Annotated in this window: 47 protein-coding genes, 1 tRNA gene, 2 pseudogenes and 1 riboswitch; of the genes and pseudogenes, 29 read left to right on the top strand and 21 right to left on the bottom strand. The window is 64.6% G+C overall.

The window, feature by feature from the left end; genetic code table 11:
* Positions 1 to 1,739 (bottom strand): sigma-54-dependent Fis family transcriptional regulator (locus PMI38_RS07655; RefSeq protein ID WP_008092412.1); only part of this gene is annotated, 1,739 nt, incomplete at its 3' end.
* 257 nt (positions 1,740 to 1,996) lie between these two features.
* On the opposite strand from PMI38_RS07655, the gene exaC reads away from it, so the two are divergent.
* From exaC to PMI38_RS07590, 13 genes are all read left to right on the top strand, one after another.
* Positions 1,997 to 3,517 (top strand): acetaldehyde dehydrogenase ExaC, encoded by a 1,521-nt coding sequence (exaC, locus tag PMI38_RS07650; protein ID WP_008092410.1) that lies wholly within the window; start codon positions 1,997 to 1,999, stop codon positions 3,515 to 3,517.
* Positions 3,518 to 3,731: 214 nt separating this feature from the next.
* Positions 3,732 to 5,180, top strand: a complete 1,449-nt coding sequence (gene eat / locus PMI38_RS07645; RefSeq protein ID WP_008092408.1) for an ethanolamine permease — start codon at positions 3,732 to 3,734, stop codon at positions 5,178 to 5,180.
* Between the two features lie 49 nt (positions 5,181 to 5,229).
* Positions 5,230 to 6,624 (top strand): ethanolamine ammonia-lyase subunit EutB, encoded by a 1,395-nt coding sequence (locus PMI38_RS07640; protein WP_008092406.1) that lies wholly within the window; start codon positions 5,230 to 5,232, stop codon positions 6,622 to 6,624.
* Positions 6,625 to 6,632: 8 nt separating this feature from the next.
* The gene (eutC, locus tag PMI38_RS07635; protein WP_008092405.1) at positions 6,633 to 7,451 is read left to right on the top strand and encodes an ethanolamine ammonia-lyase subunit EutC; all 819 of its coding nucleotides are present in this window, start codon (positions 6,633 to 6,635) and stop codon (positions 7,449 to 7,451) included.
* Between the two features lie 108 nt (positions 7,452 to 7,559).
* Positions 7,560 to 8,018, top strand: coding sequence for a GNAT family N-acetyltransferase (locus PMI38_RS07630; protein ID WP_008092403.1), 459 nt, complete (start codon positions 7,560 to 7,562; stop codon positions 8,016 to 8,018).
* Between the two features lie 257 nt (positions 8,019 to 8,275).
* Positions 8,276 to 8,923: a DedA family protein gene (locus tag PMI38_RS07625; protein ID WP_008092401.1), complete on the top strand. Its 648-nt coding sequence runs from the start codon at positions 8,276 to 8,278 to the stop codon at positions 8,921 to 8,923.
* 8 nt (positions 8,924 to 8,931) lie between these two features.
* On the top strand, positions 8,932 to 9,747 hold the full coding sequence (locus tag PMI38_RS07620) for a zinc-dependent peptidase (protein WP_008092399.1): 816 nt from the start codon (positions 8,932 to 8,934) through the stop codon (positions 9,745 to 9,747).
* Positions 9,748 to 9,840: 93 nt separating this feature from the next.
* On the top strand, positions 9,841 to 10,368 hold the full coding sequence (gene ppa / locus PMI38_RS07615) for an inorganic diphosphatase (RefSeq protein ID WP_008092397.1): 528 nt from the start codon (positions 9,841 to 9,843) through the stop codon (positions 10,366 to 10,368).
* A gap of 173 nt (positions 10,369 to 10,541) precedes the next feature.
* Entirely contained in the window at positions 10,542 to 11,240 is a 699-nt protein-coding gene (locus PMI38_RS07610) for a LexA family transcriptional regulator (RefSeq protein WP_008092388.1), read from the top strand.
* A gap of 322 nt (positions 11,241 to 11,562) precedes the next feature.
* Entirely contained in the window at positions 11,563 to 12,255 is a 693-nt protein-coding gene (locus tag PMI38_RS07605; RefSeq protein ID WP_008092387.1) for a response regulator transcription factor, read from the top strand.
* The gene (locus PMI38_RS07600; RefSeq protein WP_008092385.1) at positions 12,255 to 13,601 is read left to right on the top strand and encodes a HAMP domain-containing sensor histidine kinase; all 1,347 of its coding nucleotides are present in this window, start codon (positions 12,255 to 12,257) and stop codon (positions 13,599 to 13,601) included. Before PMI38_RS07605 ends, PMI38_RS07600 begins: the two co-directional genes overlap by 1 nt.
* Before the next feature lie 75 nt (positions 13,602 to 13,676).
* Positions 13,677 to 15,908, top strand: coding sequence for a TonB-dependent siderophore receptor (locus PMI38_RS07595; RefSeq protein ID WP_008092383.1), 2,232 nt, complete (start codon positions 13,677 to 13,679; stop codon positions 15,906 to 15,908).
* 21 nt (positions 15,909 to 15,929) lie between these two features.
* Entirely contained in the window at positions 15,930 to 16,820 is an 891-nt protein-coding gene (locus PMI38_RS07590) for an alpha/beta hydrolase (protein WP_008092381.1), read from the top strand.
* Between the two features lie 112 nt (positions 16,821 to 16,932).
* Here PMI38_RS07590 and PMI38_RS07585 read toward each other — a convergent pair whose 3' ends face one another.
* Entirely contained in the window at positions 16,933 to 18,138 is a 1,206-nt protein-coding gene (locus PMI38_RS07585) for an RtcB family protein (protein ID WP_008092379.1), read from the bottom strand.
* Between the two features lie 92 nt (positions 18,139 to 18,230).
* Positions 18,231 to 18,372, top strand: a riboswitch (FMN riboswitch).
* A gap of 80 nt (positions 18,373 to 18,452) precedes the next feature.
* Here PMI38_RS07585 and ribB point away from each other — a divergent pair.
* The 5 genes from ribB to PMI38_RS07560 all read left to right on the top strand — a co-directional run bounded on the left by ribB (position 18,453) and on the right by PMI38_RS07560 (position 24,422).
* Complete coding sequence (gene ribB, locus PMI38_RS07580; RefSeq protein WP_008092377.1) at positions 18,453 to 19,106, top strand: 3,4-dihydroxy-2-butanone-4-phosphate synthase; 654 nt, start codon at positions 18,453 to 18,455, stop codon at positions 19,104 to 19,106.
* A gap of 211 nt (positions 19,107 to 19,317) precedes the next feature.
* Positions 19,318 to 19,560, top strand: a complete 243-nt coding sequence (locus tag PMI38_RS07575) for an exodeoxyribonuclease VII small subunit (RefSeq protein ID WP_008092375.1) — start codon at positions 19,318 to 19,320, stop codon at positions 19,558 to 19,560.
* Positions 19,557 to 20,444 carry a (2E,6E)-farnesyl diphosphate synthase gene (gene ispA / locus PMI38_RS07570; RefSeq protein ID WP_008092374.1) on the top strand — a complete coding sequence of 296 codons (888 nt, stop codon included), beginning with the start codon at positions 19,557 to 19,559 and terminating at the stop codon, positions 20,442 to 20,444. The genes PMI38_RS07575 and ispA overlap by 4 nt, the downstream gene beginning before the upstream one ends.
* A 103-nt stretch (positions 20,445 to 20,547) precedes the next feature.
* Positions 20,548 to 22,449: a 1-deoxy-D-xylulose-5-phosphate synthase gene (gene dxs / locus PMI38_RS07565; protein ID WP_008092372.1), complete on the top strand. Its 1,902-nt coding sequence runs from the start codon at positions 20,548 to 20,550 to the stop codon at positions 22,447 to 22,449.
* 125 nt (positions 22,450 to 22,574) lie between these two features.
* Entirely contained in the window at positions 22,575 to 24,422 is a 1,848-nt protein-coding gene (locus PMI38_RS07560; RefSeq protein ID WP_008092371.1) for a TonB-dependent receptor plug domain-containing protein, read from the top strand.
* On the opposite strand, the gene PMI38_RS07555 is transcribed toward PMI38_RS07560, so the two are convergent.
* The 12 genes from PMI38_RS07555 to nrdR form a co-directional block, all read right to left on the bottom strand.
* Entirely contained in the window at positions 24,400 to 25,212 is an 813-nt protein-coding gene (locus PMI38_RS07555; RefSeq protein ID WP_008092369.1) for a cobalamin-binding protein, read from the bottom strand. The genes PMI38_RS07560 and PMI38_RS07555 overlap by 23 nt on opposite strands.
* Positions 25,212 to 25,631 (bottom strand): hypothetical protein, encoded by a 420-nt coding sequence (locus PMI38_RS07550; RefSeq protein ID WP_008092367.1) that lies wholly within the window; start codon positions 25,629 to 25,631, stop codon positions 25,212 to 25,214. The genes PMI38_RS07555 and PMI38_RS07550 overlap by 1 nt, the downstream gene beginning before the upstream one ends.
* Positions 25,628 to 26,245: a GTP cyclohydrolase II gene (ribA, locus tag PMI38_RS07545; protein WP_008092366.1), complete on the bottom strand. Its 618-nt coding sequence runs from the start codon at positions 26,243 to 26,245 to the stop codon at positions 25,628 to 25,630. The genes PMI38_RS07550 and ribA overlap by 4 nt, the downstream gene beginning before the upstream one ends.
* Positions 26,246 to 26,476: 231 nt before the next feature.
* On the bottom strand, positions 26,477 to 27,220 hold the full coding sequence (locus PMI38_RS07540) for a substrate-binding periplasmic protein (protein ID WP_008092364.1): 744 nt from the start codon (positions 27,218 to 27,220) through the stop codon (positions 26,477 to 26,479).
* Positions 27,221 to 27,237: 17 nt separating this feature from the next.
* Positions 27,238 to 27,741 (bottom strand): phosphatidylglycerophosphatase A family protein, encoded by a 504-nt coding sequence (locus tag PMI38_RS07535; RefSeq protein ID WP_008092362.1) that lies wholly within the window; start codon positions 27,739 to 27,741, stop codon positions 27,238 to 27,240.
* Entirely contained in the window at positions 27,738 to 28,697 is a 960-nt protein-coding gene (thiL, locus tag PMI38_RS07530; protein ID WP_008092360.1) for a thiamine-phosphate kinase, read from the bottom strand. The genes PMI38_RS07535 and thiL overlap by 4 nt, the downstream gene beginning before the upstream one ends.
* A gap of 18 nt (positions 28,698 to 28,715) precedes the next feature.
* Complete coding sequence (nusB, locus tag PMI38_RS07525; RefSeq protein WP_008092358.1) at positions 28,716 to 29,216, bottom strand: transcription antitermination factor NusB; 501 nt, start codon at positions 29,214 to 29,216, stop codon at positions 28,716 to 28,718.
* On the bottom strand, positions 29,213 to 29,689 hold the full coding sequence (ribH, locus tag PMI38_RS07520) for a 6,7-dimethyl-8-ribityllumazine synthase (RefSeq protein ID WP_008092356.1): 477 nt from the start codon (positions 29,687 to 29,689) through the stop codon (positions 29,213 to 29,215). The genes nusB and ribH overlap by 4 nt, the downstream gene beginning before the upstream one ends.
* A gap of 91 nt (positions 29,690 to 29,780) precedes the next feature.
* Complete coding sequence (ribBA, locus tag PMI38_RS07515; RefSeq protein ID WP_008092355.1) at positions 29,781 to 30,872, bottom strand: bifunctional 3,4-dihydroxy-2-butanone-4-phosphate synthase/GTP cyclohydrolase II; 1,092 nt, start codon at positions 30,870 to 30,872, stop codon at positions 29,781 to 29,783.
* Positions 30,873 to 30,890: 18 nt separating this feature from the next.
* A complete protein-coding gene (locus PMI38_RS07510) occupies positions 30,891 to 31,556 on the bottom strand; it encodes a riboflavin synthase (protein WP_008092354.1) in 666 nt (221 codons plus the stop codon).
* Positions 31,557 to 31,598: 42 nt separating this feature from the next.
* The gene (gene ribD, locus PMI38_RS07505; RefSeq protein WP_008092353.1) at positions 31,599 to 32,729 is read right to left on the bottom strand and encodes a bifunctional diaminohydroxyphosphoribosylaminopyrimidine deaminase/5-amino-6-(5-phosphoribosylamino)uracil reductase RibD; all 1,131 of its coding nucleotides are present in this window, start codon (positions 32,727 to 32,729) and stop codon (positions 31,599 to 31,601) included.
* A gap of 2 nt (positions 32,730 to 32,731) precedes the next feature.
* Positions 32,732 to 33,196 carry a transcriptional regulator NrdR gene (gene nrdR, locus PMI38_RS07500; protein ID WP_008092351.1) on the bottom strand — a complete coding sequence of 155 codons (465 nt, stop codon included), beginning with the start codon at positions 33,194 to 33,196 and terminating at the stop codon, positions 32,732 to 32,734.
* Positions 33,197 to 33,301: 105 nt separating this feature from the next.
* Here nrdR and PMI38_RS07495 point away from each other — a divergent pair, with 105 nt between their 5' ends.
* The 3 genes from PMI38_RS07495 to trxA are packed head-to-tail and all read left to right on the top strand — an operon-like array spanning position 33,302 to position 35,318.
* Positions 33,302 to 33,754 carry a YbaY family lipoprotein gene (locus PMI38_RS07495; protein ID WP_008092349.1) on the top strand — a complete coding sequence of 151 codons (453 nt, stop codon included), beginning with the start codon at positions 33,302 to 33,304 and terminating at the stop codon, positions 33,752 to 33,754.
* The gene (locus PMI38_RS07490; RefSeq protein WP_008092348.1) at positions 33,755 to 34,414 is read left to right on the top strand and encodes a class I SAM-dependent methyltransferase; all 660 of its coding nucleotides are present in this window, start codon (positions 33,755 to 33,757) and stop codon (positions 34,412 to 34,414) included.
* A gap of 31 nt (positions 34,415 to 34,445) precedes the next feature.
* Complete coding sequence (gene trxA / locus PMI38_RS07485) at positions 34,446 to 35,318, top strand: thioredoxin (protein WP_008092347.1); 873 nt, start codon at positions 34,446 to 34,448, stop codon at positions 35,316 to 35,318.
* Positions 35,319 to 35,456: 138 nt separating this feature from the next.
* Here trxA and PMI38_RS07480 read toward each other — a convergent pair whose 3' ends face one another.
* The gene (locus tag PMI38_RS07480; RefSeq protein WP_008092345.1) at positions 35,457 to 35,801 is read right to left on the bottom strand and encodes a hypothetical protein; all 345 of its coding nucleotides are present in this window, start codon (positions 35,799 to 35,801) and stop codon (positions 35,457 to 35,459) included.
* Between the two features lie 132 nt (positions 35,802 to 35,933).
* Between PMI38_RS07480 and PMI38_RS07475 the strand changes: the two genes are divergently transcribed.
* From PMI38_RS07475 to PMI38_RS07455, 5 genes are all read left to right on the top strand, one after another.
* Entirely contained in the window at positions 35,934 to 36,503 is a 570-nt protein-coding gene (locus PMI38_RS07475; RefSeq protein WP_008092344.1) for a DUF2796 domain-containing protein, read from the top strand.
* Positions 36,504 to 37,214 carry an ATP-binding cassette domain-containing protein gene (locus PMI38_RS07470; protein WP_008092343.1) on the top strand — a complete coding sequence of 237 codons (711 nt, stop codon included), beginning with the start codon at positions 36,504 to 36,506 and terminating at the stop codon, positions 37,212 to 37,214. It begins immediately after the preceding gene.
* Complete coding sequence (locus PMI38_RS07465) at positions 37,214 to 38,479, top strand: ABC transporter permease (RefSeq protein WP_008092341.1); 1,266 nt, start codon at positions 37,214 to 37,216, stop codon at positions 38,477 to 38,479. The genes PMI38_RS07470 and PMI38_RS07465 overlap by 1 nt, the downstream gene beginning before the upstream one ends.
* 99 nt (positions 38,480 to 38,578) lie before the next feature.
* Entirely contained in the window at positions 38,579 to 39,112 is a 534-nt protein-coding gene (locus PMI38_RS07460) for a DUF3299 domain-containing protein (RefSeq protein WP_043273216.1), read from the top strand.
* A gap of 110 nt (positions 39,113 to 39,222) precedes the next feature.
* A complete protein-coding gene (locus tag PMI38_RS07455; RefSeq protein WP_008092338.1) occupies positions 39,223 to 39,906 on the top strand; it encodes an OmpW/AlkL family protein in 684 nt (227 codons plus the stop codon).
* Between the two features lie 119 nt (positions 39,907 to 40,025).
* Here the strand turns inward: PMI38_RS07455 and PMI38_RS07450 are convergent, their stop codons facing one another.
* Both PMI38_RS07450 and PMI38_RS07445 read right to left on the bottom strand, forming a co-directional pair.
* On the bottom strand, positions 40,026 to 40,958 hold the full coding sequence (locus PMI38_RS07450; protein WP_008092336.1) for an NAD-dependent epimerase/dehydratase family protein: 933 nt from the start codon (positions 40,956 to 40,958) through the stop codon (positions 40,026 to 40,028).
* The gene (locus PMI38_RS07445) at positions 40,951 to 41,835 is read right to left on the bottom strand and encodes a sugar nucleotide-binding protein (RefSeq protein WP_008092333.1); all 885 of its coding nucleotides are present in this window, start codon (positions 41,833 to 41,835) and stop codon (positions 40,951 to 40,953) included. Before PMI38_RS07445 ends, PMI38_RS07450 begins: the two co-directional genes overlap by 8 nt.
* Before the next feature lie 356 nt (positions 41,836 to 42,191).
* On the opposite strand from PMI38_RS07445, the pseudogene PMI38_RS07440 reads away from it, so the two are divergent.
* Positions 42,192 to 42,976: pseudogene (locus PMI38_RS07440) on the top strand (TSUP family transporter).
* Between the two features lie 115 nt (positions 42,977 to 43,091).
* Here PMI38_RS07440 and PMI38_RS07435 read toward each other — a convergent pair.
* A complete protein-coding gene (locus tag PMI38_RS07435) occupies positions 43,092 to 43,901 on the bottom strand; it encodes a helix-turn-helix domain-containing protein (protein WP_008092328.1) in 810 nt (269 codons plus the stop codon).
* A gap of 178 nt (positions 43,902 to 44,079) precedes the next feature.
* On the opposite strand from PMI38_RS07435, the gene PMI38_RS07430 reads away from it, so the two are divergent.
* Together PMI38_RS07430 and PMI38_RS07425 are read left to right on the top strand one after the other, a co-directional pair.
* Entirely contained in the window at positions 44,080 to 45,522 is a 1,443-nt protein-coding gene (locus PMI38_RS07430) for an alanine/glycine:cation symporter family protein (protein ID WP_008092327.1), read from the top strand.
* Between the two features lie 72 nt (positions 45,523 to 45,594).
* A complete protein-coding gene (locus PMI38_RS07425) occupies positions 45,595 to 46,581 on the top strand; it encodes an asparaginase (RefSeq protein ID WP_008092326.1) in 987 nt (328 codons plus the stop codon).
* Positions 46,582 to 46,751: 170 nt separating this feature from the next.
* Here the strand turns inward: PMI38_RS07425 and PMI38_RS07420 are convergent.
* The 3 genes and pseudogenes from PMI38_RS07420 to PMI38_RS07410 all read right to left on the bottom strand — a co-directional run.
* Positions 46,752 to 46,847, bottom strand: a tRNA-Sec gene (locus PMI38_RS07420).
* A gap of 6 nt (positions 46,848 to 46,853) precedes the next feature.
* A complete protein-coding gene (gene selB / locus PMI38_RS07415; protein ID WP_008092325.1) occupies positions 46,854 to 48,776 on the bottom strand; it encodes a selenocysteine-specific translation elongation factor in 1,923 nt (640 codons plus the stop codon).
* Positions 48,773 to 49,010 (bottom strand): annotated as a pseudogene (locus tag PMI38_RS07410) (L-seryl-tRNA(Sec) selenium transferase); the annotation flags it as partial. The gene selB and the pseudogene PMI38_RS07410, both read right to left, overlap by 4 nt.

Raw genomic sequence — 49,010 nt, 5'->3', positions numbered from 1 at the left:
AAGCCCGCTCCCACAGGGGCCGCATTGCTACGGAAGGTCGCGGGCAGGTCGGAGAACCCGATGAAGGTGTTATCGCAAAGCGCCACGAGCGTGCGCAATACATTGCGCATCTGCCGCACGTTACCCGGCCAGGCAAAGTCCAGCAGCGCCTGACGCGCCCTGGGCTCCAGTTCGACCCGCTGCCCCTGCGCCTCCTGGCGAAGCAGGAAGTCCAGCAGTTGAGCCTTGTCACTGCGCTCGCGCACCGCCGGCAACGCCACTTCCAGGCCATTGAGCCGGTAGTACAGGTCTTCGCGGAAACTGCCCTGCTCCACCCGCTCCAGCAAATCCCGGTGAGTAGCACTGACGATACGCACATCCACCGCCTGTGCCTCGCCGCCGATCGGCACCACCTGGCGCTCCTCCAACACGCGCAGCAGGCGGGTTTGCAGCGCCAGCGGCATGTCACCGATTTCATCCAGCAGCAACGTACCGCCATCGGCCTGCAGCAGCTTGCCGCGCATGCCTTCCTTGCGTGCACCGGTGAAACTGCCGCCGCGATAACCGAACAGCTCGCTCTCGATCAGGCTTTCCGGGATCGACGCACAGTTGACCGCCACGAATGGCTTGCCGCGACGCTGGCTGGCCTGGTGCACGGCCTGGGCGAAGGCCTCCTTGCCGCAACCGGTTTCACCGCACAGCAGCAACGGCACATCGCGCTCGAACACCCGCACGGCCCGGCGGAAGTCATTCTGCAGCGCCGGGTCCAGCAGGCAGATGCCGGGGTCGGCCGGGCGCCGGGCCTCTGGCAGGCTGGCCGGCACCGTCCACAACGGCGCCCGCGCCTGGCCACGCAGGCTGGCGAACACTTGCCGGCCATCGCGGGTGCGCAGCGGCCAGGCCGTGCTGCCGTCGGGGGTGGCGCGGCTGAACAGTTCGTCATGGCTACAGGCAAAAAAACGCTCCAGCGGCTTGCCCAGCACGCCACCGCGAATACTGCCCAACAGATTCAGGGCACTCTGGTTGGCCGCGCAGATGCGGCCATCGCCATCGAAGGCCAGCAAGCCTTCGCTGAACAAGCCGACCGACTCGGCCTGCAAGTGGAAGCGCAGCAACCACTGCTGCTCGAAATGGCGCAGGAAGTAACAGCTCTCGATCATCTTCGCCGAGAGGTTGACCAGGGCCATGGTGTGGAACTGGCTCTGGCGCGACACATCCGGCCGCGCCGAAGACACATCGAGCACCGCCAGCAGCTCGCCATGGGGGTCGAACACCGGGCTGGCCGAACAGGTCAGGCCGGTATGGCGACCGCGAAAATGTTCGTTCTGGTGGATGGTCAGCGCCTGGCGCTCGACCAGGCAGGTGCCGATGCCGTTGGTGCCTTCGCTGGCCTCGCTCCAGTCGGCGCCCAGCCACAGCCCGGCGCGCTCGAAGTTGCGCCGCTCATTGGGCGCGGTCACGCAGTTGAGGATTACCCCACGGGCATCGGTCAGCAACACCGCATGACCGGCACCGGAAAGCTGCTGATGCAGGCTGTTCATTTCGCCATCGGCGATTTTCAGCACCTGATGCAGGCGCTCGCGGCTTTCCAGCAGGCGACCATGCTCGAGCACCACCGGTGCCTCGATTACCGAAGGATCGAGGTGATAGTCCTCCAGGCAGCGCAGCCAGGAGCGGGCAATCGATGGATCGCTGCCGGCTTCGCCGCGGGCGACGGTATGCACCTGCTGGGCATGGCGACTGAAGTGATTGTTCTGCATTAGTTGTTGTTCTCCGCAGATAGAGACTCTTTCCAGCATCCTCTACCCCACCGGGCTTTGCAATGCACCGTCATCCGGCGTGTCGCAAACGGTACAAAGTGTCACCCCCGGCCGTGCCAGCCCTGGCACAAGGGCTGACTGGTCAGTGCTGAACAATGCTCCAAGTTATTGATTTCCTTGGGGCTTGCCACACTGGCCCAACCTTTGCTCTACGCTTGTTAACTCCTCAACAAACACAATTAACCAGGAGACACACCATGCGTTATGCACATCCCGGTACCGAGGGCGCGAAGGTTACCTTCAAGAGCCGCTACGGCAACTACATCGGTGGTGAGTTCGTAGCTCCGGTCAAGGGGCAGTACTTCGAAAACACCTCCCCGGTGAATGGCAAACTGATCGCAGAATTCCCCCGTTCCACTGCCGAAGACATCGACAAGGCCCTCGACGCTGCCCACGCCGCAGCCGACGCCTGGGGTCGCACTTCAGTGCAGGACCGCTCCAACGTGCTGCTGAAGATCGCCGACCGTATCGAGCAGAACCTCGAAGTCCTGGCCATCACCGAAACCTGGGACAACGGCAAGCCTGTTCGCGAAACCCTCAACGCCGACATCCCGCTGGCCGTCGACCACTTCCGCTACTTCGCCGGCTGCATCCGCGCCCAGGAAGGCGGCGCGGCGGAAATCAACGAAGGCACCGTGTCCTACCACATCCACGAGCCGCTGGGCGTGGTAGGCCAGATCATCCCGTGGAACTTCCCGATCCTCATGGCCGCCTGGAAACTCGCCCCGGCCTTGGCCGCCGGTAACTGCGTGGTCCTGAAGCCGGCCGAGCAGACCCCACTGGGCATCACCGTACTGGTCGAACTGATCGGCGACCTGTTGCCACCTGGCGTGCTCAATGTGGTGCAAGGCTATGGCCGCGAAGCCGGTGAAGCGCTGGCCACCAGCAAGCGCATCGCCAAGATCGCCTTCACCGGCTCCACGCCAGTGGGCTCGCACATCATGAAGTGCGCCGCCGAGAACATCATCCCGTCCACCGTCGAGCTGGGCGGCAAGTCGCCGAACGTGTACTTCGAAGACATCATGCAGGCCGAGCCGAGCTTCATCGACAAGGCCGCCGAAGGCATGGTGCTGGCGTTCTTCAACCAGGGCGAAGTGTGCACCTGCCCATCGCGCGCCCTGGTGCAGGAGTCGATCTATCCGCAGTTCATGGAAGTGGTGATGAAGAAGGTGCTGCAGATCAAGCGCGGCGACCCGCTGGACACCGACACCATGGTCGGCGCCCAGGCCTCGCAGCAGCAGTTCGAGAAGATCCTGTCGTACCTGCAGATCGCCCAGGATGAAGGCGCCGAGCTGCTGACCGGCGGCAAGGTGGAAAAACTGGAGGGCTCGCTGGCCACCGGCTACTACATCCAGCCGACCCTGCTCAAAGGCAACAACAAGATGCGCGTGTTCCAGGAAGAAATCTTCGGCCCGGTGGTCAGCGTCACCACCTTCAAGGACGAAGCCGAAGCCCTGGCGATCGCCAACGACACCGAGTTCGGCCTCGGTGCCGGTGTCTGGACCCGCGACATCAACCGCGCCTACCGCATGGGCCGCGGCATCAAGGCCGGCCGCGTGTGGACCAACTGCTACCACCTGTACCCGGCGCATGCCGCGTTCGGTGGCTACAAGAAGTCCGGCGTTGGCCGTGAAACCCACAAGATGATGCTCGACCATTACCAGCAGACCAAGAACCTGCTGGTGAGCTACGACATCAACCCGCTGGGCTTCTTCTAACCCGCGTCGCGCCCTTCGCGGGGCAAGCCCGCTCCCACAGTTCTTGCAGTGCGACTGCTGTCACTGTGGGAGCGGGCTTGCCCCGCGAAGAGGCCGGCACAGCATCACACCCTCCAGAGCCACCGTGCAAAAACCGCTCTGGCTCGCTTCCTGCAGTACCCATCACCAGCGGCCGGAACCCTTCCAGCCACCAAGAAAAACAACAGGTGAATCTATGCCAAGCGATCATTCCGCCGGCTCGCCGGCAGGTGCATCCGTCGACTTCGAAAAAGTCGGTTCGGACTATTTCCAGCAACGTGAACTGAAAAAAGGCGCCGCCGGCTGGGTCCTGCTGGTCGGTCTGGGCGTGGCCTACGTGATCTCGGGCGACTACGCCGGCTGGAACTTCGGCCTGGCCCAGGGCGGCTGGGGCGGCATGTTCCTCGCCACCTTGCTGATGGCCACCATGTACCTGTGCATGTGCTTCTCGCTGGCCGAACTGTCGTCGATGATCCCCACCGCAGGCGGCGGCTACGGCTTTGCCCGCAGCGCCTTTGGCCCGTGGGGCGGCTTTCTTACCGGTACGGCGATCCTGATCGAATACGCCATCGCCCCCGCCGCCATCGCCGTGTTCATCGGCGCCTACTGCCAGTCACTGTTCGGTATCGGCGGCTGGATGATCTATCTGGCGTTCTACGTCGTGTTCATCGGCATCCACATTTTTGGCGTCGGTGAAGCGCTCAAGCTGATGTTCATCATCACCGCCATCGCCGCCATCGCCCTGGCCGTGTTCCTGGTGAGCATGGTGCCCCATTTTGATGCAGCGAACCTGTTCGACATCGCCCAGACCGACGCGGTGGGCGCCAGCAGCTTCCTGCCGTTCGGCTATGTCGGGGTGTGGGCGGCCATCCCCTACGCCATCTGGTTCTTCCTGGCGGTAGAAGGCGTGCCACTGGCGGCCGAGGAAACCAAGAACCCGAAACGCGACCTGCCACGCGGCCTGATTGGCGCCATGCTGGTGCTGCTGGCCTTCGCCCTGCTGATTCTGGTGGTCGGCCCGGGCGCCGCCGGTGCCGAAGCGCTGAAGGCCTCCGGCAACCCGCTGGTCGAGGCACTGGCCAAGGCTTACGGCGGTTCCACCTGGATGGGCAGCTTCGTCAACCTGGTGGGCCTGGCTGGCCTGATCGCCAGCTTTTTCTCGATTATCTACGCCTATTCGCGGCAGATCTTCGCCCTGTCCCGTGCCGGCTACCTGCCGCGCAAACTGTCCGAGACCAACAAGAGCAAGGCGCCGGTGCTGGCCCTGGTCATCCCCGGCATCATTGGTTTTGCCCTGTCACTGACCGGCCAGGGCGACCTGCTGATCCTGGTCGCGGTGTTCGGCGCTACGCTGTCTTATGTACTGATGATGGCTGCGCACATCACCCTGCGTATCCGCCGGCCGAAGATGGAGCGCCCGTATCGCACCCCTGGCGGCATCTTCACCTCGGGCGTGGCACTGGTGCTGGCCTGCATCGCGGTGGTCGCGGGCTTCCTGGTCGACCCACGGGTGGTGATTGGCGCTGCAGTGATCTATGCGGTATTGATCGCCTACTTTGCGTTCTACAGCCGCCACCACCTGGTTGCGGGGACACCGGAAGAGGAATTCGCCGCGATCCAGAAAGCCGAAGAGGCTCTGCACTGATCGTCGACACCCGCCGCGGGCAAGCCCCGCGGCGCTCTGGAGATTCTGTATGGCAAGTTTCGTACACACGGTGGACCACCTGGTCTACCGCTTCGACAGCCTCAAGGACGTGATGGCCAAGGCCAGCCCGGCACGTTCCGGGGATTATCTGGCCGGCGTCGCCGCCGCCAACGACGGCGAACGGGTGGCCGCGCAGATGGCCCTGGCCAATATCCCGCTCAGCCACTTTCTCAACGAAGCGCTGATCCCTTACGAACACGATGAAGTGACCCGGCTGATCATCGACAGCCACGACGCCCAGGCGTTTGCCCCGGTCAGCCACCTCACCGTGGGTGGCCTGCGCGACTGGCTGCTCAGCGAAGAGGCCGACGAAGACAGCCTGCGCGCCCTGGCCCCAGGCCTGACGCCGGAAATGGCCGCTGCGGTGTCGAAGATCATGCGCGTGCAGGACCTGGTACTGGTGGCCCAGAAAATCCGCGTGGTCACCCGCTTTCGCGGCACCATGGGCTTGCGCGGGCGGCTGTCGACCCGCCTGCAACCCAACCACCCCACCGACGAGCCGGCCGGCATCGCTGCCAGCATTCTCGACGGCCTGCTCTACGGCAATGGCGACGCCATGATCGGCATCAACCCGGCCACCGACAGCATCGCCTCGATCTGCGCCTTGCTGGAAATGCTCGACGCCATCATCCAGCGCTACGACATCCCCACCCAGGCGTGCGTGCTGACCCACGTGACCACCTCGATCGAAGCGATCAACCGCGGCGTGCCCCTGGACCTGGTGTTCCAGTCGATTGCCGGCACCGAGGCCGCCAACGCCAGTTTCGGCATCAACCTCAACGTGCTGCAGGAAGGCTATGAGGCCGGCCTGTCCCAGGGGCGTGGCACCCTCGGACAGAACCTCATGTACTTCGAAACCGGCCAGGGCAGTGCCTTGTCGGCCAATGCCCATCATGGTGTCGACCAGCAGACCTGCGAAACCCGCGCCTATGCCGTGGCCCGCCACTTCAAGCCGTTTCTGGTCAACACCGTGGTCGGTTTCATCGGCCCGGAGTACCTGTACAACGGCAAGCAGATCATCCGCGCAGGGCTGGAAGACCACTTCTGCGGCAAGCTGCTTGGCGTGCCGATGGGCTGCGACATCTGCTACACCAACCACGCCGAAGCCGACCAGGACGACATGGATACCCTGCTGACCCTGCTGGGTGTGGCCGGGATCAACTTCATCATGGGCATCCCCGGTTCCGACGACATCATGCTCAACTACCAGACCACCTCGTTCCACGACGCGCTGTACGCGCGCCAGACCCTGGGCCTCAAGCCCGGGCCGGAATTCGAGGCCTGGTTGCAGCGCACCGGCATCTTCACCCAGGCCGATGGCCGGATACGCTTCGGCGACAACCTGCCGCCGGCGTTCCGCCAGGCCTTGGCGCAGCTGGCATAGAGGTGACCATGGACCATCGTACGCCCACTCCCGAAAACCCCTGGCTGGCCTTGCGCAACCTGACGCCGGCCCGCATCGCCCTGGGCCGCAGCGGCATCAGCCTGCCGACCAGCGCCCAGCTGGACTTCCAGTTCGCCCACGCCCAGGCCCGTGACGCCGTGCACCTGCCGTTCGACCACGCGGCGCTGGCCGAGCAACTGAAGGACCGGGGGCGCGACAGCCTGCTGCTGCACAGTGCCGCCAGCGACCGTAACCAGTATCTGCAGCGCCCCGACCTCGGCCGACGCCTGAACGAAGACTCGATCGAGCGCCTGCGCCAGCATGCCCAGGCCAACCCAGGCGGCTTCGACCTGGCGATCGTGGTCGCCGATGGCCTCTCGGCCCTGGCCGTGCATCGCCATACCCTGCCGTTTCTGAGCCGTTTCGAAGAACAGGCAGCGGCCGATGGCTGGACCAGCGCCCCTGTGGTGCTGGTGGAGCAAGGCCGTGTGGCCGTGGCCGATGAGGTGGGCGAACTGCTCGGCGCCCGCATGACGGTCATGCTGATCGGCGAACGGCCCGGATTGAGCTCTCCCGACAGCCTTGGCCTGTACTTCACCTATGGGCCCAAGGTCGGCCTGACCGACGCCTACCGCAACTGCATTTCCAACGTGCGCCTGGAGGGCCTGAGCTACGGCATGGCCGCCCACCGCCTGCTCTACCTGATGCGCGAGGCCTGCCGCCGGCAGCTGTCCGGGGTGAATCTGAAGGATGAAGCGGAGGTTCATACTCTCGAAAATGACAACGACCGCAATCAAAAAGGTAACTTTCTGCTCGGCGAAGGGTAAAAAACATGTCACGGATGGCGGATTGCACTTCTAGCCTGCATTGGGCAGCATGCGTTTGAGAGTTGCTGGCATTCCGCTGTTTCCCCAAATGGATTCTGAGGGCCACACATGCGCATCATCAAGGCAAGCCTGGAACACCTCGACCTGCTCACTCCGCTGTTCGTCAGATACCGCGAGTTCTATGGGCAGCTCCCCTATCCGGACAGCTCGCGCAGCTTCCTGGAAAAACGCCTCAAGCATGACGAATCGGTCATCTACCTGGCCTTGCCGGATGATGACGACGGTAAATTGCTGGGTTTCTGCCAGCTGTACCCGAGCTTCTCGTCGCTGTCGCTCAAGCGGGTATGGATTCTCAACGATATCTTCGTGGCCGAAGACTCGCGGCGCATGCTGGTGGCCGACCACCTGATGCGCGAGGCCAAGAAAATGGCCAAGGGCACCCAGTCGGTGCGCATGCGGGTGTCGACCAGTGCCAATAACGAGGTGGCACGCATGACGTATGAATCCATGGGCTTTCGCAAGGATACCGAGTTCGAGAGCTACATCTTGCCGATCACTTACGATTGATCTGTTCCGGCCCTATCGCCGCGGTTCGTCGCCACGACAAGCCGGCTCCCACAGGTATTGCACCGCTCTCGAAATCAGTGGGGTACCTGTGGGAGCCGGCTTGCCGGCGATAAGGGCCGGTAACCCCCCGCTACAAACTCCCCGGGCACGACTCCGACTTAGCCGTATAATGCGTCCTCCTGACATGTGTGAAAAATTACCCTCCCGCAGGTCCGCGCGCCCGTAGCAGCTGCGGGTCAAGAACACAGGTGCTGTACATGGATTTCAACCCGCTGGACCTTATCCTGCATCTCGATGCCTACCTCGATCTGCTGGTCACCAATTACGGCCCCTGGATCTACGCCATCCTGTTCACGGTGATCTTCTGCGAAACCGGCCTGGTGGTGATGCCGTTCCTGCCCGGCGATTCGCTGCTGTTCATCGCCGGTGCGGTAGCCGCTGGCGGCGGCATGGACCCCGTGTTGCTGGCTGGGCTGCTGATGGCTGCGGCGATCCTGGGTGACAGCACCAACTACGTGATCGGTCGCACAGCGGGTGAGCGACTGTTCAACAACCCCAATTCGAAGATCTTCCGCCGCGATTACCTGCAGCGCACCAACGAATTCTACGAACGCCACGGCGGCAAGACCGTGACCCTGGCGCGTTTCCTGCCGATCCTGCGCACCTTCGCGCCGTTCGTCGCCGGCATCGCCCACATGCACTACCCGCGCTTCCTGGCCTTCAGCGTCGCAGGTTCAATCCTGTGGGTCTGCGGACTGGTGACCTTGGGCTACTTCTTCGGCAACGTGCCGTTCATCAAGCAACACCTGTCGCTGATGGTCGTCGGCATCATCTTCCTGTCGCTGTTCCCGATGGTCCTGGGCTTGCTGCGTGGCCGCCTGAGCCGCACGGCCAAAGCCCACTGACAGCGCACATGTGGTCATTCAGCGCCTGGCGGCGCAAGCGCACCCTGGCGCGCTACCCGATCGAGCCTCGGCAATGGCAGGCGGTTCGCGAGCGCCTGCCCATGCTCGATGGCATCAGCGATGCCGAGGACCGTTGGCTGCGCGAGGCATGCATCCTGTTTCTGCTCGACAAGCACCTGACTACCCTGCCCGGCGTCGAGCTTGACGATGAACAGCGCCTGTTCCTCGCCGCCCAGGCCCAGCTGCCGCTGCTGCACCTGGGCGAGCTGAACTGGTACCAGGGCTTCCACGAGATCATCCTTTACCCCGACGACTTCAAGAGCCCCCAGCGCCACCGCGACGCCAGCGGCGTGGAGCATGTCTGGGATGCCGAGCACAGCGGCGAAGCCTGGCAACAAGGCCCGGTGATCATGGCCTGGGCCGGGGTGCTGACCAGCGGTGGCTGGGAGGCCTACAACCTGGTGATCCATGAGCTGGCGCACAAGCTCGACATGCTCAATGGCGATGCCAACGGCCTGCCCCCTCTGCACAGCGACATGCGCGTCGAGGACTGGGCCCTCACCATGCAGCAGGCCTACGACGACCTCAACCGCCAGCTGGATGCCAACCCCGACGCGCACACGGCCATCGACCCCTACGCGGCGGAAAACCCGGCGGAGTTCTTTGCCGTGGCCAGCGAATACTTCTTCAGCGCCCCCGACTTGCTGCAGCAGGCTTATCCACAGGTGTACCAGCAGTTGTCGCTGTTCTACCGTCAGGACCCGCTGGCGCGCCTCACGCAGTTGCAGAACGAACACCCCGACTACCGCGAAAGCCACGCCTGATGCGCCCGCGCATCAGGTCGGGCGTGGCATGGCCTGGCGGAATGTGCCTATAATCGCCGCCACTTTTTTGATCAAACACGGGGGCACTGCCCAATGAGCTACAGCAAGATTCCGGCTGGCAAAGACCTGCCGAACGACATCTACGTCGCCATCGAGATCCCGGCCAACCACGCGCCGATCAAGTACGAAATCGACAAGGACAGCGACACCCTGTTCGTTGACCGCTTCATGGCCACCCCGATGTTCTACCCGGCCAACTACGGTTTCATCCCCAACACCCTGGCCGACGACGGTGATCCGCTGGACGTGCTGGTAGTAACTCCCTACCCAGTTGCTCCTGGCTCGGTCATCCGTGCCCGTCCGGTCGGCATCCTGAACATGACCGACGACGGCGGCGGCGACGCCAAGGTCATCGCCGTACCGCACGACAAACTGTCGCAGCTGTACGTCGACGTGAAGGAATACACCGACCTGCCGGCGCTGCTGATCCAGCAGATCGAGCACTTCTTCGAGAACTACAAGGATCTCGAAAAGGGCAAGTGGGTCAAGATCGAAGGCTGGGAAGGCGCCGACGCCGCCCGTGCCGCGATCACCAAGTCGGTTGCTGCCTACAAGGGCTGATAGCGACTGCACCAAAAACCCCGCTTCGGCGGGGTTTTTTGTGGGTGTCGATTGGACGGTAAAAAGTCCTACAGCGTCCTACTCCAACGTCCTACAAACACGCCATTTTCGTACATTTTCCATCAACATCGCGTTCATTTCCCTACCGAGAGCTGGCCGTTAGACTCGGCCTCATGAAAACTTCCGGTGACCGCCTAAAGGCCCTGCTCCAAGAATGCGGCCTGACCCCTTCCGACTTCGCCGCGCAGCGTCGTGTCACGCCCCAGCACGTCAACAACTGGTTCCGACGCGGCATTCCCCTTGCTCGACTCGACGAAATCGCCGACCTGTTCTGTGTCCACAGGCGCTGGTTGCGCTGCGGCGAAGGCCCCAAGCATCCCAGTTCGATCCTGCGGGTTGACGCCTCCGGGGCCGAGCCGGTTTCGACCCGTGCGCTGTCTAAACAGGATGGCCGGCTGTTGCACGTACCCTTTCACGAGGTGAACGAAGGCCGACTCGTCGCCCTTGACGGACACTGCCTGCGCCTGCCCGCCAAAGCACTCAAAGCGCTCGGCATCGCGCCAGGCAATGCCGTCAGCCTGGCCATGCCAGCCAGCAACATGGAGCCGTGGATCCCCAGTAACGCGATCCTGGCCATCGACCTGAGCCAGATCAGTGTTGTCGACGGGGAGACTTATGCCCTGCTGCATAACGGCGCACTCAGGGTGAACAGCCTCAGCCGTGGCCAGAACGGCACCCTGTGCCTGCACAGCAGTGACCGGCACAACTACCCCGTAGAGCGCTACACCCGCGTCCAACGCCAGGACCAACGCCTGGAAATCCTCGGCTGGGTGTTCCACTGGTCGCATTACCGCCAACGACGGCCCGGTTGAAACACCCTGTGCCATTTTTTGCTGGGCATCCTGCGCAAGCCTCTGTATGCTACGCCGCACATCAAGCCCAGGCCGGCACAAGCCGCGATCCAGAGGGCTCGGCAGCGATCCATACGAGCGCTTGCTATCTCTTTCAGGCCTTTCATGGCCACACAGTTAAGGCGGTTGCGGCTTACCATAAATTAGCCGGAGCCGTCCCCGAGAAGCCGGCCACAAGCCGGCTTTTTAATGCCTGCAAAACACCCCCTGGCCATGCTTGCCCATCAGCGCACGCAGTGGGATGATTCGTATTTGATACTAATTCTCATTCAAGGCTCCTGCCGTGCCCACCAAGCTTCTCCTCGCCGAAGACGACCAGCGCCTGCGCCAGGACCTGGAACAGCACTTTCGCAACCGTGGTTTCCTCGTCCACGCCTGTGCCTCCGGCACCCAGGCGCTGAGCGCCATGCAGCAAGAGCGCTTCGACCTGGTACTGCTGGACATCATGTTGCCCGGCATCGACGGCCTCAGCCTGCTCGACCAGCTGCGCCGCCAGCAGGCCGTGCCCGTGATGCTGATGTCGGCGCTGGGCGCCGAGCAGGATCGCATCAGTGGCTTCACCCGAGGCGCTGACGATTACCTGCCCAAGCCCTTCAGCCTCGCTGAACTCAATGCCCGCGTCGATGCGCTGCTGCGCCGGGTGGCCCTTGACCGCTTGCCCGCCACGCCAGGCCGCCAGGGCTCGGTGACCCTCGATCAAGAGCGCCAGGATGCCCTCTACCAAGACCAGGGCGCTGGCCTTACCGGCTCCGAATTCCGCCTGCTGACCACCCTCCACGCGCACCCTGGCGAAGCGCTGAGCAAGGCCTTTCTCTACCAGACCGTCTTGCACCGGGCCTACACCCGACTGGATCGCGGCCTCGATGTGCACGTCTGCAACCTGCGCCGCAAGCTCACCGACATCGGCGCCCAGCACCTGCAGATCCAGGCCGTCCGCGGCCAAGGCTACATTCTGGTGAACACGGAAGACTGCTGATGCGTCGTCATCCCCTGCTGTGGAAGCTGGCGCTGCTGCAAGTTGGCTTCTGCCTGTTGCTGACCTGGCTGATCTGGACCTGGGGGCTGTCGGTGGAGCGCAGTACCTATTTCCTTTCCCCCGCCGACCAGGACTCTCTCGCGCGTTACGCACAACAGGCCGAAGACGCCTGGCACAACGGCGGTGCAACGGGCGCCGAAGCCTATCGTCGCCAGCTCGAACGCGCCGAGGACACCTGGGTGGCACTGATCGGCCCGCGCCTGGAGAGCCTCGGCAGCACGCCACTGAGCGCCGAGGAGGCCAGCCACCTGACCTTCATGCGCAAGCTCGACTGGCCCATGAGCCGGCGCCTGCAGGACGAACTGCCCTACGTCAGCATCGCCTTCCCCGAGCACCCGGAGGAAGGTCGCCTGGTCATCCAGCTACCCGAGCACCTGCTGCCCACGGGCCTGACCCCATGGACCCACGTCATCACCCACGGCGTCGCCCCTGCGCTGCTCGCCCTGCTGATGGGGCTGGCCCTGTATCGCCATCTGGTAGCGCCGCTGAACCGCCTGCGCGACCGCGCCGACGCCTTGCGCGCCGACGACCTGGAGAGCCCTGGTCTGCCCTTGCAGAAGCGCCGCGACGAGCTGGGCGAACTGGCCCAGGCCTTCGAGCACATGGCCGCCCGCCTGCGCCAGAGCCTGGAGCAGCAACGGCTGTTGCTGCGCACCTTGTCCCACGAGCTGCGCACGCCCCTGGCCCGCCTGCGCATCGCCCACGACAGCGACCTGCCGCCAGCGCAGCTGCGCGAGCGACTGGATCGTGAAGTGGACGACATGCAGAAACTGCTGGAAGACACCCTCGACCTGGCCTGGATGGACACCGAACAACCGCAGCTCGCCACCGAGCCGGTGCTGCTGCTGTCGGTCTGGGAGGCATTGAGCCAAGACAGCTGTTTCGAAAGCGGCTGGGACCGCACTCGCCTCCCTTGCTCGCTGGGCACCGACTGCGTGGTGCAGGCCCATCTCGACAGCCTGGCCCAGGCGCTGGAGAACCTGCTGCGCAACGCCATCCGCCATTCGCCGGACGGTGGCCGGGTCTGCCTGGACGGCTGGCGCGAGGGCGATTTCTGGCATCTGCGCGTGAGCGACCAGGGCCCCGGCGTGCCCCACGATGAGCTGGAACGCATATTCCAACCCTACCAACGCTTGGCTGACAGCGGCGCCGGTTTCGGCCTGGGTCTGGCCATCGCCCGCCGGGCCATCGAGCTGCAAGGCGGCAAGCTGTGGGCCAGCAATGGCCATCCGGGCCTGTGCCTGCACCTGTTGCTGCCCAGTGCCGGCAAATGTTTAGAAAGTTAATGCGCTTTACTCTCAATTAAGAGTGATTATCATCCACGATCTCTTGCCTTCCGCTCGCTGTTCCGGAGATCGATGATGTCGCCCCGCCCGCTTTCTTTCGCCCCCTTCCTGCTGCTGACCAGCTGCCTGCTGAGCAGCGCCGTGCAGGCCGCCACCGACCAGCCAGCGCCCATCGAGCTGGAAAGCCAGAACGTGGTGGCCACTGCACTGGAAGAAACCAAGCAGGCGCCGGGCGTGTCGATCATCACCGCCGAGGACATCAAGAAACGCCCGCCGGCCAACGACCTGTCGCAGATCATCCGCACCATGCCGGGGGTCAATCTGACCGGCAACTCCACCAGTGGCCAGCGCGGCAACAACCGGCAGATCGACATCCGTGGCATGGGACCGGAAAACACCCTGATCCTGGTCGATGGCAAGCCGGTGAGCAGCCGCAGCTCGGTGCGCTACGGCTGGCGTGGCGAGCGCGACTCGCGCGGCGATACCAACTGGGTGCCGGCCGACCAGGTCGAGCGTATCGAAGTGATCCGTGGCCCGGCCGCGGCCCGCTATGGCTCCGGGGCCATGGGCGGGGTGGTCAACATCATCACCAAGCAGGCCTCTGGCGAAACCCACGGCAACATGACCGTTTACCAGAACTTTCCCCAGCACGGTGACGAAGGCGCCACCAAGCGCGTGAGCTTCGGCCTCAACGGCCCGCTCACCGACACCCTCAGCTACCGCGTCTACGGCAACGTCGCCAAGACCGACTCGGATGACTGGGACATCAACGCCGGCCATGAATCCGAGCGCACCGGCAACCAGGCCGGCACCTTGCCCGCCGGCCGCGAAGGCGTGCGCAACAAGGACGTCAATGGCTTGCTGAGCTGGCACCTGACGCCTGAGCAAACCCTGGAATTCGAGGCCGGCTTCAGCCGCCAGGGCAACATCTACACCGGTGATACCCAGAACACCAACTCCAACGCCAACGTGAAAAGCATGCTGGGCAAGGAGACCAACATTCTCTACCGCGAGAACTTCGCCCTTACCCATCGCGGCGACTGGGACTTCGGCAGCAGCATGGCCTACCTGCAATATGAAAAGACCCGCAACCAGCGGATCAACGAAGGTCTGGCCGGTGGCACCGAAGGTATCTTCAGCAGCACCGATTTCTACACCTCGACCCTGCGCGACCTGACCGCCCACGGCGAGCTGAACCTGCCGCTGCACGCCTGGCGCGACCAGACCCTGACCCTGGGCAGCGAATGGACCCAGCAAAAACTCGACGACCCCAGTGCCAACACCCAGAGCACCAGCGAGGGCGGCGGCGTCGACGGCTTGACCAGCAGCGGTCGCGACACCAGCTCGCAAGCGCAGATCTTCTCGCTGTTCGCCGAAGACAACATCGAGCTGATGCCCGGCACCATGCTCACCCCTGCCCTGCGCTTCGACCACCACAGCATCGTTGGCGACAACTGGAGCCCATCGCTCAACCTGTCCCACGCGCTGACCGAGACCCTCACCCTGAAAGCCGGCATCGCCCGTGCCTACAAGGCGCCGAATCTTTACCAGCTCAACCCCGACTACCTGCTCTACAGTCGCGGCCAGGGCTGCTATGGGCAGAGCACCAGCTGCTACCTGCAAGGCAACGAGAACCTTGAAGCCGAGACCAGCATCAACAAGGAACTGGGCATCGAGTACCAGCGTGACGGCTGGGTCGCTGGCCTGACCTACTTTCGCAACGACTACAAGAACAAGATCGACTCCGGCCTGAGCCCGATCGGCAACGCCAGCGGCGGCAGCGGCAGCTACGCCAACGCCGCGATCTACCAGTGGGAAAACATCCCCAAGGCCGTGGTCGAGGGCCTGGAAGGCACCCTGACCATCCCGCTGACCGAGCAGTTGCAGTGGACCAACAACCTCACCTACATGCTGCAGTCGAAGAACAAGGAAACCGGCGAGACCCTGTCGGTGACCCCGGCCTACACCCTCAACTCGATGCTCGACTGGCAAGCCAGCGACGACCTTTCGCTGCAGTTGAGCGTGGCCTGGTACGGCAAGCAGAAGCCGAAGAAGTACGACTACCACGGTGAGCGTGTCACCGGTTCGTCGAACGACCAGCTGGCGCCCTATGCCCTGGTTGGCGCCAGCGGCACCTATGCGATCAGCAAGAACCTCAGCCTGACCGCCGGCATCGACAACCTGTTCGACAAGCGCCTGTTCCGTGCCGGCAATGCCCAGGGTGTGAACGGCATCGAAGGTGCTGGCGCCGCCACCTACAACGAACCGGGCCGCACCCTGTACACCAGCCTGACTGCGTCGTTCTGACGCCATGACGAGTATTGCCTGATGAGCAAGATGCCCCTGTACCTGGCCATGGCACTGGCCCTCGCCGCCCCGGCCGCCCAGGCGCAGCCGGAGCGCGAGCAGAAGATGGACACCTCACTGCTGCAGCGCCAGGACCTGCCCTACCGCTTCAGTCAGCTCGACCTGGACTCGGTCGATGGCCAGCGTCATTACCGGTTGTGGATCGGCAAGCCGGACCGCCCGGCACCTGCCGCCGGCTATCCGGTGCTGTGGATGCTCGACGGCAATGCCGCGCTTGGCGCGCTGGACAGCGCGCAGTTGCAGCAACTCGCCGCAGGTCAGGCGCCGCTGCTGGTGGCGGTGGGTTACCAGACCGAGCAACGGATCGAACGGGCCGGGCGCACCTACGACTACACCCCGGCGCTACCTGGGCAAACCGAGCAGCGCGATCCGCTGACCGGGCAGCCCAGTGGAGGCGTGGATGCGTTCCTCGATCTGCTGACCCAGCGCATGCGGCCGAGGGTGGCCGAGGTGGCGCCGATCGACCTGCAACGCCAGACGCTGTGGGGGCATTCCTACGGAGGGCTGGCGGTGCTGCATGCGCTGTTCACCCGGCCTGGGGCGTTCAGCGACTACGCGGCGGCCAGCCCTTCGTTGTGGTGGCATGACGGGGCCATCGTTCGCGAGGCGCAGGGGTTGCAGCAGCGCTTGGGGGACAGCCGCCCGACACTGTTGTTGATGCGGGGAGGTGAGGAACCGTCGAATCCGCGTGCGGCGGTGAAAGGCGATGTGGAGCGGCCGGCGCGGGAGCTGGCGGCGGACCTGGCCAAGGTGCAGGGGTTGCAGGTGCGCTTCGAGCGGTTCGAGGGGCTGGGGCATGGGCCGATGTTGCCGGCTTCGCTGAGAAAGGTGATCGAGGACATGTCGCGGTAAGCCTGTACCGGCCTCTTCGCGGGGCAAGCCCGCTCCCACAGGGAATGGGGGGCTTTCAGGACGTGCACTGTAACTGTGGGAGCGGGCTTGTCCCGCGAAGAGGCCCGCACAGTCACCCCTTCACACAAACCACCTGCCGCAGCGTGTGCACCACCTCCACCAGCTCCCGCTGCGCCCGCATCACCGCATCGATGTCCTTGTACGCCATGGGAATCTCATCGATCACCTCCTTGTCCTTGCGGCACTCCACATGGGCCGTCGCGCGCCGCTGGTCTTCCACGGTAAAGCGACTCTTGGCCTTGGTCCGGCTCATCACCCTGCCGGCACCATGGCTGCACGAACAGAACGCTTCCTCATTCCCCAACCCCCGCACGATGAAACTCTTGGCCCCCATCGAGCCGGGGATGATGCCCAGCTGCCCCTTCTGCGCCGACACCGCCCCTTTGCGCGTGACCAGCACCTCACGGCCGAAATGCTGCTCACGCTGCACATAGTTGTGGTGGCAGTCGACCGCCTCCAGGCTGGCGTCGAAAGGCTTGCCCAGCACCTTGCGCGCCGCTGCGACCACCGCCCGCATCATCAGCTCGCGGTTGTGCCGGGCGAAATCCTGCGCCCATTCGACGGCCTGAACGTAATCGGCGAAATGGCGGCTGCCCTCTTCGAAGTACGCCAGGTCCTTGTCCGGCAGGTTGGCCAGGTGCTGACGCATGTCTGCCTGGGCCAGCTCGATGAACAGGTTGCCGATGGCATTGCCCACACCTCGTGAGCCGCTGTGCAGCATGAACCACACCCGGTCGGCTTCATCCAGGCAAACTTCGATGAAGTGATTGCCGCCGCCCAAGGTGCCCAGGTGATGGCGGTTATTGGTTTTCTCCAGCCGGGGATACTTGTCGGTAATGGCTTTGAAGCGCCCGGCAAGCTGGCCCCAGGCCTTGTCCGCGCTGCCCGGCACATTGTCCCAGGCGCCCTGGTCGTGGCGGCCAAAGGTCTTGCCATGGGGCACGGCGTGTTCAATGGCTGTGCGCAGGCCGTGCAGATTGTCCGGCAGGTCGCGGGCATGCAGCGAAGTCCGTGCGGCAATCATCCCGCAGCCGATATCGACGCCCACGGCCGCCGGGATGATCGCGCCCACGGTGGGGATCACGCTGCCGATGGTCGAACCCTTGCCCAGGTGCACGTCGGGCATCACCGCCAGGTGCTTGAAGATGAACGGCAGCTGCGCCGTGTTGAGCAGCTGGCGGCGCGCTTCGTCTTCGACCGGCACACCGTCGGTCCAGAGTTTGACCGGCTTGCCGCCGGCGGCTTGGAGAATGTCCATGGGGCTGTTCCAGTAAGGCCATGGCGCCATGATACCGCCGAAGGTCGTAGGCCGGCGGGTTGCCAGCGGGGTGGCACTGTGCGTTATGCTTGGCCGGTCTTCAGGGCGGGGTGCAAGTCCCCACCGGCGGTAAATCGAAAGATGAGCCCGCGAGCGCCCCGGCCATGCCGGGGGTCAGCAGATCTGGTGCGACTCCAGAGCCGACGGTCATAGTCCGGATGAAAGAAGGCGTCAGGCAGGGGCCATTCGGGCGCCCCTGCGCGCGCATTTTGTTCGCCCCGAGACGTTCATCGATCATTCACGAGGAGCGTTTCATGTCCACCCAGTACCACTCGCAATTCCCCAATGTGTCCGCCGCCATCGCCGCCTTCCAGGCCGGGCGCCCCGTACTGCTGCTCGACGATGACGATCGCGAGGACGAAGCGGACATCGTGGCCGCCGCAGAAAATCTCTCGCTGCAGACCATGGCCATGATGATCCGCGACTGCAGCGGCATCGTCTGCCTGTGCCTGGACGAGGCCACCGTCGATGCCCTGCAGCTGGCGCCGATGGTGCAAAACAACCAGGCGCGGCATGGCACCGGCTTCACCGTCACCATCGAGGCTGCCGAGGGCGTGAGCACCGGCGTTTCGGCTCAGGACCGCATCACCACCATCGAAGCGGCGTTGCGTTCGACTGCCGAACAGCGCCATATCGTCAGCCCGGGACATGTGTTCCCGCTGCGCGCGCGCAATGGCGGGGTGCTGACCCGTCGTGGGCATACCGAAGGCTCGGTGGACCTGGCGCGCCTGGCGGGGTTGCGGCCGGCGGCGGTGCTGTGTGAGCTGATGAACCCCGATGGGAGCATGGCCCGGGGCGAGCAGGTGGCGGTGTATGCGCGGCAGTACAACTTGCCGGTGCTGACCATCGAAGAGCTGGCGCGCTACCGCGAGGCGATGGTGGAACGGGAAGAAGCTGTGCCAGCCTGATGAACTGCCGGGGCCGCTTTGCGGCCCATTCGCGGGACAAGCCCGCTCCCACAGGTACAACACAGCCCTCCGGAACTGTGGGGTGCCTGTGGGAGCGGGCTTGTCCCGCGAAAGGGCCGGCAAGTTCACCCTCAACCGTCCTGAAGTTTGCTCCCCCCGCCCCGCTCTGCTAGTGTCGCGCCGTTCTGACCAGCCACCGAGACCCATCGCCATGGCCCGCAAAAAAGCCTCCATCGATTTCGAGCAATCCCTCGCCGACCTGCAAGCCCTGGTCGAGCGCCTGGAGAACGGCGAGTTGTCGCTGGAAGACTCGCTGGCCGCCTTCGAGCAAGGCATCGCCCTGACGCGCGATTGCCAGGGCGCCCTGGCCCAGGCCGAGCAAAAAGTGCAAATCCTCCTGGAGCGTGACGGCGAGCTCGCCGCGCAGCCCTTCGACGCGGAGCCAGAAGCATGATCAGTGCTTACCAGGCCAGCAGCCAGGCCCGTGTCGACGCCGCACTCGAACCCCTGTTCGTCGCCCCCGCCAAAGAGCTGGAGCGGCTGTATGCCGCCATGCGCTACAGCGTCATGAATGGCGGCAAACGCGTACGCCCGCTGCTGGCCTACGCGGCCTGCGAAGCCTTGGGCGCACCGGCCGACCAGGCCAATGGCGCTGCCTGCGCGGTGGAGCTGATCCATGCCTATTCATTGGTGCATGACGACCTGCCGGCCATGGACGACGACGACCTGCGCCGTGGCCAGCCGACCACCCACAAGGCCTTCGACGAAGCCTGCGCGATCCTTGCCGGTGACGGCCTGCAAAGCCTGGCCTTCAGTGCCCTGCTGGACCCACGCCTGAGCCCGCAGTCCGACGCCATCCGCCTGGCCATGGTCCAGGCCCTGGCCAAGGCCGCAGGCCCCGCCGGCATGGTCGGCGGCCAAGCCATCGACCTGGGTTCGGTGGGCTTGAAACTGGACCAGCAGGCCCTGGAATACATGCACCGGCACAAGACCGGTGCGCTGATCGAGGCCAGCGTGCGCCTCGGCGCCCTGGCCAGCGGCCGTGCCGAACAGCCGCAGCTGGATGCCCTGCAGACCTATGCCCAGGCGATCGGCCTGGCGTTCCAGGTGCAGGACGACATCCTCGACGTGGAAAGCGACACCGCTACCCTCGGCAAGCGCCAGGGTGCTGACGTCGCCCGCGACAAACCGACCTACCCGGCACTGCTCGGGCTGGAGGCGGCCAAGGCCTATGCGATCGAACTGCGCGACCAGGCGCTGTTCGCACTCGAAGGGCTTGGCGAGAACGCCGAGCCGCTGCGGGCGTTGGCTCGCTATATTGTCGAGCGGCGTCATTGATTGGGGCTGCTTTGCAGCCCCATTCCCCCACCCGTCTGAATGGGCAGTATTTCCCACAATGGGGTAAACTGCCGCGTCTTAAACATCCATAACGACTCGCCTGATGCCCACGACGTTTCAAGAGATCCCCCGCGAACGCCCGGTCACGCCGTTGCTCGACCGCGCTGACACGCCCGCCGGCCTGCGCCGGTTGGCCGAAGCCGACCTGGAGACCCTGGCCGACGAATTGCGCCAGGAGTTGCTCTATACCGTTGGTCAGACCGGTGGGCATTTCGGCGCCGGCCTGGGCGTCATCGAGCTGACGATCGCCCTGCACTACGTGTTCGACACCCCGGACGACCGTCTGGTGTGGGACGTCGGCCACCAGGCGTATCCGCACAAGATCCTCACCGGCCGGCGCAACCGTATGCTGACCCTGCGCCAGAAGGACGGCATCGCCGCCTTCCCGCGCCGCAGCGAAAGCGAGTACGACACCTTTGGTGTCGGCCACTCGAGCACCTCGATCAGCGCCGCACTGGGCATGGCCATTGCCGCCCGCCTGCAGAACAGCGCACGCAAATCGATCGCGGTGATCGGCGACGGCGCGCTCACCGCCGGCATGGCCTTCGAGGCGTTGAACCACGCCCAGGAAGTCGATGCCGACATGCTGGTGATCCTCAACGACAACGACATGTCGATTTCGCGCAACGTCGGCGGCTTGTCCAATTACCTGGCCAAGATCCTCTCCAGCCGCACCTACTCGAGCATGCGCGAAGGCAGCAAGAAAGTGCTGTCGCGCCTGCCGGGTGCCTGGGAAATCGCCCGCCGCACCGAGGAATACGCCAAGGGCATGCTGGCCCCCGGCACCCTGTTCGAGGAACTGGGCTGGAACTACATCGGCCCGATCGATGGCCATGACCTGCCGACCATGATCGCCACCCTGCGCAACATGCGTGACCTCAAGGGCCCGCAGTTCCTGCACGTGGTGACCAAGAAGGGCAAGGGCTTCGCCCCGGCCGAGATCGACCCGATCGGCTACCACGCCATCACCAAGCTCGAGCCTGCCGACAAGCCGGCCGCGCCGAAGCCGAAGAAAGCCAGCGGGCCGAAATATTCCGCGGTGTTCGGCCAGTGGCTGTGCGACATGGCCGCCGCCGACAATCGCCTGGTGGGCATCACCCCGGCGATGAAGGAAGGCTCCGACCTGGTGGCGTTCAGCGAACGCTTCCCGCAACGTTACTTCGACGTGGCGATCGCCGAGCAGCACGCCGTCACCCTCGCCGCGGGCATGGCCTGCGAAGGCAGCAAGCCGGTGGTAGCGATCTACTCGACCTTCCTGCAGCGCGCCTACGACCAGCTGATCCACGATGTGGCGGTGCAGAACCTCGACGTGCTGTTCGCCATCGACCGTGCCGGTCTGGTCGGCGAAGACGGCCCGACCCACGCCGGCAGCTACGACCTGTCGTACCTGCGCTGCATCCCCGGCATGCTGGTGATGACCCCGAGCGACGAAAACGAACTGCGCAAGATGCTCAGCACCGGCCACCTGTACAACGGCCCGGCGGCCGTGCGCTACCCGCGCGGTACCGGCCCTAACGCGCCGATCAGCGGCGATCTGGACCCGCTGGAAATTGGCAAGGGTGTGGTCCGCCGCCAGGGTGCAAAAGTCGCCCTGCTGGTGTTTGGCGTGCAGTTGGCCGAAGCCCTCGAAGTGGCCGAGCGCATCGACGCCACGGTGGTCGACATGCGTTTCGTCAAGCCGCTGGATGAGGCCCTGGTGCTGGAACTGGCGGGCAGCCATGAGCTGCTGGTGACCATCGAAGAGAACGCCATCATGGGCGGTGCCGGCGCTGCCGTGGGCGAGTTCCTGGCCAGCCAGGCCGTGGTCAAGCCACTGCTGCACCTGGGCCTGCCGGACATCTATGTCGAACACGCCAAGCCGGCGCAGATGCTGGCCGAGTGCGGGCTGGATGCTGCCGGGATCGAGGCTTCGGTAACGGCGCGCATGGCCAAGCTGGGCCTGTAAATCCTTGGGGCCGCTTTGCGGCCCATTCGCGGGACAAGCCCGTTCCCACAGTTGACTCGCTCTTCTCAAGAGCATTGGTGAACCTGTGGGAGCGGGCTTGTCCCGCGAATACGATGGTGATACCAATGAAAATTCCGACCCTTGCCACGCTGCTGTGCGTCCCCACGGCTGCCCTGGCTGCCGAACCTGCTCGCGACGACGCCCTGAAGCTCCCCGACGTGCTGATCAGCGCCAACCGCCAGGTCGAGTCGCGCACCGCCACCAGCGCCGCCAACACCGTGTTCACCCGCAGCGACATCGACCGCCTGCAGCCCAGCAGCGCCACCGATCTGCTCACCCGAGTGCCAGGCGTACAGGTCGCGCCCACCGGTGGCCGTGGCAGCCTGCCAGGGATCTTCATCCGTGGCACCAAGGCCGCCCAGAGTCTGGTGCTGGTCGATGGCGTGCGCATTGCCAACGCCACCTCAGGCGACAGCGGCCTGCAGTTTCTCGACGTCGACCAGATCGAACGCGTCGAAGTGCTGCGCGGTTCGCGTTCGGCGATCTATGGCAGCGATGCCATCGGCGGGGTCATCCAGATCTTCACCCGCCGAGGCGATGGCCAGAACCTGCAGCCGCGCCTGCGCCTGGCAGCAGGCAGCAACCAGAGTTTCCAACGCAGCCTGGGACTTTCAGGCGGTAACGGTGCGACCCGCTTCAACCTCGGCGCGAGCCTTGATGAAACTGCCGGCATCGACTCGACCGGGCCATCCTTTGCCAGCGACAGCGACCATGACGCCTATCGCAACAAGTCGTTCAACCTGAGCCTGAGCCATACCTTTGGCGAACGCTTTGAGGCGGGTCTGAACATGCTCGATAGCCGTGGGCGACACGAGTACGACGAGCCACGCGGATTCAGCCCGCAAGAGCCCTATTCGAACTTCTCCGTCAGCAGCATCGGCAGCTATCTGGATGCGCAGATCACCGAGGCGTGGAACACACGGTTCGAACTGGCCCACAGCGAGAACCGCGACGACAGCCGAGACAAGCTCAGCGATTCCAGCTTCCCCTTCAATACGTACCGCGACCAGGCCACCTGGCAGAACAACCTGACCCTGGATGAGCACAACAGCCTGCTGCTAGGTGGCGACTGGTACGAAGACCGAGTCCATGCCAGTACCGACTTCACCGAGGACAGCCGCTGGAATCGAGCGCTGTTCGCCCAGCACCGCTTTCATGGCGAATACTTCTCTACCGAGATTGGTCTGCGCCACGACGAGAATCAGCAGTTCGGAGGGCAGACCACCTGGAGCGGCAGCCTGACGGTACCGCTCAACGCGGCCAACGATGTATTGCTGTCGTACAGCGAAGGCTTCCGAGCGCCCACCTTCAACGATCTGTATTTCCCCGGCTACAACAACCCGGATCTCAAGCCCGAGCACTCGAAAAGCTATGAGCTGCAATGGCGCAGCCAGCTGAGCGAAAGCAGCAGGCTTGAAGCCTCGCTGTACCGCACGGACCTGCGTGACGCAATCGAGTACAGCGTGCAACCCGAGAACGTCGGGGCCGCCCGCATCAACGGCTTCGAGATGGCCCTCAACCAGGAATGGAACGGCTGGACGTCGCAACTGGGCCTGGCACTGATCGACCCGCGCAACCGCGACAACGGTCATACCCTCTCTCGCCGGGCACGGCGCACCGTGAGCCTGGACATCGACCGACAATTCGACCGTTTCGGCGTTGGCGCCAGCTGGCAGGCGGCAAGCAGCAGCTACAACGACGAAGCCAATACCGACCCGATCAGTGGTTACGGCGTGCTGGGCCTACGTGGAAGTTGGGCTGCAAGCGCCGAGCTGAAGTTCGACTTGAAGCTGGATAACCTGCTGGACAAACAGTACAGCCGCACCCACTACAGCTACCAGGGCAACAACTACGGCTACCGCGAAGAAGGCCGCACAGCGCTGATCAGCGTCACCTGGACGCCGGCGCTCTAGCCGCCAGCAGCGCGCACAGACGGGCAGTGGCTTCGATCATCTGCCCGCTGGGCCGCTCCAGCCCCTTGTCCGGCACCACCAGCAGGCGCTCGCCGGCCACTGCGCTCAGGCGCGGCCAGGCCTTCCAGCTGGCCAGTTGCGCCGAGTCGCCCGCAAGGATCACCTGCGGATCCCGCAACAACACCGATTCGACACTGACCTGAGGTGCCGGCAGGCTGAGGTCGGCAAAGATGTTGCGCGCACCGCACACCGCCAGGGCGTCGCTGACCACCTGCCCGCCGCCCAAGGTGTACAGCGGCCGGTCCCACACTTGATAGAACACGCGCAGCGGCTCTGCCCGCCGATACTGCTGGCGCAATTGCTGCAATCGCTCGCCCAGTGCCGCCGCGTGGCGCCGCCCTTGCTCGGCGCGTCCGACCTGCACAGCAATCGCCTCGATCTGCGCGAGCAACTGGTCCAGGTCGTGGGGTTCGGCGCTGTAGGTGGCGATGCCCAGGCGTTTGAGCTGGTCGCGCTGGGCCGGGGCCACGCTTGAGGGCCAGACCAACAGTAGATCCGGCTTGAGGCTGAGCAGGCGCTCCATGTCCAACTGCCCCTGGCGCCCCACCGAAGGCAGGTCGGCCAGCGCCGTCGGCCGTTCGCCACCGTCGAGCACGCCAACCAACAGGTCGTCGGCCTGCAGTTCGAGCATGATTTCAGTCATGGAAGGGGCAAGGCTGATGACCCGCAACGGCTCACCGGCCTGGGCGCTGCCGGCCAGCAATGCCAGCAGCCAGAAGAGGACGCGCATCAGCCCAGTTGACGCGGGATGCGGTAGAGGTAGAGCAGCACGACGGTGGACAGCGCCAGCAAGATCTGCGGCACGGCTTCGAGCCCCACCAGCACCGACAGCGCGGCGACCCACGCGGGGAAGCAGGCGAACAGCATGGCCATGCGCCGCACACGCGCCAACTCGATCCAGGCGGCCGGCTCTTCGGCCGTGCCCAGTACCTTGGAGGTGGCGATCAAGGCGCGCTTGTAGGCGCCAAAGCGCGGCAGACTGAGGAACATGGTCGCCGCACCGGCGATGAACAGCGGCATGGCCAGCACCGAGACCAGGGCATCGCCGCCACCGAAGGCCCAGGCCATGACCGGCAACGGCACCAGGCCGACCGCCAGGTATTGCCACCAGGCCAGGGCCAGGCGCCGCTTCACCTCGCCACGGGTCACGCCTGGGGCACCTCGCCCTGGTGTTCGCTACCCAGCATGTGGCCAAGCTTGTCGGCCTTGGTCGCCAGGTAATAGCGGTTGTGGGGGTTGTGACCGGTGTGCAGCGGAACACGCTCGGCGACATTGATGTTCATGTCGGTGAGTGCTTTGACCTTGCGCGGATTGTTGGTCATCAGGCGCAGCGACTTCACGCCCAGGTGTTCGAGCATCGGCAGGCACATGGCGTAGTCGCGCTGGTCGGCAGCAAAGCCCAGACGCTCGTTGGCTTCGACGGTGTCGGCGCCACCGTCCTGCAGTTCGTAGGCGCGGATCTTGTTCAGCAGGCCGATGCCGCGGCCTTCCTGACGCAGGTAGAGCAGCACGCCACGGCCTTCGCGGGCGATGGCCTGCAAGGCGGCTTCCAGCTGCGAACCGCAGTCACACCGCTGGCTGAACAGGGCATCGCCAGTCAGGCACTCGGAGTGCAGACGCCCCAGCACCGGCTCGCCGTCGGCAATATCACCCAGGCTGAGCACTACATGCTCACGGCCAGTGGCTTCGTCGAGAAAGCCATGCATGGTGAAAGTCGCGAAGGGGGTCGGGAGTTTAGAGGCGGCAACAAAGACGACGGGCACGTTGTGCTCCTGGATAAGTTGGAAATTTCTCGTGACGCGATTGTATCAGCAGGTTGGGGCCTGTGCGCTCGTTGAATACCGTGGCATAAGATCGAAAAGTTCGATGCTTAGGTTGCCTGTTGGGGCCCTATCGCCGGCAAGCCGGCTCCCACAGGTACAGCGCAGCTCTTGAAGCCTGTGCTTACCCTGTGGGAGCCGGTTTGCCGGCGATGGGCCGCGCAGCGGCCCCAGCTATTGCGGCTTGCTGTCCGCAGTGAACGGATACGGCTGCTTCCAGTGCTCGAAAATCGCCTTCAACTCGCCACTGCGTACCAGTTCGGCCATGCGCCTGTCGAACAGGTCAAGCAAAGCCTTGGCCTGCTCGTTACGGGCAAAGGCCAGGTACAACGGCAACTCGGCTACATGGGTACGGCGAAAACGCTCAGGTTGCGAGCTCTGCCCCAGCACATAGTCCACTTCGGTCTGCGCATCGATGTAGAAGTCCACACGGTCATGTTCAAGCATCGGCAGGATGCCTTCGCGACGCTGGATCTCACGGAACGTGTGCACATTGGGCAGGTAGCTGGCGTAGTCATAACCGCGCACCCAGGCCAGGCGATAGCTGCCGACCGTGTCATGGCTCGGCACCGGCTTGCTGGCAAGCCCCAGGGCATAGATATGATCCATGTCGAAGTGCCAGCGCGGGTAAAGGTTGTCGTCGGTCTCTTCCTTGTACGAGCCAACCCAGGCATCCGCCTCGCCACGCTTCACCAGCCCGATCGCGCGACTGTAGGGCATGGTCTGGGTGACCACCTTGACCCCAGCCGGCTCGAACACCTTGCGCAGTACATCCCAGGCCACGCCTGTACCATCGGCATTGGTGTAGTCGAGCCACTCTTCACTGACCAGGTGGATCTGCTTCGGCACCTCTTCGGCTGCCACCACCCAGGGCGCAAACGTAAGCAGCATTGCCAGCAGCACAGTCCTTATGGCCATCGAAGCACTCCCTGTAGTCAGCCCACCGCCCATACCAGAAGCTGCATGCCCAGCCAGGCGAAGACGCCAGCCAGGATATCGTCGAGCATGATGCCGACTCCGCCATGCACATGACGATCGATCCAGCGGATCGGCCATGGCTTGAGGATGTCGAAGAAGCGGAACATCAGGAACCCTGCCAGGATCCACTGCCACCCTTCAGGCACCAGCCATAGGGTGATCCACATGCCGACCATCTCGTCCCAGACAATGCCTTCATGATCGTGCACACGCAAGTCATTGGCGACTTTGCCGCACAGCCAGAAGCCGAACAGCATGGTGACGCCCAGCAGCAGCCAGTAGCCCCAGTCCGGCAACATCTGCCACAACGGGATGAACGGGATGGCCACCATCGAACCCCAGGTGCCCGGGGCCTTGGGAAGGGTGCCGGAGCCGAAGCCGAAGGCGATGAAATGCCAGGGGTTGCGCCAGACCGATGGCGGAACGAACTCCGCAGGCACCTGGTTGGGGTGGTCGGTCACGGTGTCTCCCTAAAGTGTTGATAGCCCCTTTGGACGGGGGTGATGTCCAGGCCCTGCGGGTCACGCAACGTCACCCCATGGCCTTCGAGCACGCGGCCGACGACATGCACCTCGACGTCTGCCAGCGCCGCGAGCGATTCGGGGGGCAAGGTGAATGCCAGCACATAGTCGTCGCCGCCGGTAAGCGCCGCCTGCACGGCTGCTTCGCGGCCGAGAAAGGCCTCTAGAACTGGAGACACTGGCACCTGCACCAGGTTCACCTCAAGCGCGACGCCGGACGCCTTGGCGATATGCCCGCAGTCCGCCAGCAGGCCGTCAGAGATGTCCAGGGCCGCCGTGGCCAGGCCACGCAAGCGTTGGCCCAGGCCGAGCTGGGGCAGCGGTGACCAGTAGTGCGCCAGCAGCGGCTCGGCCAGTTCGGCAGGCGCATCGCGCTCACCGAGCACCAGTGGCAGTGCACCCGCCGCCTTGCCCAGCGAACCACCCACACACAGCAGGTCGCCCGGACGGGCACCGCTGCGGCGCAGGGCCTGGCCAGCCGGCACGCGGCCGAACACGGTGACGGTGATGCTCAACGGGCCCCGGGTGGTGTCGCCGCCAATCAGGCTGATGCGACAACGCTGGGCCATGTGGCTGAGGCCGGCGGCGTAGGCTTCGAGCCAGTCCGGGCCGACGCCAGGCAGGGTCAGGGCAAGGGTGAAGCCGATGGCCTCGGCGCCCATGGCCGCCAGGTCGCTGACCGCCACGGCCAATGAGCGCTGGCCAAGCAGGCGTGGGTCGCAGACAGCGGGAAAATGCACGCCGGCAACCAGGGTGTCGGTCGACACCGCCAGCTGCTCGCCGGGGGGAAGGTCCAGCAGGGCACAGTCGTCGCCGATCCCCAGCACCACGCCCTCGCCGCCCTGCGCACAGGGCGCGGCGGCGAAGTAATGGTTGATCAGCTCGAACTCACCCATGGCCAGGCAGCGCCAGGATCAGCGCTTGTTCGCCTTGACTTCTGCTTCGCGCAGCGAAGGCGCGAGCTTGTCCAGCACGCCGTTGACGAACTTGTGGCCGTCGGTGGCGCCGAAGACCTTGGCCAGTTCCACGCCTTCGTTGATCACCACGCGGTACGGTACGTCGACGCGCTTGATGAACTCCCAGGTGGACAGCCGCAGCACGGCCAGCTCGACGGGGTCGAGCTCTTCCAGTGCGATGGTCATGCAAGGCACCAGCGCCTTGTCGATTTCACTCTTGATCGCCGGGACCCCATGCAGGATCTCGCGGAAATAGGCGCCATCGACATCGGTGAAATCGTTATCGACCCGGAACTGCGCTTCGATCTCGTTCAGCGAATGCTGTGCCATGTGCCACTGATACAACGCCTGGGTCGCGAGCTTGCGGGCTTCGCGGCGCTTGGCGCTCTTCGATGGCTTGCCGGCATCCGCAGGTTTTGGATCGCGCGGGTTGAAACGATCGCTTTCGTCGCTAATCACTTGGCCTCCAACTGCGCCAGCAGGCTGACCATTTCCAGAGCGGACAGGGCAGCTTCAGCACCTTTGTTGCCGGCCTTGGTGCCGGAACGCTCGATGGCTTGCTCGATGGAGTCGACGGTCAGAACACCGAAGGCCACCGGCACACCGAACTCCATGGACACCTGGGCCAGGCCCTTGGTGCATTCGCCCGCCACGTATTCAAAGTGCGGGGTACCGCCACGGATCACTGCGCCCAGGGCGATGATCGCGTCGTATTCGCCTTGCTGGGCGACTTTCTGTGCCACCAGCGGGATTTCGAACGCGCCCGGGGCACGGATGATGGTGATGTCGCTTTCGCTGACACCGTGGCGTACCAGGGCATCAACGGCACCGCTTACCAGGCTTTCTACGACGAAGCTGTTGAAGCGGCCAACCACCAAAGCATAGCGACCTTTGGGGGCGATGAAGGTACCTTCGATGGTCTTCAGGGTCATTCCGATATTCTCATATTCAAGAGCGAGGCCGCGCGCTGGCGGCCTCGACAGGGTCTGGACTCGAGTTGCAGGGCGTCAATGCCGCCTCAAGTCACTCGGAGGGCACGTATTCTACAACTTCCAGATCGAATCCGGATATCGCATTGAACTTCATCGGCGAACTCATCAGGCGCATCTTGCGCACGCCGAGGTCACGCAGGATCTGCGAACCGGCACCGACGGTGCTGTAGGTGGTCGGCGCCTTGGCCTGACCGTCGCCAGCGCTTTCGCGGATGTGCGCCAGCAGCACGTCACCCTCCAGCGGGTGGCCGAGCAGCAGTACCACGCCGCTGCCGGCGTCTGCCACGGCGCTCATGGCCGCGCGCAGGCTCCAGCGGCCAGCCTGCTTGACCATCAGCAGGTCGCGCAGCGGGTCCATGTTGTGCACACGGACCAGGGTTGGCTCTTCAGCGCAGATCTTGCCCAGGGTCAGGGCCATGTGCACGTCGCCTTCCACCGAATCGCGGTAGGTGACCAGGTTGAACTGGCCCAGCTCGCTCTCGATCGGCTGCTCGGACACGCGCTGCACGGTGCGCTCGTGGATCATGCGGTAGTGGATCAGGTCGGCGATGGTGCCGATCTTCAGGCCGTGTTCGGCCGCGAACACTTCCAGCTCGGCACGGCGCGACATGGTGCCGTCGTCGTTCATCACTTCGCAGATCACGCCGCTCGGCTCGAAGCCGGCCATGCGCGCCAGGTCGCAGGCGGCTTCGGTGTGGCCGGCGCGGGCCAGGGTACCGCCGGGCTGGGCCATCAGCGGGAAGATGTGGCCCGGGCTGACGATGTCTTCGGCCTTGGCATCCTTGGCGGCGGCAGCCTGCACGGTACGTGCGCGGTCGGCGGCGGAGATGCCGGTGGTGACGCCTTCGGCGGCTTCGATGGACACGGTGAACTTGGTGCCGAAGCCCGAGCCATTGCGTGGTGCCATCAGCGGCAGCTTGAGCGTTTCGCAGCGCTCGCGGGTCATCGGCATGCAGATCAGGCCACGGGCGTGCTTGGCCATGAAGTTGATGTGCTCAGGCAGGCAGCACTCGGCCGCCATGATGATGTCGCCTTCGTTCTCGCGGTCTTCGTCATCCATGAGGATGACCATTTTGCCCTGGCGGATGTCTTCGACCAGTTCTTCGATGCTGTTGAGCGCCACGCGGCACCCCCTTCTCAATCAGGATTTCAAGAAGCCGTTGGCGGCCAGGAAGCTTTCGGTGATGCCACTGCCCTTGCTCGGTTCGGCAGCCTTGTCACCCAGCAGCAAGCGCTCCAGGTAACGGGCCAGCAGGTCGACCTCAAGGTTCACCCGACGTCCTGCGCGGTAGTCGGCCATGATGGTTTCGGACAGGGTGTGCGGGACAATGGTCAGCTCGAACTCAGCCCCATTGACCTCATTGACCGTCAGGCTGGTGCCGTCGACGGTGATCGACCCCTTGTGGGCGATGTACTTGGCCAGCTCCTTGGGTGCACGCACGCGGAACTGGATGGCGCGGGCGTTATCGCTGCGCGAGATGATTTCGCCGACACCGTCGACGTGGCCGCTGACCAGGTGGCCGCCCAGGCGGGTGGTCGGGGTCAGGGCCTTTTCCAGATTGACCTTGCTGCCGCTCTTGAGGTCGATGAAGGCGGTGCGCTTGAGGGTCTCGACACTGACGTCGGCCCAGAAGCCATCGCCCGGCAGCTCGACGGCGGTCAGGCATACGCCGTTGACGGCAATGCTGTCGCCGAGCTTGACGTCACCCAGGTCGAGCTTGCCGGTTTCGACGTACACACGCACGTCACCGCCCTTCGGGGTCATGCTGCGGATGGTGCCGATGGATTCGATGATGCCGGTGAACATGGGGTCTTCCTCAAGAACGGGTTGCGCGGGGCAAGCCCGGCATTATACGCCGGGCGCCGGCAGAGGGATGGCCGTGACCCGCCAGTCATCGCCCACTGCGCGCATTTCGGTAATTTTCAGCCGGGGTGCTTCGCTCATCTTGCTCAATGGCCAGTCCAGCAGCGGGCGGGCCTGGGAGCCGAGGAAGGTGCCGGCGACGAACAGCTGGTACTCGTCGATCAAGCCGTGTTGGGCGAAGGCACCGACCAGGCCGGCACCGGCCTCCAGCAGGATTTCGTTGACGCCGCGCGCTGCCAGCACCTGCATCAGGGCCTGTAGATCGACGTGGCCGTTGCTGCCTGGCAGGTTCAGCAGTTCGTGGCCAGCCTCGGCATAGCGAGGGTCATCGCCCATGGCGGTCACCACCAGGGCGGGACCCGCCTGGAAGAACGGCGCATCCAGCGGCAAACGCAGGTGGCCGTCGATCAGCACGCGCAGCGGTGTCCGGCTCAGGGCCAGCGCGGTGGTTTCCTCATCCAGCCCCAGTTCGGCACCGCGCACGGTCATCCGTGCGTTATCGGCCAGAACGCTGGCGGCGCTGGTCAGCACCACACTGGAGCGGGCCCGCAGACGCTGTACCGCAGACCGCGCCGCAGGGCCGGTAATCCACTGGCTTTCGCCACTGGCCATGGCCGTGCGACCGTCCAGGCTCATGGCCAACTTGGCGCGCACGAACGGCAGGCCGTGCTCCATGCGTTTGAGGAAACCGGGGTTCAGTGCGCGGGCCTCGGCCTCGAGCACACCGCTTGCCACTTCGATGCCCGCGTCGGCCAGCCGCCGCAGGCCTTGGCCGGCGACCTGGGGGTTGGGGTCCTGCATGGCGGCCACCACACGCGCCACACCGGCCTTGACCAGCGCTTCGGCACACGGCGGGGTACGGCCATGGTGGCTACACGGCTCCAGGGTCACGTAGGCACAGGCGCCGCGGGCACGTTCACCGGCCTGGCGCAGCGCATGCACCTCGGCATGCGGCTCGCCGGCACGCACATGCCAGCCCTCGCCGACGACCTCGCCATCGCGAACGATCACGCAACCTACGCGCGGGTTGGGGTGGGTGGTGTACACACCCTTGCGCGCCAGCTCCAGGGCACGGGCCATGTAATGGGCGTCGAGGATCGCGGTCTGGCTCGGCATGTTCACTCTTTAGCTGGCTCGCGGGCCAGGCGGTCGATTTCTTCGCGGAATTCGTCGAGGTCCTGGAAGCGCCGGTACACCGAAGCGAAACGGATGTAGGCCACTTCATCGAGCTTGCGCAGTTCGGCCATCACCAACTCGCCGACGACCAGCGACTTGACCTCACGTTCGCCGGTCGCTCGCAGCCGGCTCTTGATGTGCGCCAGCGCCGCTTCCAGGCGCTCGACACTGACCGGGCGCTTCTCCAGCGCGCGCTGCATGCCGGCACGCAGCTTTTCTTCATCGAAGGGCTGGCGCGTGCCGTCCTGCTTGATCAGCCGCGGCAGCACCAGCTCGGCGGTTTCGAAGGTGGTGAAACGCTCGCCGCAAGCCACGCACTCGCGACGGCGGCGCACTTGCTCGCCCTCGGCGACCAGGCGCGAGTCGATGACCTTGGTGTCGTTGGCACCGCAAAAGGGACAGTGCATGGTGGCAGGCAACAAAAAAAGGGAGGGCCATGGTAGCGCATTGCACTCGCAAGACAAGCCAAAGGGGTTAACATCCATGCAATTCTGCCCGTGAAGGACTCCCCTATGCATTTTCGCGCGCTCGCCGTGCTGTGCTGCACCGCCCTTCTCGCTGCCTGCGGCAGCGACCGGCCCAACACCGAACAAGCGCCCGTAGCAGCACCTTCAAAGGTGGCGAAGAAGGCGCAACCACTCGGCCCGTTGCCGGTCTACCAGCGTGAACTGAGCGGCACCTTGCTGAACATTCCTGCCGGTGCCGATGTGGAGCTGGCCCTGCTGGTCATCGACGAGCGCGACCGGCCGCAGCAGTTGCTGGCCAGCAGCTCCCTGACCGGGACCGGCCAGGACCTGCCCTACCAACTGCGCTTCAATCCCGAGGCATTCCCCGCCGGCGCCCGGGTCGAACTGCGCGGCCGCGCCAGCAGTTCGGGCCAGCTGATCATGCACCTGCCGCCGGTGCGCATCGTTCAGGCGCAAAACCAGGCCACCGGCCCGCTGCGTTTCGAGAAGGCGCCGTAAGTGGCGCCGCTGGCACTGCAACAGGCCCTCGGCAGCCTGATCGGCGAAGCCCGTCTGGTCGTCAGCGAACTGCCCGAGTGCGCGCTCAAGCTCTGGCTCATCGACGACCAGAACATGGACCGCGCCTTCAGCAGCGAAGAAACCCGGCGCATTCTCGAAGAGCCTCCCTACTGGAGCTTCTGCTGGGCCAGCGGCCTGGCCATGGCCCGCTACCTGGCCGCGCACCCCGAGTGGGTGGCCGGCAAACGCGTACTGGACTTTGGCGCCGGCTCCGGCATCGCCGGCATTGCCGCCGCCCGTGCCGGTGCTGCAGAAGTGGTGGCGTGCGACCTCGACCCGCTGGCACTCGACGCCTGCCGCGCCAATGCCCTGCTGAACGGGGTGGAGCTGGGTTACAGCAGCGACTTCTTCGCCGAAGACGACCGCTTCGACCTGATCCTGGTTGCCGATGTGCTGTACGACCGCGCCAACCTGCCGCTGCTGGATGCCTTCCTCGGCCGCGGTCGCCAGGCCCTGGTGGCCGACTCACGGGTACGCGACTTCAGCCACCCGCTCTACCAGCAGTTGGGCGTGCTCGAAGCACTGACCCTGCCGGATCTGGCCGAACCACACGAATTCCGCCGGGTCAGCCTGTACCACGCCAGCCGCGGCGCCTTATAGTGATGCCATACACGAGTTTGCGAGAGTCGCGATGACACAAGACACGCCTTACATTTTCGACGCTACCGATGCCACCTTCCAGCAGCTGGTGATCGAGAACTCCTTCCACAAGCCGGTGCTGGTGGACTTCTGGGCCGAGTGGTGCGCCCCCTGCAAGGCATTGATGCCATTGCTGGCGAAGATCGCCGAGGGTTACCAGGGCGAGTTGCTGCTGGCCAAGATCAACTGCGACGTCGAGCAACAAGTGGTTGCCCAGTTCGGTATCCGCAGCCTGCCGACCGTGGTGCTGTTCAAGGACGGCCAGCCGGTCGACGGCTTTGCCGGTGCGCAGCCGGAGTCGGCGATTCGCGCCATGCTCGAGCCGCATGTGCAAATGCCTGCCGCCCCCGCCGCATCGCCGCTGGAGCAGGCCAAGGCGCTGTTCGCCGAAAGCCGTTTCGCCGAGGCGGAAGCCGCGCTGCAGCAGTTGCTGAGCGAGGACAACAGCAATGCCGAAGCGCTGATCCTGTATGCCCGCTGCCTGGCCGAGCGCAATGAGTTGGGTGAGGCCCAGACGGTGCTGGACGCGGTCAAGACCGACGAACACAAGGCCGCCCTGGCCGGTGCCAAGGCCCAGCTGACCTTCCTGCGCCAGGCCGCCAGCCTGCCGGAAGTCGCCGAGCTGAAGAGCCGCCTGGCGCAGAACCCGCAGGATGATGAAGCGGCGTACCAGCTGAGCATTCAGCAACTGGCGCGTCAGCAGTACGAAGCGGCGCTGGATGGGCTGCTGAAGCTGTTCCAGCGTAACCGTGGATACGCTGACGGGCTGCCGCAGAAGGCGATGCTGCAGGTGTTCGAACTGCTCGGCGGCGATCATCCGCTGGTAGGCGTGTACCGTCGCAAGCTGTCGTCGGCCATGTTCTGACCGTTGTATCCGGCGAGGGCTTCGCCCTCGTTCGCGGGACAAGCCCGCTCCCACCGGTACCGTGCAACTCTCAGGTACAGAGGTAATCCTGTGGGAGCGGGCTTGCCCCGCGAAGAGGCCGGCCCACTCACCGAGAATTCATCCGATCCAGTGATAAACCGGCGCATCCACGCCACTTTCCACCTTCACCTCGCTGCTGTGCCGCAACCGCACCAGCAGCCGCTTGCCTGCCGCCGTACTGCCCGTCAGCCCTTCCAGTCGGTCGAGCAATTGCGGCCCATCCATTCGCCCTGCCTGGCGCAGCACTTCGCGCGCGGCCTGCCACTGCCCGTCATCGTGGCGCGGCGCCGCTGCGGTAACCGTCGATACAGCCTCACCCACTACCGGCACCTCGATCTGCCGCCCCAACTGCGCCCACTCCGCCGGCTCCAGCTCGATGGTCAGGTCCACCGGCCAGTCACCAATCTGTCCACGAATTCTCACGATGCGTTCCTTGAAGCCAGTTCGATACGCTCATGCTACAGCAACATGAAACCTGCGCCAGGCAGGCTGGCGAGGCAGAGAAAAATTGTTATAACATTACCAAATCCTTACCAGCCCGCCCTGGAGTCGTCCATGCGTCGCCTGCTGCTCGCCCTGCCCTTCGCCCTGCTGCCCTTCACCGTGGCCCATGCCCACGATGACCACGACCACGACCACGGCACCCTCGGCGCCCACGAACATGGCGTGGCCAAGCTCAATGCCGTGCTCGACGGCAGTACCCTGGAACTGGAACTGGACAGCCCGGCGATGAACCTGGTCGGCTTCGAACATGCCGCCAACAGCGATGCCGACAAGGCCAAGGTGGCCGCCGTGCGCCAGCAGCTCGAACAGCCGCTGACGCTGTTTGGCCTGGCCGCAGCCGCCGGCTGCAAGGAAGACGCCCAGGTGCTGGAAAGCCCGCTGTTCGGTGACACCGCCAAAGCCGACGATGACGGCGATGAACACCAACACGGCCATCAGCACAGCGATATCGGCGCTCATTATCAGTTCAACTGCGCAGCGCCCGAGAAACTCGCCCAGATCGACCTGGCGCCGCTGTTCAAGGCCTTCCCGGCTACCCAGAAGATCAACGTGCAACTGATTGGCCCGAACGGCCAGAAAGGCGTGGAAACCTCGCCGGGCAAAGCCGTGGTCACCTTCTGAATGAGCCAGCCGTTGATCGAACTGCATGACCTGGTGTTCGCCTGGCCAGGCCAGGCACCGCTGCTGGATATCCCGGCGCTGCGCCTGGAGGCGGGCGAGGCCTTGTTCCTCAAAGGCCCCAGTGGCAGCGGCAAGACCACGCTGCTGGGCCTGCTCGGCGGTGTGAACCTCCCGGGCCAGGGCCGCATCCAGCTGCTCGGCCATGACCTGGGCGCAATGGGGCAAGGGGCGCGTGACCGCTTCCGGGTCGACCATACCGGCTACATCTTCCAGCAGTTCAACCTGCTGCCATTCCTGTCGGTGCGCGAGAACGTCGAGCTGCCCTGCCGCTTCTCGCGCAGCCGCGCCGAGCGTGCACGGCAACGGCATGGCAGTGTCGACCAGGCCGCCAGCGTACTGCTCGCCCACCTTGGCCTGGATGACCCGCTTCTGCTCGCACGGCGCGCCGGCAGCCTGTCGATCGGCCAGCAGCAGCGCGTTGCCGCCGCCCGCGCACTGATCGGCCAGCCGGAGCTGGTCATCGCCGACGAGCCGACCTCGGCGCTGGATGCCGACACCCGCGAAACGTTCATCCAGCTGCTGTTCGCCGAATGCCGGGCGGCCGGTTCCAGCCTGCTGTTCGTCAGCCATGACCAGAGCCTCGCGCCCCTGTTCGACCGTCATCTGTCCCTGGCCGAGCTCAACCGCGCGGCCAAGTCCCGGGAGGCCTGATGTACCTGCTTCGCCTTGCCCTGGCCAGCCTGGCCAACCGCCGCTTCACCGCCCTGCTCACCGCGTTCGCCATCGCCCTGTCGGTGTGCCTGCTGCTGGCCGTCGAGCGCGTGCGCACCGAAGCCCGCGCCAGCTTCGCCAGCACCATCAGCGGCACCGACCTGATCGTTGGCGCCCGCTCGGGCTCGGTCAATTTGCTGCTGTATTCGGTGTTCCGCATCGGCAACGCCACCAACAACATCCGCTGGGACAGCTTTCAACACTACGCCCAGGACCCACGGGTGAAATGGGCGATCCCGATTTCGCTGGGCGACTCGCACCGCGGCTACCGGGTAATGGGCACCACCGGCGACTACTTCAGCCATTACCAGTACGGCCGCCGGCAGCACCTGGCGCTGAGCCAAGGGCGCGCCTTTGCCGACGACCCGTTCGAAGTGGTGCTCGGCGCCGAAGTCGCCGACGCGCTGCATTACAAGCTGGGCGACAAGCTGGTCCTGGCCCATGGCGTGGCCGCGATCAGCCTGGTCAAGCACGAAGACAAACCGTTCACCGTGGTCGGTGTGCTAGAGCGCACCGGCACGCCGGTCGACCGTACCTTGCATATCAGCCTGGCGGGTATGGAAGCTATCCACATCGACTGGCACAACGGTGTGCCGGCCCGTGGCGCCGGGCGCATCAGCGCCGAGCAGGCGCGGAGCATGGACTTGCAACCTGCCGCCATCACGGCGTTCATGCTCGGCCTGAACAGCAAGATCGCCACGTTCAGCGTGCAGCGCGAGATCAACGAATACCGCAGCGAGCCGTTGCTGGCGATCCTGCCTGGAGTGGCGCTGCAGGAGCTGTGGAGCCTGATGGGCACAGCCGAGCAGGCGCTGTTCGTGGTTTCGCTGTTCGTGGTGCTGACCGGGTTGATCGGGATGCTCACGGCCATTCTCACCAGCCTCAACGAGCGCCGCCGGGAGATGGCGATCTTGCGCTCGGTAGGGGCTCGCCCTTGGCATATTGCCGGGTTGCTGGTGCTCGAAGCGCTGGCGCTGGCCGTGGCGGGCATCGCGGCGGGGCTTGGGCTGTTGTATGCGGGGATCGCCCTGGCGCAGGGTTACCTGCAGGCCAACTACGGCTTGTACCTGCCACTGGCCTGGCCCAGCGCGCATGAATGGACGTTGCTGGCCATCATCCTCGGCGCCGCCTTGCTGATGGGCAGTGTGCCGGCCTGGCGGGCCTATCGGCAGTCGCTGGCCGATGGCTTGTCGATCCACCTCTGAGGGCTGACCATGATCGACAAACTCACTGGCCTCATCGCCGGCAAGCCGGCTCCCACAGAGGGCGTTGGCGCGGCCCATGTGGCAGCCGGCTTGCCGGCGATGAGGCCGGTCCAGGCACTGCAAAGCCTCCTGTTACTGATGCTTTTGCTACTGGCCCTACCGCTCTGGGCAGCCGACCCCCGCGAGCTCGACTGGCCCGCACTGATCCCCGAAGGCGCACCCGTCATCCCGCCGCAACTCACCCCCCTGCACGACATGTCGCAGTTGAGCGACGCCCTGTCCGCCGAGTCGGCGCCTGCCGCGCGCCAGCAAGCGCCCGAGGCCCCGGTGGTCAAGGACCTGGACGGCCAGCAAATCAAACTGCCCGGCTACATTGTGCCGCTGGAAGTCAGCGAAGAAGGCCGTACCACCGAATTCCTCCTGGTGCCCTACTACGGCGCGTGCATCCATGTGCCGCCACCCCCTGCGAACCAGATCGTGCACATCTTCAGCGAAATGGGCGTGCGCGTCGAAGACCTCTACCAGCCGTACTGGATCGAAGGAAAGCTTCAAGTTAGAGCCTCCCGCAGCGAACTGGCCGACGCCGGATACCAGATGGAAGCGGAAAAAATTTACGCTTATGTGCTGAAGTGAGAACTGTTTCGAATTCGTGAGTACGCTTCTTTGAGCTGGGTCAAACTTTCTGTTCAACCGCCTCCGTAATATTGGACTACTTCAATTAATAACGTCCTCTGGGAGCTTCCATGAACAAGTCTTTGCTCGGTGCCTCGCTCGCGGCCCTTGCGCTCGTCGCCCCTGTCGCCCACGCCCACAAGGCGGGGGACATGATCCTGCGCGCGGGCGCCATCACCACTGCACCGAACGAGAGCAGCGGCGACCTGAAGTTCGATGGCAGCAAGGTGTCGGGCACCAAGGCTACTCTGGACAGCGACACCCAGTTGGGCCTGACCTTCGCCTACATGCTCACCGACCACGTCGGCATCGAGCTGCTGGCCGCCACACCGTTCCAGCATGAAGTAGGGGTCAAGGGCCTGGGCGGCGGGCTGGATGGCAAGCTGGCCGACGTCAAGCAACTGCCACCGACCCTGTCCCTGCAGTACTACCCGATGGACCCGGGCTCGCGGTTCCAGCCGTATGCCGGCATCGGTATCAACTACACCCTGTTCTTCGACGAAGACCTGACCAGCGAACGCAAGCAGCAAGGCTTCAGCAACCTCGAACTGCAGGACTCGGTGGGTATCTCCGGCCAGCTGGGCATGGACTACATGCTGACCGACAACCTGCTGATCAACGCCTCGGTCTGGTACGTCGACATCGACACCAAAGCCAGCGTCGACGGCCCGACCGCACTGGGCTACAGCAAGACCAAGGTCGATGTGGAAGTCGACCCTTGGGTCTACATGGTGGGGCTTGGCTACAAGTTCTGACCGTTTAAGCGCAGGGCGGCTTTGGCCGCCCTTTTTGTTTCCGTCTACAAGCCCTGTGGGCGTTGGCTTGTCGTGGCAACGAACCACGGTGATGGGCCGCGAAGCGGCCCGCTGCTGACTCAGGCCTTGCCGAGCAGGCGCGCCAAGCCTTCGACCATCGAAGTCGGCTCGGGGAAATCGAACCGCGCCAGCAACCGCTGGTTGTCCGCCCGCGAATGGCGGATGTCACCCGAACGTGCCTGGCCGTAGCTCACCGCCGGCAAGCTGCCCACGACCTGCTCCAGCGCCTTGAGCAACTGGTTCAGCGAAGTCGCCTGGTTCAGGCCGATGTTCACCGCGCCCTCCTCTACCTGCGGCTGCTCCAGCGCCTGCACCATCACTTGCACCAGGTCGCCCACATAGAGGAAGTCGCGCGTCTGCTCGCCATCACCGAACACGGTGATCGGCAACCCCTGGGTCGCCCGCTCGCTGAAGATGCTGATGACCCCGGAATAGGGCGAGGAAGGGTCCTGGCGCGGGCCGAAGATATTGAAGAAGCGGAACACTACCGGTTCCAGGTCATGCTGGCGGCGGTAGAAGTCCAGGTACTGCTCGCTGGCCAGCTTGTCCACGGCATAGGGGGTCAAGGGTGCCTTGGGCGTGTCTTCGGCAATCGACTGGCCTTCGCCATTGTTGCCGTACACCGCGGCGCTAGACGCGAACAGCACGCGGCGCACGCCATGCACACGCATGGCCTCGCACACATTGAGGGTGCCGATGAAATTGCTCTGGTGGGTCTTTACCGGGTCTTCGACCGACGCCTGCACCGAGGCCACTGCGGCCAGGTGGACGACAGCCTTGCAGCCTGCAGCAGCGCGCTCGACCAGTTCGGCGTCGGCGACATCCCCCTCGATCAGTTCCAGGCGCGGGTTACCCAGCTGCAGATTGTCGCGCTTGCCGGTGGAGAGGTCGTCGAGAACACGCACGGCGTAGCCTTTGTCCAGCAACGCATCGCACAGGTGGGAGCCAATGAAGCCGGCACCGCCGGTGATCAGGATGGGGGCATCAGCCATGGCGGTAGAAACGGTCCAGTAGGGGCGGCAAACCGGCGCGCCAGGCACGCGGTTTGATGCCGAAGGTGTGAAGTATTTTCTTGCAGGCCAGCACCGCATGCTGCGGTTCTTCGCTGGCATCGGGGCGAGCGGCATGGGCCTGGGCGGTCGGCGCCTGCACCGCCAGCTGGCGATACTGCCCGGCCTCGGCGAGTATCGCCTGGCCCAGCGCCAGCGGCGTGGTCGCCTCGTTGCCAGCGTAATGATAGGTGCCCCACAGCGGCGCGTTGCAATCGAGCTGCTTGAGCACCGAGAGGATTACCCGCGCAGCATCGTCCACCGGCGTCGGGTTGCCACGTCGATCATCGGCCAGCAACAGCTCCTGGGGCTGCTCGGCGCGGGTCAGGAAGCGGCCCAGGGCGCCGTCGATGCTTTCGTCCAGCAACCAGCCGAAACGCAACAGCACATGCTGCGGGCAGGTCGCTCGCACACTCTGCTCGATGCGCCACAACGCCTGGCCGCGCAGGCCCAAGGGCACCGGTTCGTCCTTTTCGCTGTAGGCGGTCGCTCGCGAGCCATCGAACACCCGGTAGCTGGAAGGCTGCACCAGGGTGATCTGGTGGTGCTGGCACAGCTCCGCCAGCCGTTCCACCGCCCGCTCCTGTTGCGCCAGGCGCTGCTCGCTGACCGACTCGGCCTGAAACCAGTCGAAATAGTAGGCCAGGTTGACCAGGGCATTGGGGCGATTGTCGTCCAGCAGCTGCGTGAGGCTGGCCGGCCCCCAGCCGCCTTCCGGCGGGCGCGGCGCCAGGAATGCGATGCCCTCCTCGGCCCCGAGACGAATCAGCGCTTGCCCGAGGGCATTGCCACCACCCAACAGCATCAGGCGCATACGCATAGAGTCAGCAGATCCGAACAGGTTGATTGGAGGAAAGGGGTCATTTTGCGGTTTCCGGGCGGGGAAGTCCAACCCAGGGGCTCAAGCACTATTACTTCACTGTCCCTACGAACGCACAGGAAACGCCCTACGCCTTATAAAAACCCAACCCTGCATCCAGCGCAAAAAATACCTGTCTCAATAACTCACATATCAACGAGACCCGCCATCACATCCCTATAGACAAGGATAAAAAAGGATGGACAGTGAGTTACTGGGAAGGATCACAGGACGTCGCCCCAACCAACTTCAGGAAAGACCCTTGGTGCTTCAACCAGACCCTCTCGTCGTTCGCGGTTAAGCCTGGGTAGCCAAGTATGGAAATCGAGATTGCAACTTTATTGACCCTTGCCGCCATTGCTTCGCTGGCCGGCTTCTTCGATGCGATAGCAGGTGGTGGAGGTTTGGTTACCCTACCGGCACTGTTCATTGCCGGGGTCGATCCGTTGGCCGCAATGGCTACCAACAAATTTCAGGCTTCCTCAGGCAGCGTTTCGGCGGTCTGGGCATTTGCCCGCAAGCGAATGATTCAATGGAGGGCAGGCTGGTCAATGGCCCTGCTGTCATTCACCGGCGGCGTTGCAGGCGCCCTGTCGATCAGCCAGCTCGACAGGGCCGTTCTGGAGATTTCGGCCCCCATCCTGCTGATTGCAGTGGCAGCCTACTTTGCGCTTTGCCCCAAGCTGGGGGAGCGGGAGCGCAAACAGCGGATAACGACCTTGTGCTTCACCCTGGTAGTTGCTCCCCCATTGGTTTCTACGACGGTATTTTTGGTCCAGGTACCGGCTCGTTTTTCATGGTCGCCTTCACCCTTCTGCTGGGCCAGCACCTGATGCAGGCTATCTGCAACAGCAAACTCCTCAATGCGTCTTGCAACCTCGGGGCCCTGACGGTGTTTGCCTACGGTGGCTCCATCATCTGGCCATTGGCACTGGCAATGGCCGTGTGCGCCATCATCGGCGCCCAACTCGGCGCGCGTTGCGCCCTCTACTTTGGGCCGCGGCTGGTCAAGCCGCTGCTGATCACAGTGTGCTGCCTGATGGCCTTGAGGCTGCTGCTCGACAGCGGTCATCCCGTAGGTGGATGGCTGCGTCAGATTTGAACCTTCGCGAGGTTCTCGCTGGCCCTATCGCCGGCAAGCCGGCTCCCACAGGTACAGCGCCGTATTTCTTGTGGGAGCCGGCTTGCCGGCGATAGGGCCAGCACAGGCAATACCGTTATTCGATCTCGAACAGACTGTTGCGCAACGGCCCCACACTCAACCGCTCACGCACATCGTCATCGATTCGCGGATCATCCGGCTGGTACAGCTTTACCTGCCGGTACGCATTGATGCGGTTGATTTCCTCGCCCAGGTACTCCCACACCACACGGGTACAGGCCGGATTGCGCCGGTCACCGCTGGAGACGCCGGTCTTGAGCCCATTCAAACGGGTAATGCGGCTCTTGAAGCTGGGAATGAGGATGGTCTGGCTCATCTCGTTCAAGGTCAGCGACTCGTAGTCGATCAGGAATACCCGGTCTTGCAGCTGGAACGCCGCGCCCAGATAGCGGCAGCGCACTTCAGCGTGCTGCTCGGTAGCGCTGGAGCGTTCCTGGCGCTCCTGCCGCTCGAACAGGAAGCGGCCGCGTTCTTCCCACAGATGCACCAGCGACACCAGGATCGTGCCCGGTACCGACATGCAGTTGGAATATTCGAAGTAGTAACCGCAGTAGCGCGACAGATTGCCAGCGTGTTCGTGCAACGGCCGGAACAGTTCGCTGATCGGATCGCTAGGCTGATCGGCCACCGCGGATACCCGGGCGCCGATCAGCCGGGCGAACTGCTCGGCCGGCAGGTTCAACTCGTAATCCTCGACACCGAAGAAATCGCCGATGCGCTTGAGGTTGAACGCCGTCGGGCGGCTTTGCCCGCTCAGGTACTTGTTGAACTGCGCGCGGTTGATCGACAGCTGGCGGCAAACCTCGGAAATAGAGCGGTAATGGCTGCAAGCCAGTTTGAGGTTGGTAGCGAAATGATCGCTCATGAGCAGGTTCCAGGTGACGCGAATGACGCCATTTTAGCATCAAGTCGCATCAAGTCAGAGCAAGCCGCGAAATTGTAACCACTCTTGTCATGGCCAACCATGCGCCCCAACGAATAGCGGTGCGCCTGCCGTCCGCTGGTCTTTCCATGCAAAGAATAAGAATCGAGGTCATTTTCCAATGCTCGAAGCACTCAACGATTTCCTTTCGGGGAAACTCCTCATCGTGCTGATCGTCGGTCTCGGCGGTTACTTCACCATCCGCTCGCGGTTCGTTCAATTCCGCCACTTCGGCCACATGTTCACCGTGTTCAAGGAATCGCTGCGTGGCCAGGCAGGCCAGCTGAGTTCCTTCCAGGCCCTGATGCTGAGCCTCGCGGGTCGCGTAGGCGCCGGTAACATCGCCGGTGTCGGCATCGCCGTGACCCTGGGCGGCCCAGGCGCGGTGTTCTGGATGTGGGTCACGGCCCTGGTGGGCATGGCCAGCAGCTTCTTCGAGTGCACCCTGGCCCAGGTCTACAAGCGCGCCGACGGCGATGGCCTGTACCGTGGTGGTCCGGCCTACTACATCCAGCATGGCCTGAAGCACAAAGGCATGGCGGTGGTGTTCTCGATCCTGCTGCTGGTCACCTACGGCTTCGCCTTCATCGGCCTGCAGTCGTACACCGTGACCCACTCGCTGCAAAACGCCTTTGCCTTCGACCCAAGCCACACCGGCATCGTCCTCGCGGTGCTGCTGGCCATCACCTTCCTCGGCGGCATCAAGCGTATCGCTGCGGTGTCGGACCTGCTGGTACCGGTCAAGACCCTGGCCTACATCGGCGTGACCCTGTACGTGATCGGCACCCAGATCGAACACGTACCGGCCATGCTGGAAACCATCTTCAAGAGCGCCTTCGGCCTGGACCCTGCATTCGGCGGCCTGCTCGGCAGCGCCATCGTCATGGGCGTGAAGCGTGGCGTGTTCGCCAACGAAGCGGGCCTGGGCAGTGCGCCCAACGTCGCCGCCGTGGCCGCCGTGAAGCACCCCGGTGCGCAGGGTGTGGTCCAGGCCTTCAGTGTGTTCCTCGACACCTTCGTGATCTGCACCTGCACCGCGCTGCTGATCCTGCTGTCGGGCTTCTACACCCCAGGCTTCGAGGGCGATGGCATCGTCCTGACCCAGAACTCGCTGGCCGCCGTGGTCGGTGACTGGGGCCGCGTGTTCGTCAGCGTGGCGCTGTCGCTGTTCGTCTTCACCTGTATCCTCTACAACTACTACCTGGGCGAGAACAGCCTGCAGTTCCTCAGCCGCAACCGCGTGGTGCTGATGGTGTTCCGCGCCCTGGTGCTGGCGCTGGTGGTCTGGGGTTCGATGCAGGACCTGTCGACCGTGTTCGCCTTCGCCGACATCACCATGACCTGCCTGGCCTTCGTCAACCTGATTGCCCTGGCCCTGCTGTTCAAGGTCGGCCTGCGGGTCATGCGCGACTACGATGACCAGCGCAAGGCGGGCGTCAATCAACCTGTGTTCGACTCGGCCAAGTTCGCCGACCTGGACCTGGACCGCAATGCCTGGCCGGCCAATCCGCAAGTTGAACCTGCCGCGGGCAACGCCACCGGCCAAGTCCAGCCACAACGCTGATATCCTGCCCTGCACAGCCGCCCCGTCCGCGGGCGGCTGCTTCCCCTCCGCTCACCGCTACGGATGCTCTCCATGCGTGCAGTCAAGAATCTCCTCGTCCTCTATACCGGGGGCACCATCGGCATGCTCGAAACCGCCGAAGGCCTGGCGCCAGCCGGTGGTTTTGAAGCGCGCATGCGCGAACACTTCGCTCAGTTGACCGCTGCACCGCAGGTGCATTGGACGCTGCAGGAACTGAACCCGCTGCTGGACAGCGCCAACATGCAGCAGCACAACTGGCTGGCCATGCGCGATGCCATCGTCACGGCGGTGGATGCGGGGCATGACGGCGTGCTGGTGCTGCATGGCACCGACAGCCTGGCCTACAGTGCGGCGGCCCTGTCGTTCCTGCTGCTGGGCCTGCCGGTGCCGGTGCTGCTGACCGGCTCGATGCTGCCCGCCGGAGCGCCGGGCAGCGACGCCTGGGATAACCTGTGCGGGGCCCTGCGCCAGTTCGAACAAGGCCTGGAGGATGGCGTGCAGCTGTACTTCCACGGGCAGCTGCTGCATGGCTGCCGCGCCTCGAAATTGCGCAGTGAAGCGTTCGACGCCTTCGCCGCGCTACCGCGCCATCGTGAGGGTTCGCGTGCGAGCGAGGTGCCTGAGGCATTGCGCTATGGTCAGCAGCGCCAGCCGGTCAATCTTGCCGTGATGCCGGTGTATCCCGGCCTGCAAGCCGAGCATTTGCGCGGCGTGCTCGACACGGGTGTGCAAGGCCTGGTGCTGGAGTGCTATGGCAGTGGTACCGGGCCGTCGGACGATCAGGCGCTGCTTGATGTGCTGCGTGCGGCGCGTCAGCGTGGGGTGATGCTGGTTGCCATCAGCCAGTGCCCGCAAGGGTCGGTGGTGTTCGATACCTATGCGGCAGGCAATCGACTGCGTGCTGCGGGGTTGGTCAGTGGCGGCGGGATGACCCGTGAGGCGGCGCTGGGCAAGTTGTTCGGGCTGCTGGGGGCGGGGTTGGATGTCGAGGCGGCGGAGCAGTGGTTTGCGCTGGATCTGTGTGGGGAACGGGCCTGATTGGTGACGGCTCGGGCCTCATCGCCGGCAAGCCGGCCCCCACAGGTAGAGCGCCGCCCTTGAGTGCTGCGCGGCGATAGGGCACTACAGGTAGAGCGCTGGTCTTGAGTGCTGCGCGGCACCTGTGGGAGCCGGCTTGCCGGCGATAGGGCCACTACAGACATGAAAATTGGCGGAAGGCAGCGGGAGTCGAACCTGCCCGGGAACGGCTGCCGTCCCCAACCGGGTTTGAAGCCCGGCCGCGCCACCGGGCGCGATTGCCTTCCTTGAACTCAGTGCCTGGCCTGCTGCTGGGCCAGGGCGCTGTCGGCACGGATGTGACGCTGATCGGCTACCCTGCGGGTCAGGCCGATGCGGTCGAAGTATTCGAGAATCTGCACACTGCGCTTGCGCCCGATGCCCAACATATCGCGAAACGCGGCCACCTGCACTATCGGCGTTGCGCTGGCTTGCGCGAGCAGCAGCTCTGCCATGCGCTTTAGCGTCGCCTCGGGATAGAACAGATCGCGCACCACCTGGTGCACCAGCCCCAACCGCGCCAGCTTGCGCAGCAAGAGTCGCACTTCAGCCTCTGCACACTTTTCTTCAGTGGCCAACGTCCTGACCCAAGGCGGATCGTAGCTCCCCTCCAGCAACTTCGGCAGCAGGCGCGCCCACAAGGCGTTGTCGGCCTCGCTCAGCTGTACCTGGTGATCGGGCAAGTGCAGCCACGGTCCGCTGCTGGCAACCGTACCGTCGTTTAGCAGCTCATCCAGCAGGCTGACGAACACCGGGCGCTCCAGCGGCAACGCGGCAAAGCGGCGCAACCGGTCACGGTCCGGGCCGAGCTGGTCGGGCTCCTGTTCGTGGAACTGGGCCAACTGCTCCAACACCTGCTGCTTGAGCGATTGCCATTGGCCGTTGGCGAACAACACCGGGCCCTGCCGCGTGGCCACCACCAGCACGTCCTGCGGCAGATGCCAGGTTTCACGCAGCCGATTGAACTGGCGCTCCAGGCGCTGCGGATCGAGGCCGCCAGGCGCGCTGGCGAGCAGTGCCGGCAGGGCTTGTTCGAGGTCCTCGGCATCGCGCAGCACCTGCAACTGACGCAGGCGCTCGTCACTGCGCCGCTGGCGACTTGGCGCAAACGGGTCGAGCACCTTGCCGCCCCCCAGCGTTCGCTGTGCGCGCTGATCGCGCAGCACCAGGCGGTCGCCGTGCACCGCTTGCAGCGGCGCGTTGAGCAGCAACTGGGCGAACATGCGCTGGCCCGCCGCCAGGGATTCGCCTTCGAGCAACGCCACTCGGGCCGTCACATCCTGGTTGCCGAGGTGCACATGCACGGCGCTGAAATGTTCGAAGAGGCGCGTCTCGCTCGGCAGCAGGTTCAGTTCGATATCCACCCGTGCGCTGGGCGCATGCAGCCACTCGGGCACCAGCCAGTCGCCACGATGCACCTGCTCCACCGCCAGGCGTTCGGCGGCAATATTCAGCGCCACTCGCTGGCCTGCCTCGGCCACCAGCGCGGTCTGGTTCTGGGCATGCAGGCCACGCACCCGCACCGCTTTGCCGGCCTTGCCCAGCAACAGCGTGTCACCGGCACTGACGCGCCCGGCCAGCGCCGTGCCGGTCACCACGACACCTGCGCCAGTCACGGCAAAGGCACGGTCCACGGCCAGGCGGAAACCACCGCGCACGCTGCGCTGGCGCACATGCGCTTCGGCCTCCAGCAAGGCCTGGCGCAGCGAGTCGATGCCCTCCCCTGTGATGCTCGACAGCGGAAACTGCCGCGCCCCGGCATACGGCCCCGGCGCCAGCAGTTCGCGGACTTGTGCCTGGACTTCGGCCAGGCGCGCCGGCTCGACCCGGTCGCATTTGCTGATGGCCACCAGCGCCTGGGGAATGCCCAACAACTCGAGGATCGCCAAGTGCTCTCGGGTCTGCGGCATCACACCGTCGTCTGCGGCCACTACCAGCAACACCAGGTCGATGCCATGGGCACCGGCCAGCATGTTGTGGATAAATCGCTCATGGCCTGGCACATCGATGAAACCGGTCAACGGCGCGCCTTCGGCAAGCGACGCATAACGGTAGCCCAGGTCGATGGTCATGCCACGGTCGCGTTCCTCCTGACGCTGGTCACCGGCCTGGCCGGTCAGTGCCTGAAGCAGCGCGGTCTTGCCGTGGTCGATGTGCCCGGCGGTACCAACGATCACTGCACCGGCCCCAGCTGCAGAGCGGGCAGTTGCGCCAACCACTGGGCTTCGTCGTCGAGCTGGCGCAGGTCGAGCCACAAGGCATCGTCATCGATGCGCCCGAGCACCGGCACCGGCAAGTCGCGCAGGGCACGCTCGAGCACATGCAGGCTGCGCCCGCGCAGTTTCTTCGACACCTGCGGGCGCAGGCACAGGGCGGCGCTCGGCAAGCGCGCCACCGGCTGGCTGCCGCTG

The sequence above is a fragment of the Pseudomonas sp. GM84 genome (assembly GCF_000282535.1).
In the GTDB taxonomy this organism is placed as follows: domain Bacteria; phylum Pseudomonadota; class Gammaproteobacteria; order Pseudomonadales; family Pseudomonadaceae; genus Aquipseudomonas.
This window is presented reverse-complemented; position numbering and strand designations above follow the sequence as displayed.

Coding starts and splice junctions, on each gene's coding strand:
- exaC (WP_008092410.1), top strand. CDS start 1,997: ATGCGTTATGCACATCCCGGTACCGAGGGCGCGAAGGTTACCTTCAAG.
- eat (WP_008092408.1), top strand. CDS start 3,732: ATGCCAAGCGATCATTCCGCCGGCTCGCCGGCAGGTGCATCCGTCGAC.
- PMI38_RS07640 (WP_008092406.1), top strand. CDS start 5,230: ATGGCAAGTTTCGTACACACGGTGGACCACCTGGTCTACCGCTTCGAC.
- eutC (WP_008092405.1), top strand. CDS start 6,633: ATGGACCATCGTACGCCCACTCCCGAAAACCCCTGGCTGGCCTTGCGC.
- PMI38_RS07630 (WP_008092403.1), top strand. CDS start 7,560: ATGCGCATCATCAAGGCAAGCCTGGAACACCTCGACCTGCTCACTCCG.
- PMI38_RS07625 (WP_008092401.1), top strand. CDS start 8,276: ATGGATTTCAACCCGCTGGACCTTATCCTGCATCTCGATGCCTACCTC.
- PMI38_RS07620 (WP_008092399.1), top strand. CDS start 8,932: ATGTGGTCATTCAGCGCCTGGCGGCGCAAGCGCACCCTGGCGCGCTAC.
- ppa (WP_008092397.1), top strand. CDS start 9,841: ATGAGCTACAGCAAGATTCCGGCTGGCAAAGACCTGCCGAACGACATC.
- PMI38_RS07610 (WP_008092388.1), top strand. CDS start 10,542: ATGAAAACTTCCGGTGACCGCCTAAAGGCCCTGCTCCAAGAATGCGGC.
- PMI38_RS07600 (WP_008092385.1), top strand. CDS start 12,255: ATGCGTCGTCATCCCCTGCTGTGGAAGCTGGCGCTGCTGCAAGTTGGC.
- PMI38_RS07595 (WP_008092383.1), top strand. CDS start 13,677: ATGTCGCCCCGCCCGCTTTCTTTCGCCCCCTTCCTGCTGCTGACCAGC.
- PMI38_RS07590 (WP_008092381.1), top strand. CDS start 15,930: ATGAGCAAGATGCCCCTGTACCTGGCCATGGCACTGGCCCTCGCCGCC.
- PMI38_RS07585 (WP_008092379.1), bottom strand. CDS start 18,138: ATGGACATTCTCCAAGCCGCCGGCGGCAAGCCGGTCAAACTCTGGACC.
- ribB (WP_008092377.1), top strand. CDS start 18,453: ATGTCCACCCAGTACCACTCGCAATTCCCCAATGTGTCCGCCGCCATC.
- PMI38_RS07575 (WP_008092375.1), top strand. CDS start 19,318: ATGGCCCGCAAAAAAGCCTCCATCGATTTCGAGCAATCCCTCGCCGAC.
- ispA (WP_008092374.1), top strand. CDS start 19,557: ATGATCAGTGCTTACCAGGCCAGCAGCCAGGCCCGTGTCGACGCCGCA.
- dxs (WP_008092372.1), top strand. CDS start 20,548: ATGCCCACGACGTTTCAAGAGATCCCCCGCGAACGCCCGGTCACGCCG.
- PMI38_RS07560 (WP_008092371.1), top strand. CDS start 22,575: ATGAAAATTCCGACCCTTGCCACGCTGCTGTGCGTCCCCACGGCTGCC.
- PMI38_RS07555 (WP_008092369.1), bottom strand. CDS start 25,212: ATGCGCGTCCTCTTCTGGCTGCTGGCATTGCTGGCCGGCAGCGCCCAG.
- PMI38_RS07540 (WP_008092364.1), bottom strand. CDS start 27,220: ATGGCCATAAGGACTGTGCTGCTGGCAATGCTGCTTACGTTTGCGCCC.
- thiL (WP_008092360.1), bottom strand. CDS start 28,697: ATGGGTGAGTTCGAGCTGATCAACCATTACTTCGCCGCCGCGCCCTGT.
- ribH (WP_008092356.1), bottom strand. CDS start 29,689: ATGACCCTGAAGACCATCGAAGGTACCTTCATCGCCCCCAAAGGTCGC.
- PMI38_RS07510 (WP_008092354.1), bottom strand. CDS start 31,556: ATGTTCACCGGCATCATCGAATCCATCGGCACCATCCGCAGCATGACC.
- ribD (WP_008092353.1), bottom strand. CDS start 32,729: ATGCCGAGCCAGACCGCGATCCTCGACGCCCATTACATGGCCCGTGCC.
- nrdR (WP_008092351.1), bottom strand. CDS start 33,196: ATGCACTGTCCCTTTTGCGGTGCCAACGACACCAAGGTCATCGACTCG.
- PMI38_RS07495 (WP_008092349.1), top strand. CDS start 33,302: ATGCATTTTCGCGCGCTCGCCGTGCTGTGCTGCACCGCCCTTCTCGCT.
- trxA (WP_008092347.1), top strand. CDS start 34,446: ATGACACAAGACACGCCTTACATTTTCGACGCTACCGATGCCACCTTC.
- PMI38_RS07475 (WP_008092344.1), top strand. CDS start 35,934: ATGCGTCGCCTGCTGCTCGCCCTGCCCTTCGCCCTGCTGCCCTTCACC.
- PMI38_RS07470 (WP_008092343.1), top strand. CDS start 36,504: ATGAGCCAGCCGTTGATCGAACTGCATGACCTGGTGTTCGCCTGGCCA.
- PMI38_RS07465 (WP_008092341.1), top strand. CDS start 37,214: ATGTACCTGCTTCGCCTTGCCCTGGCCAGCCTGGCCAACCGCCGCTTC.
- PMI38_RS07460 (WP_043273216.1), top strand. CDS start 38,579: ATGAGGCCGGTCCAGGCACTGCAAAGCCTCCTGTTACTGATGCTTTTG.
- PMI38_RS07455 (WP_008092338.1), top strand. CDS start 39,223: ATGAACAAGTCTTTGCTCGGTGCCTCGCTCGCGGCCCTTGCGCTCGTC.
- PMI38_RS07450 (WP_008092336.1), bottom strand. CDS start 40,958: ATGGCTGATGCCCCCATCCTGATCACCGGCGGTGCCGGCTTCATTGGC.
- PMI38_RS07445 (WP_008092333.1), bottom strand. CDS start 41,835: ATGCGTATGCGCCTGATGCTGTTGGGTGGTGGCAATGCCCTCGGGCAA.
- PMI38_RS07435 (WP_008092328.1), bottom strand. CDS start 43,901: ATGAGCGATCATTTCGCTACCAACCTCAAACTGGCTTGCAGCCATTAC.
- PMI38_RS07430 (WP_008092327.1), top strand. CDS start 44,080: ATGCTCGAAGCACTCAACGATTTCCTTTCGGGGAAACTCCTCATCGTG.
- PMI38_RS07425 (WP_008092326.1), top strand. CDS start 45,595: ATGCGTGCAGTCAAGAATCTCCTCGTCCTCTATACCGGGGGCACCATC.